Raw genomic sequence first — 57671 nt, 5'->3', positions numbered from 1 at the left:
GTATCCAGGTAGAAAATCCTTTTTGCTGGCAGGGAGTAGTGAGGACCAGCGCTATATATTCGGAACGGCGTATTTTACCTACACAGAGGCGTATCGTGGTTCAGTGAGTTACTTATTTATGATAGATAGTTTAGAGCAAGATATTTATTTCTTCTCTGCTGGCCTTTACAATACCATACTGTCTTCCATTGATGGGAAACTATTATTGTCAATTTTTAATATTAGTACGACATTATCAGCAGAGTTAAAGATTGTTGATATTGAATGTATAGTGAATGCTCAGTGTGAACATGATAAAAATAATAGACAGCCAGTAGTATCTAATGGTGCTGAATTGTTTTTTAGTGATGGAGATATAATTAACTTTCAATTTAGAGCCCATGATGAAGATAAGGATATATTGAATTATCGACTTTTAAATGCACCATCTTGGCTTAGCATTGACAGTAATGGGGTTGTATTTGGCATTATCCCTAATGGATTATCTGGCGTTTTAAGCCCTATTTCTATACAAGTGTCTGATGGAATAGAAACAGTTAATTCAACACCGTTTGTTTTTCATGTTATTCCAAGAAATCGTGCTCCAATATGGTTGCCTAATGCTGAGTTTAAGATTGATTTCGGCGTTGGTATGTGGTCTTTTGAAGCTGGAATTAATTCTGAGCTAGATTTAAATAATATATTTAGCGACATTGAACGAGATGAAATTTCATATTCAATTAACTCCAATGTAGCAGGTGTCTCAGTAAATTCTGAGGGGATGCTTAGTGTAAATGTTGCTCAACCCGGTACTTATGTATTAACGATAACCGCTAAAGACCCCCAAGGAGCAAGTTCGGATTCCATGGTAATGTTAAATATTTATAAGAACGATCCAGTAACACCTAGACCGGAGCCAAGTGAGGGCGGTGATTCTGGAGGTGTAGTAAATATTTTTTCTATGCTAAGCCTTCTAATGTTCATTATTATGAGACGAAAACGCTTCATCTTGTGTTAGTCATTTTGATACTGGGTGAGACTGAAAGTTATCCCACGCAGATACTAACATAGCGTTAATTGAGGCTATTTATAATTCTGTACCAGATTTATTTTACAGTTTGGGATCTTCAATACCGAACAATAAATATAAAAAACGGAGAGACTACATTAGGGAGTCTCTCCGTTTTTATTCGCTGATTAATAGGATCAATTTCTACTTAATCATGCGCTTGTATTTTAAGCGGTGTGGCTCAACCACATCGGCGCCATAGGTGTTCTTCAACCACGCTGAGTATTCGGTGTAGTTACCTTCGTAGAAGTTCACTTGGCCTTCGTCGCGATAATCCAGAATGTGGGTCGCGATACGGTCGAGGAACCAACGGTCATGGGAGATCACCATAGCGCAACCTGGGAATTCGAGGATTGCTTCTTCCAGTGCGCGCAGGGTTTCAACGTCCAAATCGTTGGTCGGTTCGTCGAGGAGTAACACGTTACCGCCCGCTTGCAGCAGTTTGGCTAAATGTACTCGGTTACGCTCACCGCCCGATAGGGTGCCGATGACTTTTTGCTGATCCGCACCACGGAAGTTAAAGCGGCCTACGTAGGCACGGCTTGGAATTTCCATGTTGTTGATGCGCATGATGTCTTGGCCACCGGAAATTTCTTGCCAGATAGTGTTTTTATCATTCATCGAATCGCGGAATTGCTCAACCGATGCCAGTTGCACGGTTTCACCTAATTCAATGGTGCCGCCGTCTGGCGTTTCAGCGCCGGATAACATGCGGAACAGGGTCGATTTACCCGCGCCGTTGGCACCGATAATACCGACGATAGCGCCTTTAGGCACAGAGAACGACAGGTTGTCGATGAGTACGCGGTCACCGTAGGATTTGGTCAGGTTATTCACTTCAATAACCTTGTCACCTAAACGTGGTCCAGGCGGAATAAACAGCTCGTTGGTTTCGTTACGTTTTTGGTAATCGTTAGTGTTCAGTTCTTCAAAGCGTGCCATACGGGCCTTGCCCTTAGACTGACGGCCTTTGGCGCCTTGACGTACCCATTCCAATTCCTTGGCAATGGTTTTTTGGCGGGCACTTTCGGCGGCAGATTCCTGCTTCAAGCGGGCATCTTTTTGCTCAAGCCATGAAGAATAGTTACCTTCCCAAGGGATACCCTCACCACGGTCGAGTTCTAAAATCCAGCCAGCGGCATTGTCGAGGAAGTAACGGTCGTGGGTAATCGCGACCACAGTACCGGCATATTCCTGCAGGAAGTGCTCAAGCCAAGCGACAGATTCCGCATCCAAGTGGTTGGTCGGTTCGTCGAGCAGTAGCATTTCTGGCTTTTCAAGCAGCAAGCGACAAATCGCCACGCGGCGACGCTCACCACCCGATAACACTTCGATTTTCTCATCCCAATCCGGTAGACGCAGGGCGTTGGCGGCGCGCTCAAGGATATGATCTAAGTTATGGGCATCTTGGGCCTGGATAATGGCTTCGAGTTCACCTTGCTCTTTAGCAAGGGCGTCGAAATCGGCATCAGGCTCGGCGTAGGCAGCATAAACGGCATCGAGGCGAGTCAGGGCATTTTTAGCCTCAGCGACGGCTTCTTCAATCGCTTCACGCACGGTTTGAGTCGGATCGAGTTTAGGCTCCTGTGGCAGGTAACCAATCTTGAGTCCCGGCATTGGGCGAGCTTCACCCTCAATCTCAGTATCGATACCCGCCATAATGCGCAGTAGGGTGGATTTACCTGAACCGTTGAGACCTAGCACACCAATTTTTGCGCCGGGGAAAAAGCTTAAAGAAATGTCTTTAAGGATCTGCTTCTTAGGCGGAACAACCTTACCCACCCGCAGCATGCTATAAACAAACTGAGCCATTTTTCTCTATCTTAAGTGACTAATGATGCGGCTAATTCTACTCGATTGCGCGCCGAACTCAACTCGGCAATGAGCCAAGTTCAAGCACAACCACTAGGAATTTCATGTTTCAAATACTGGGATTGTGGCCGCGTTCCGAGTAGAATACCGCGCAACCCTACCTATAAGAATTGGCAGCTGGAGTAAGCAATGCTGAAAAAAGATATGAATATCGCAGATTATGATCCGGAACTGTTCAACGCAATTCAGAACGAAACTCTGCGTCAAGAAGAGCATATTGAGCTGATTGCTTCTGAAAACTACACCAGTCCACGCGTGATGGAAGCGCAAGGTTCACAGTTAACCAATAAGTACGCCGAAGGCTATCCAGGCAAGCGTTACTACGGTGGTTGTGAGTATGTGGACGTAGTTGAAACCTTAGCTATTGAGCGTGCAAAACAACTGTTTGGCGCAACCTACGCTAACGTACAACCCCATTCAGGTTCACAGGCAAACAGCGCTGTTTATATGGCATTGCTAAAACCTGGCGATACCGTACTGGGCATGAACTTAGCCCACGGTGGTCACTTGACCCACGGTTCACCGGTTAACTTCTCTGGCAAACTGTACAACATCATTCCTTACGGCATCGACGAGTCTGGCAAAATTGACTATGACGAAATGGAACGTCTGGCCGTAGAGCATAAGCCTAAGATGATGATCGGCGGTTTTTCTGCCTATTCTGGTATCGTTGATTGGGCAAGAATGCGTGAAATCGCCGACAAAATCGGTGCTTACCTGTTTGTCGACATGGCGCACGTTGCCGGTCTTATCGCTGCGGGCGTGTATCCAAACCCAGTACCACACGCCCACGTTGTGACCTCAACCACTCACAAGACCTTAGCTGGTCCTCGTGGCGGTATCATTCTGTCTGCTGCCGATGATGAAGAGCTCTATAAAAAGCTCAACTCTGCGGTATTCCCAGGCGGTCAAGGTGGTCCATTGATGCACGTTATCGCGGGTAAAGCGGTGGCGTTCAAAGAAGCCCTAGAGCCAGAATTTAAAGTTTACCAACAGCAAGTGGTTAATAACGCTAAAGCTATGGTGGAAGTGTTCCTTGGGCGCGGTTATAAAATCGTCTCTGGCGGTACTGACAACCACTTAATGCTGGTGGATTTAATCGGTCGTGACTTAACCGGTAAAGAAGCCGATGCCGCCTTAGGCAGCGCTAACATCACTGTAAATAAAAACTCAGTGCCAAACGATCCACGTTCACCTTTTGTGACTTCGGGTGTGCGTATTGGTACGCCAGCGATTACCCGCCGTGGCTTTAAAGAAGCCGAAGCGAAGGAGCTGACTGGCTGGATCTGTGACATCCTCGACGATGCCCACAATCCTGCTGTGATTGAGCGTGTGAAGGGCCAAGTATTGGCACTGTGTGCACGTTTCCCTGTTTACGGATAATCACCGCACCCTATATATGAGTCGCGAAGTGTTGCCCCAGATTGGGTGGTTAACCTCAGCCGATAAATAGGATAAAATCCCATGGCCGCATCTTGCGGCCATTTTTATTGCTAAAATCTTAGACTTAAATCGAGCTGATTTAGGCAAGATTGCACCGTAAAGCCAAGGCTTTACTCCATTCACTGGCAGGAGGCTCAATGCATTGTCCATTTTGCAGCGCGACAGATACTAAAGTGATCGATTCCCGATTAGTGGCGGAAGGCCATCAAGTGCGCCGTCGTCGAGAATGCACTGAATGCCATGAAAGATTTACCACCTTCGAGGGCGCCGAGTTAGTGATGCCACGGGTGATTAAGCGTGATGGTACCCGCCAACCCTTCGATGAAGAGAAGCTCCAAGGTGGCATGCTGCGTGCGGTCGAAAAGCGTCCTGTGTCTATGGATGAAATTGAACAGGCGCTCAGTAAGATCAAGTCAACCCTGCGAGCTACTGGCGAGCGCGAAGTGCCATCGGAAATGATCGGTAATTTGGTGATGGAACAGTTAATGAACCTCGATAAGGTTGCCTATATTCGTTTCGCCTCTGTGTACCGCGCCTTTGAGGATGTGTCTGAATTTGGTGAAGCGATTGCGAAATTGCAAAAATAATCACCTTGTATAGGGCAATTGAAGTGAGAGGCTACATGCCTTGTACCCTCCCTCAAGGCTAAAACCTTTAATAACAGGGTTGAACATGAGTTTGAACATAAGTTGGTCCCTGCTCGACACTCAAATGATGAGCCGTGCTATCCAATTGGCACGTAAGGGTTTTTATACCACTCGGCCCAATCCTAGCGTCGGTTGCGTTATCGTTAAAGATAATCAAATTGTCGGTGAGGGATACCATCAAAAAGCCGGTGAGCCCCACGCCGAAGTGCATGCGCTACGCATGGCTGGCGATTCTGCCCGCGGCGCGACCGCCTATGTTACCTTAGAACCCTGCAGCCATTATGGCCGTACACCGCCCTGCGCTTTAGCGTTGATCAATATCGGCGTAAAACGTGTGGTGGTGGCGGTGGAAGATCCGAATCCGCAGGTCGGCGGGCGTGGTATTCAAATGCTGCGGGATGCGGGAATTCAAGTCGATGTGGGACTGCATCGCGATGAGGCTTACGCTTTAAATCTCGGTTTTATGCAGCGCATGGAATCGGGACGTCCTTGGGTGACGGTAAAATTAGCCGCGAGTCTTGATGGTAAAACTGCGCTAGCAAACGGTGCGTCTAAGTGGATCACCGGCCCCGAATCGCGCCGGGATGTGCAGCGCTTACGTTTACGTTCCTGCGCGCTAGTCACAGGGATTGACACTGTACTGGCAGATGACCCTTCACTTAATGTGCGTTATCGAGAGCTGGGTGGCTTGAGTACGCAACTGACTGAAGCGCAAATCTTACAGCCACTGCGGGTCATTTTAGATAGCCGAGCACGCATGCCAATTACCGCCGCCCTGTTTGCGATTGAATCTCCTATTTTATTAGTCTCGACAGTGCCTTATTCGCCAGACTTTATGGCGCAGTTACCTCTCCATGTGACTTGTCTCCAATTACCGGCCATCGAAGGTCGAATCTCCTTGCCCGCACTATTAAGCTATTTAGGCCAGAGCTGTAATCAAGTGTTGGTGGAAGCGGGAGCAACCTTAGCGGGCGCCTTTATCGGCTCTGGATTGGCCGATGAGTTGGTGCTTTATCAGGCGATGAAAATCCTTGGCGCTCAGGGGCGCAATTTACTTGATCTACCCGATTATCAAATGATGACCGATATCCCTGCGCTGAGACTCGTCGATGAGCGCAAAGTGGGTGTGGATACCCGTTTAACATTAAGGCTTAAGCCCAAACCATCTTTATCGAATAAGTGAGTTAACCATGTTTACTGGGATTATTGAGGCCGTTGGCACACTGCGAAAGCTTGAACGCAAGGGCGATGATATTCGCTTAACGGTGGCGAGCGGCAAACTGGATTTAAGCGATGTGCGCTTAGGCGACAGTATTGCCACTAATGGGGTGTGCTTAACTGTGGTACAACAGTTAGCCGATGGTTATGTGGCCGATGTTTCTGCCGAAACCGTGAGTCTAACGGGTTTTGCCAACTATAAAGTGGGCACTAAGGTGAATCTTGAAAAGGCCGTTACTCCAACTACGCGTTTAGGTGGCCATATGGTCAGCGGCCATGTGGACGGTATCGCAATGGTGGAGCAGCGTCACGCCCGTGGCCAAGCCATCGAGTTTTGGTTAGCCGCCCCCGCAGAGCTTGGGCGTTACATTGCCCACAAAGGTTCTATCACTATTGATGGCGTGAGCCTGACGGTTAATGAAGTGGACGGCAGTCGATTCCGTTTGACCATAGTGCCGCACACCGCAGGGGAAACCACCTTAGTCGACCTGCAAGCGGGTGATAAGGTCAATATCGAAGTGGATTTAATTGCCCGTTATCTTGAACGCTTGATGAATTTTGATAACAAAGACAATAAGAGCGGTGGTGTCACCCTAGAAATGTTAGCCCGTGCTGGCTTTGTGCGTTAGTGCACTGGCAATCGTACTGCTAAGGTATAAAATTCCATAACAACAGCAAAATCATAAAGGTCCTACAATGGCGCTGCACAGTATAGAAGAGATCATCGAAGATATTCGTCAAGGTAAGATGGTTATTTTGATGGATGACGAAGACAGAGAAAACGAAGGTGATTTGATCATGGCGGCCGAAATGGTCACGCCAGAAGCGATTAACTTTATGGCCAAATATGGCCGTGGACTCATTTGCCAGACCATGACCAAAGCCCGTTGCCAGCAGTTAAATCTGCCCTTAATGGTCACCAATAACAATGCGCAGTTCTCGACTAACTTTACGGTTTCTATCGAAGCGGCGGAAGGCGTGACTACCGGTATTTCGGCCCATGACCGCGCTGTGACGGTGAAAGCGGCCGTGGCTAAAGAGGCTAAAGCGTCTGATTTAGTGCAACCAGGGCACATCTTCCCGTTAATGGCGCAGGACGGCGGCGTATTAACCCGCGCAGGCCACACTGAAGCGGGCTGCGATTTAGCACGTCTCGCGGGACTTGAGCCATCGGCGGTCATCGTTGAGATTTTAAATGAAGACGGCACTATGGCCCGTCGCCCCGATTTAGAGATTTTCTCTGAATTACATGGCGTTAAAATTGGTACTATTGCGGCGCTGATTGAATATCGCAATACCAAAGAAACCACGGTTGTGCGCGAAGCGAAATGTAAATTACCAACCCGTTTCGGCGAGTTCGATATGGTGACCTTTAGGGACACAATCGACAATCAATTGCATTTCGCCTTAGTGAAAGGTGCGGTCAAGCCCGATTGTTTAGTGCGCGTGCATCTGCAAAATACTTTCAATGATTTACTCCACTCTGAGCGCGATCAACAACGTAGCTGGCCGCTGGAAAAAGCCATGGAACGTATTGCCGCTGAAGGTGGCGTATTGGTGTTACTGGGTAATCAAGAACATCCAAATGAGATCCTTGCTAAGGTCAAAGCCTTCGAGGCGGAAGACCAAGGTCAACCTGCCTGCGCCAAATGGCAGGGAACGTCGCGCCGCGTCGGTGTCGGGTCGCAAATCCTCGCCAGTCTAGGCGTGACTAAAATGCGCCTGCTCAGCTCACCTAAGCGCTACCATTCACTTTCTGGCTTTGGCCTCGAAGTGACCGAGTATGTGGCCGACTGAGTCACTCGCTAAGTTGGGATGAAGTTGTCGTCAGGTAAAATTAACCATTTCTGATAATTTGCATAGGGCTCTGGGCAAATGGCTGTGATATCATATCGCCACTTTTCGCCCCGAGCTGGGTGCTTTAGCAAAATTTAGGTAAGATAATGAACGTAGTTCAAGGTAATATCGAAGCGAAAAATGCCAAAGTTGCGATTGTAATTTCGCGTTTCAACAGCTTTTTAGTTGAGAGCCTGCTAGAAGGTGCACTTGACACGCTGAAGCGTTTTGGCCAAGTCAGCGACGACAATATCACTGTTGTCCGTGTACCCGGTGCGGTTGAGTTACCGCTAGCTGCCCGTCGTGTGGCTGCCAGTGGTAAGTTCGACGGTATTATCGCCTTAGGCGCGGTGATCCGTGGTGGTACTCCCCATTTTGATTTTGTTGCAGGCGAATGTAACAAAGGTCTAGCCCAAGTTGCCCTTGAGTTTGATCTGCCTGTTGCCTTCGGTGTGTTGACCACTGATACCATTGAACAAGCGATTGAGCGTTCAGGTACTAAAGCGGGTAATAAAGGCGGCGAAGCTGCCCTAAGCTTGCTTGAAATGGTCAATGTTCTGCAAGAACTTGAACAACAGTTGTAATAGTAGGAAAAATAATGAAGCCTTCTGAGCGCCGCAAGGCCCGCCGTTTAGCCGTTCAAGCCATTTATTCATGGCAACTAAGCGGGAATAATATTGCCGATGTCGAGCATGAGTTTTTAACTGAGCAGAGTCTCGACGGTGTTGATGTAGCTTATTTTCGTGAGCTATTTGCAGGCGTTGCAACTAAGAAAGCCCAACTGGATGAACTGATTATCCCGTTTCTGGACCGCCCAATTGATGAGGTGTCGCCAGTGGAAAAGGCCATAGTTCGTCTCGCGAGCTATGAACTGACCTTCCGTAAGGATGTGCCCTTCAAGGTTGCGATTAATGAAGCAATCGAGTTGGCTAAGGCTTTCGGTGCGGACGACAGTCATAAGTTTGTTAATGGATTACTCGACAAACTGGTTGCACGTAAGTAATAAAGACAAACGGTATCCTAGGATACCGTTTTTCATTGCTAACAAAGGTGGCCGATGTAAGTCGAGCCAAACTGTACAGTGAAAGAATTCCAATTAATTGAATGTTATTTCAACAATCGCGGCCCCACTCGCCGTGATGTGAAGCTGGGTATCGGTGACGATTGTGCCCTAGTGCAACCCGCAGAAAATAAATCGATCGCTATCTCCTGTGACACTTTAGTCGAAAATGTCCACTTCTTCCCCGATATGCCTCCCGCGGCCTTAGGTTACAAAGCCTTAGCGGTAAATTTATCAGATCTGGCTGCCATGGGCGCCGAGCCTGCGTGGATGACACTCGCCTTAACGCTACCCGAAGTCGATGAAACTTGGCTCAGTGCTTTTAGCGAAGGCTTGTTTGAGGCAGCCGATTACTATGGCATCGCCTTAATAGGTGGCGATACTACCCGTGGCCCACGGGCGATTAATATCACAGTACACGGCCAAGTTCCCCAGGGGAAAGCGTTGACTCGCCACGGCGCTAAGGCTGGGGATTGGATCTATGTTACGGGTACGCTCGGAGATTCTGCCTTAGGTTTGGATATTATTCGAGGCGCTCAACACGCGCGAGCAGAGCATAAAGAGTTTCTGATCAACCGTCATTATCGCCCTACGCCTAGGGTATTGGCTGGGCAATCTCTGCGTTCATTGGCATCGAGTGCTATCGACCTTTCCGATGGTTTTATCTCGGATATTGGTCATATCCTTAAGGCGTCACAGGTTGGTGCCATTGTCGATGTAGCGAATATTCCCTTGTCCCGCGCGATGAAAGATACAGTGAGTGAAGAGCACGCCTTAGGGTATGCACTGACTGGGGGCGAAGACTATGAACTGCTGTTTACTGTCCCAGAGGCGCAAAAAGGGGCTTTAGAAACGGCTTTAAGCCATGCGGGGACCAAATTTGTTCGGGTTGGACAAATCAGTGCAGGCACTAAGCTTAAGCTGCAACTCAATGGCGCCCCCTTTACACCGCCTTACCACGGTTTTGAGCATTTTTAATGAATTGGTTTTCAAAGGATCAGGCCCTGACTCGTCTGTCATTAAAAAATCCGGTTCACTTTTTAGCGCTCGGCTTTGGCAGTGGACTTGCGGCCAAAGCTCCCGGCACCTTCGGCACACTCGCGGCCATCCCTTTATATTTGCTGATGGCGCAGTTGCCCTTGGCTTGGTATCTCGGATTGACCCTTCTTAGCGTGTTGGCTGGTATTTATATTTGCGACAAAGCCGCGAAGGATATGGGCGTACACGACCATGGGGCTATTGTTTGGGATGAAGTGGCTGGGTTACTTATCACTATGATAGCGGCACCTGCGGGCTGGGTTTGGTTATTGGTTGGTTTTGGTTTATTTCGCTTTTTTGACATTATCAAACCTTGGCCAATCCGCTGGCTAGATGCCAAAGTCGAAGGTGGTTTTGGGATCATGATCGATGATGTGTTGGCGGGCATTTTTGCTTTTATCGGCCTACAAATTTTAGCTATGCTCTTCTTATAGCGGATACAGAGCGCCATAAATCATATCCACAAAAAATGCCTTTATAACATAATGTTGATAAAGGCATTTTTTATTATTTCGCTTAGTTTTTGTCTTATTCAATGCTGTAGTTTCGGCTTTACGATATAGAGATCGGTTTTTAATTGATTGATAATATTTCGAGAAGCATTGCCTTTTAATAGACTCAACAATCCTTTGTGTTCAGCGCTCCCCATGACAAGCATATTTACATTAAGCTTTTGAGCCTCCATGGAAATAGTATCCTCAGGTAATCCCTCGACCACATGAAGATTATCGGTATCGAGATTATAATACCGAGCGACATTTGTTAGTTTTTCTTTGTATTTATCCCGCTCAGACATCAGTAGTCTAGTGTCTGGTGCATTAAAGTTCATATAGAATGGGTCGGGTAAGTAACTGTTAATTAAATGGAGATCATTAGCGAGAATATTCGCTACATGTTTGCTTTCTTCTATGAGAGTTTCATTAAAAATCATATGTGAGACGTTCTCATTGTCTAGTTCGAGCGCCGTTAAAATATGTCCATTTTCATGCCAATCATCAAGGTTGACAAACATCACTGGAATATCTGGCATGCGCAGTAATAGCCATTCATCTGCAATTAAAAATTCACTGAAAAAGGGTGGATAGAATTTGTGACTCACCACAATAAGATCATAGGGCAGTTGTTTACATTCGTTGACGACGGCGTTGTGGATTGAATGAGACTGACATTCCTTTATGACAATAGGATGTTCTTTATCTGGGTAGGTTTGCAGAGGCTTTCGTTTTTTCTCTTTATTTTCAATATAGTCATCCTGATGAAACAGCAGACTCAAGTTGAAGTTATGGGTTCGTTTGATCTTTAGAACGGTTAAGGAGGCATGACTTTTTTGGGCTAAAATAACGGCTTTTTTAAGTACAGCCGCAGGTGAGACTACATCATCAATCGCGGCGAGAATATGTTGAAAGGACATGTTCTTCTCCTACTTCCTTTGGGTTATTAAGTCTAGGAGAAGCCCAATAATAGAGTAATATTAAATATCGCTATCAAATTTGCAATTTAGGTAATAATAATCTATGGAAATTAACACTTTTAAATTCAAAATATTACTTAGTAGTGAAAACCCGTTATTTATCCTTTATGCCTAAAAACATGTTTAATATACGAATTTATTCGTATTCAAAAATGTTAATCAACCCACTATTAAAGCGTTGCTGGACAATAAACTGCTGAGTATTAAATAGATTCTTGTTATTCAGGCGCTTCGCTTATCTTATATAGGTAACTATTATGCTTGCAATAACTCTCGCGCATTCGCCAACGTATTAGTCGTGATAATATCGCCGCCGAGTAATCGAGCAAGCTCTTGAATACGCTGCTCTTTATCTAATGCAGTCATTGTGGTCTCTGTACTCCCCGCCTTATTATGCTTGTTGACGAACATATGCTGATGGCCATTTCCAGCGACCTGTGGCAAGTGGGTTACACACAGCACTTGGGTAGACTCGCCTAAGCTGCGCAGCATTCGGCCAACAACGGCGGCAGTAGGTCCTGAAATACCTACGTCGACCTCATCGAAAATCAGTGTGGGTGTTGCCACCTTTTTAGCGGTAATCACTTGTATACCAAGGCCAATTCGCGACAATTCTCCCCCCGAAGCTACCTTAGAAATAGGTTGTAAAGGCTGCCCTGGGTTAGTTGTGACCATAAATTCGATATGATCACTGCCGTTGGGAGACATTAACTCTGGGTTAAAACTGACATCAATAGTGAACTTCCCCTTAGGCATATTGAGTTCGTGGATCGACTGAGTCACGAGTTTATCTAGCTCTTTAGCATAGCGGGCACGGCTTTGGCTGAGTTTCTGTGCGCAGCTAAGGTAGGCTGCTTTACTGGCTTCGAGCTGTTGTTGAATGCTTTCAAGTTTAGTTTCATCCCCATCTAAGCTGGCTAGTTCCGCTTTTAAAGCGCAATGATGTTCTGCCAGTTTATTTGGACTGACATGGTGTTTACGTGCCAACTGCATCGATTTGGATAGTCGTTCTTCTAGGTAGGCGAAGTGTGTTGGGTCCAGTTCTAATTTGCTCAGGTAATGTTGCAGCTCACTGCTACTTTCCTGCACTTGGATAAGGGCGTCATTTAGCATAGTGCTGACGTTGCTTAGCGCTGGGTCAAAGTTTTGCAGATTTTCCGCAAGGGAGACGGCTTTATTTAGCAGAGAGCTAATGTTGCTCTCTTCGCCATCTGTGAGTAAACAAAGGCTTGCTTGGCAAGTGTCGACGAGTTCAGTGCCGTTTGCGAGGCGTTTATGTTCCTGTTCAATTTCTTCAAATTCATCGACTTTAAGGTCAAACTCATCGAGTTCTTCGACTTGATACTGCACTAACTGTTTGCGGGCAATGCGTTCCTGCTGGGAGGCTGCTAATTGTTTAAGCTCGGCTTCAATTTGTTTACAACTTTGATAATTAGTTGCGACTGCATCGATCAGGAGTCTGTGATTAGCATAGCTGTCGAGCAGAGTCAGTTGATGCTCGCTCTTTAGCATAGCGTGGTGGGCGTGTTGTCCGTGGATACCGACTAACAGCTGCCCTAACAACTTAAGCTGAACTAATGGAACAGGGTTGCCATTGATGTAGGCCCGTGAACGGCCATCGCTGCTAATAGTGCGGCGCAGGATACATTCATCGTCGAGATCGAGGTCATTATCTTCTAACCAGCGTTGTGCTAAGGGGATATCTCCTAAGGAGAAGCGGGCGCTGACCTCTGTCTTGCTTGCTCCGGGTCGGACACTGCTGGCATCGGCACGATTACCAAGACAGAGCCCAAGGGCATCGATGGCAATCGATTTGCCCGCGCCTGTTTCACCGGTAATGCTGGTCATGCCTGAACGAAAGTCCAGCTCAAGAAAACGTACGATAGCGAAATTGTTGATGCTGAGTTGGCAAAGCATAATGAATTCCTGTCGAAAGGCCCATCAAAACACTGTATTGATAAACAGTATATACTGATTTTATATACAGTAAAGTGGGCTTGGGTAAATATTCGACGTTTTTCTAATGCGTTTAACTAATCAATTGATTAAGTGTATGTTTTTACCAGACTCTCTAATATGGGAAGGCTGAAAAAGGTCACCAGAGTGCCAAATAAAATACCTTGGGCACTGGTGGAGGCTTGGGTGTTGTAACGCTGTGCGAGTAAATACACACTCGCCGCCGTCGGCAATGCGCTGAGAATAACCCCCATCACCAGATAGTCACCGCTGACACCAAAGCATTTCAACATGACAAAGGCTAGAGCAGGTTGTACTGCGAGTTTGAAGAGGTTTATTAAGCTGAGTTCGACAAAATTGGCCACGCTAAAAAGGGAACTGTCCTTTTGATAACGCATCGCTTTGGCTAATACCATGCCCACGGCAAAGAGTGCGCAGGGGCTAGAGGTATTGCCTATTTGTTGGATCATCATTGCCAGCCCTGAGGGCAACTTAATGCCGGATGCCGAGATGCCAACGCCAATCAAACAACCGATTACGATGGGATTTTTACCTACGGCCATAAGCATGATGAGGGCGGCATGCTGTTGCCGCTGCGTATTGGTGGCCAGTTCCAAAGAGACTAAAGCGACCGCAAACATCAACACGGATAAGAGGCTCGCAATTGCCGCGGCAACTAAGGCACTTTGTTGTTGCGGAAAGAGAATGATCAGTAGTGGGATCCCAATAAATGCGGTGTTGCCAAAGGTTGCATTGAGGGCTCTAATCGCGGCAATAGCATGCTTTTTGGGCTGAGCGATAAGGGAAATGCCTAGGCAGATCAGATAAATAATAACCATGGCTGCACTGTAGCCCGCAATAAATCCCCATTGCAAAATCTCGCCAATCGGTTGCTGTGCGAGGGCAATCAGTAAGATCGCAGGGAAGGCAATATAGTACACATATTGATTCAGCACTTGGTCCGTTTCCACGGGAAGAAGCCGCAGTTTTTGTACTACTGTACCCAGTAACATGATCCCGAAGACGGCAAACAGAGGGGTTAAGATAGTCATGTCCCTCACTCATCCTTTTGATTTAGTAATATTCGAACTAGCGCAGTAAAACTGTCCGCAAATTAGCATACCATTTACCGGTAAGGCTATTGCGCTATGGTCGTATAAATGAATAATTCAATGTTTAAAACACAGTTACTTAGCGTTAAGGTTGCTTGTAAAACCTGCGCACAGGGGCATTAGGAATTAAGATGAGTGATGATTTAGGCGGTGAATTACAGCTTATTTACCTGTTTGTGCACTTAGTGAATGCGGGGAGTTTTTCACAGGCGGCGAAGGCGCTCGATATGCCCATCGCTACCGTGAGCCGCAAATTAGCTAAGTTGGAAGAGAAGCTCGATAAGCAACTTTTTATGCGCAGCACCCGTAAATTGCGATTGACGGAGGAAGGGTTAGCATTATTTCAGCGCTATCAGAGTGTTATTGCTCAATTTGATGAACTGAGTGGTGTGGGAAGTGATAAACCCGAAGGTACGTTACGCATTGCCGCCCCGATCTCGATTATATCCATCATCTTTATCCGCGCACTGAATGAGTTTGGTCGCCTCTATCCCGATATTCGGCTGCATATTTCCCAAAGCAATGAATTGGTCGATTTGATTGATAAGGGGATTGATGTGGCAATTGTGGGGGGCGCGCAGCCGGATTCTTCGTGGGTTTCGAGTACCTTAGGGGAATTGGATTATTGCTTGTTCGCAACACCGGAATATTTAGCCAATGCCCCCCAATTAACGCATCCTGACGATTTAGCAGACCATCAGCTCATAAAAGTGTGGCCCTTATTTAACTGGCATTTAAAGCATCCCAATGGGGAGTCATTCTACTTTAATGGCCCGACTAAGTTGACCTTAACGGATTTGCACGGTGCGATTGAGGCAACATTAGATCACGGTGGGATTTTGTATGGGCCTGAATTATTTGTAAAACAGCAGATTAAAGCGGGGCGACTACAAGTGTTACTCCCAGAGTGGATAGGCGAGCAGCGGCGGATTTCTATTTTGTATCATCAACGTAGCCAACAACCGCTCAAGGTCAGAGTGTTTATTGAGTTTATGCAGTCAAAGGCGGCAGAACTGTTTTCAATGCAGTGATTGGGGTGAAGCGGCTGATTTTTTAGGAGCACGAAGGGTGCTTGAGTCGACCCAAGCACCGTATCGATTAAGCGACGCTGATGCCGATATTCGACACACCAGCCTCGATAATATCTTTGCGTAAACCTTTCACCAGTTCTGCGGTGATCTTGGGGTTTTCTTCAATAATTTCGAGCAGAGTATTTTGTAAGGCTTTTTCTTCTTCCATCACTTCATGGGCGAAGATGAAATCATCCAGTGCGTCGTCGACGAGATCGACATCGCTGATAGCCTCAATATAGTTAGCGACAGTACTTGAGGATAACTTACTGATATTCACTATATCTTCTTCAATCTTACCTTGAATGGCGCCTAATAATGTCGACAGGGCAACAACGGCATCCATAGCGGGATAAACGCCATAGGCCTCAAAGTCAGCGGGATCCGGCGTGTTGTCTTCCAATCGCTGCAGATGAACATCGATATTAAACTTGAGTTTATTGTCGTATTGGGATTGCCACAGTAACTCTAGGACAGTGCTTAATACAGCCGGATCGCCAAATTCGCAGACTTCTGAAAACAGTTGGTAGTTGGGCAACATGCGTTGACAGAGCGCAATGGCAAAGAGTTGTTTTTGTGGTAGTTCTAGCGCCTTTAGACGCTTAAAGAAGCCCGTTTTTTTGGTCATCTGTTATTTCCGCTGATAGCTGTGATAGCACTTGTTTTGCCGCCGATTCTACCTTAGTTAACTCATCAAGTAACTCTAGTATTTCCGGTTCGAGATCTGCCACTGGGGTTTCACGTTTTAATGCCGATTCAATCTCTTGGCATAAACGCTGTGTCGTCGGCACCCCGCAGTAGCAACTCGCGCCATGTAATTTATGTATGGTACTGAGCATAGTGGCTTGATCATTTTGATTCAGTGAGGTTTGGATCGTCTCCACGGTTTTGGGGAGTGAGTCCAAAAGCATCCTTAGCATATCTAGGGCTAAGTCCGACTTATGATTGGCCTGGGTTAAACACAGATCCCAATTTAAAGTGTGCAGATCAAAATGGGTGAACTTGGGCCGCGTGATCCAGCGGTTGATCACCACCTTAAGCGCGGCTTCATCTATAGGTTTAGGTAAGTAGCCATCCATACCACTGCCTAAAATCAGTTCGCGCTCTTCGGCTATAGCGTGGGCCGTTACCGCAATAATCGGAGTGTTGCGGTTCATTGAGCCCTGACGAATTTGTTTAGTGGCGCTAATCCCATCGGTTCCTGGCATTTGGATATCCATAAAAATCAGATCGAAGGTGCGGCTCTTCGCCTGTTTTACGGCATCTTCACCGCTGTTAACGGCGACAACCGTGGTCACTAGCTCGTTGAGTAAGGTTTCTATCAGTTTTAAATTGGCAAAATTATCATCCACTGCCAGTACTGTTAAGGATTGACGGGCGGCAGGGGCTGCAATGGCAATGGGGGCGACTATGTCGTATTCCATTGGTGGATAAAGCATATTTCGAGCGAGTTGATGTTCACTGACCGGAAGTGAAAGCACAACATCGGCATTGGGGCGGATAAATTGACTGAGTGCATCTTGCTCTTGGCAATCGTACAGCACAATTAAACAATCGGTTTTTGTTTTGGCTAGATTTAAGGTATTAACCAGTTGGCCTGCATCACTAAAACCGTGGCAACTCAACAGAATATAATCGAAGTTGCCCTCGGTGGTGCTGAGGGTGATGAGTAAGCTTGGAATATGCTGATGGTGGGTGACTTTGGTCTCCCAGAGTTGCAATTGGCGGCTGAGGACTGAGTGTGTCAGTACCCTAGGCTCATAAAAGAGTATGGTTTTATGTTTGAGTTTCTCAAGCGGCAGCGAGTCGCCAAGCTGGAATTGGCCAAGCCCTAATGGCAGGGTAAACCAGAAATTTGAGCCCTTATCGACGGAGGAGGTAAAACCAATTTGGCCGCCCATTTGATTGACTAAACGTTTGGTGATGACTAAACCAAGCCCTGTGCCGCCGAAGCGGCGCGATATGGATGAATCGGCTTGGCCAAAGGCTTGAAATAAAAAGTCCTGCTGGCTTTCATCAATACCAATGCCCGTGTCTATGACATCACAGCGTAGTACGACTTGTTCGTCCGATTGACTCTGTAATTCGAGTTTGACTAATACGCTACCCGAGTCGGTAAACTTGATCGCATTGCCGACTAAGTTATTGATAATTTGGCATACACGCATGGCATCGCCATTGACACTGTCGGGTACATTGGGGGCGATATCGACGACCAGTTCTAGGCCCTTTGCTTGGGCGCTACCTGAGATCAAGGTCATAGTGTCGCCTATGGTTTCCCGTAAACCGAAGGGCATGTTTTCTAACACCATTTTACCGGCTTCGAGTTTAGAAAAGTCGAGGATATCGTTAATGATAGCCAGCAGGTTGGTGGCGCTGCGCTCAATGGTATTGATGTAATCGACTTGGCTCGAATGCAAAGGGGTTTTCACTAATTGCCGCGCAAAACCGATAACGCCATTGAGCGGTGTGCGTAACTCGTGGGACATATTGGCTAAGAATTCAGATTTAATTCGGCTGGCTTCTAAGGCGCGTTTCTTGGCTAAGTCTAGCTCGACGTTTTGGATTTCAATCTGTTCTAAGGTTTCCCGTAAATCCGACGTTGCCTGATCGATATTTTGCTGCATCTCATCGTGGTATTCCGACAGCGAACCCGCCATGGCATTGATACCGCGTTTGAGTAAATCCAGCTCCCCAATCAGATTGCCATCTAAACGCGCATCTAATTTGCCCTCACGGATTTTGGCGACCACACGCACCATTTCGGTAATAGGCTGAGTGACGTTTTTCACTAAGCGGAAAGTGAATAGCAGGTTTAATTGCACCCCGATCAACACAATAATAAAAGCGGCAACGGCGGCCCTGTGCTGCTCGAGTAAAGCGCGCTCCTTATTGATAATGACGGAAATATACCCCAACAGCTCGCCATTCTCGAAATGGGTCTCCGTATCGGCTGGGGCTGCGGTGGGCGCTGTGGCAAAAATGGGGGTGCGTAAAATCAGGCTATCGCCGACATGTTCGATTTCTGTCTGCTGTAAATTGCCCAGCGCCTCTTTATAGCGCATGATCTCAAAGTCTTTATGGTAATGGGAAGTGACAAACAGCTGGTTGTGAATATCAAAAATGGCGATGGATTTCACTAAGGTGGATTTATTGAGCTGCGCCGCGGCGAGTAGACGTTTTGTAGCTTCACGATCGTTGCTGACTAATCCCCCTTCACTGGCGATGGCGAGGGGCTCAATAATATTACTGCCCTGCTCGATGAGCGTATCTTCGAGCTCATAAAAACGGTTTATGGTAAAGTAGCTGCCCAGAAGAATACCGACCAAGATCGTTGGCGCAAGCGCCAGTACCAGAACCCAAGAACGTAGGCTGTATTTGGTCATGTTGTTGACAGGGTTCATAGCAGCGGTGGTAATTCCTGAAACAGAGACATAATCGTTTTATAAGACTGCCAGAAAAAGGCCTGTCTTTGCCAGTTTTTTATTGATTTAGAGGCCGAAATGGCACAATTTTTTAAAGCAAAACCAAATAGTTCCAAACAGTTGTCGGCCAAATTGTCGCTGACGGTCAACCAGCTCGATCACTTAGGGGCAGGTATAGCACAACATCAGGGAAAAGTCGTGTTCATCCCAGGTGCGCTGCCTAATGAAAACGTGCAGGTACAGCTGACGGAGCAGAAGAAAAATTATGCCCGCGCTAAATTAATAACGGTAGAAACGCCTAGTGTTGAGCGGGTTGCGCCGGCCTGTCCCCATTACCATGCCTGTGGCGGTTGTGATTTACAGCATATGTCCTTAGCGGGGCAGCGTGAGCATAAAGAAGCTGCGCTGCTGGATATTATGGCGAAGTTTGCTGGCACTGAAGGCGGAGCTTTATCGCCTGCACTTACGGGGGAAGGCTGGCATTATCGCCGCCGTGCCCGCCTTGCAACTTTATTCGATAAAAATACCAAACAGTTAAGTTTAGGCTTTCGCGCCGCCAGTAGCAGCAATGTGGTGCCTATCAGCCAGTGTCAGGTGTTAGCTAAGCCGTTATCGGATTTGATCGTCCCCTTTGCTAAGTTGCTGAATCAATTGTCGGCTAAAGCAAGCCTAGGTCATTTAGAACTTATTGAAGCCGATAATGGTCACTTTGCAGTGCTGCGGATCACTAAAGCGTTAAACGATAAAGATCTTGCTAAGTTGTCAGCCTTTGCCGAGCAGCATCAGATCCACCTTTGTCTGCAGGATAATGAAGGGCAGTTCCACGGTGTCGGTGAGGTATTAATGCTACCGAGTTATACGCTTCTCGATGATCAAGATTCGGCCAGCCCGCAGGCCGTCAGTTTACGGTTCACGCCGGGTAACTTTGTGCAGGTTAATGGCCAAATCAACAAGGCCATGGTCGAGCAAGCCATGGATTGGTTAGCCCCGCAGGCCAGCGAGCGAATTTTAGATTTGTTCTGCGGTATGGGGAATTTCAGTTTGCCCTTAGCCAAAATAGGCGCGGATGTGGTAGGCGTTGAAGGGGTTGCCGAAATGGTGAGCCAAGCGCGGGATAATGCCTTAGCTAATGGACTCGATAACCTGACCTTTTACCACGGCGATTTGAGTGCTGATTTATCCCTCGAGCCTTGGATGGGCAAAATTGATAAATTATTGCTCGATCCCGCCCGCGCCGGTGCCTTTGAAAGTTTACAGTGGCTGAAGAAAATGAAGCCGCGCAAGGTAGTGTATGTGTCTTGTAATCCCGCCAGTTTAGGCCGCGATAGTGCGGTATTACTCGAGCGAGGCTACAAGTTACAAAAGCTTGGATTAATCGATATGTTCCCGCAGACGCACCATATCGAAGCGATGGCATTATTTGAGTTGGTAAAATAAATTTAGTGGCACTTAGCGTCGGTTAGATAGCGATATTTCAGCGGCTAAGCGTGGATCTGTAAAGTAAGCAAAGCGTTTGAATAACGTAAAAAACGTGAGTTTTTGGTCAGTTAGGTTTGACAAGTTCGCGCCAATGCTGAAGATAGGAGAGCTGAAGTGGTGCCCACTTTCTCCCTGAGCACGGATAAGGAAATAAATTAGATGGTCTCTGTTCGCGAAGCGCACTTTAATGATCCCGATTTTCACTTAGAAGATTGGGTGGCTCGCTATGTCGGCAATGCCGATGAAGCTCAGATGCTGCTTACCCTGATAGGGCAGATTGATGCTTTGCCCGCTAAGAGTCCCGCCGCGAAAAGAGAACTGCTCGAACGTGCCCGCGAGATGATCGAAATCCTCGCGCCGCTGAACATGGATATCGAAACCCTGCAGGCGGCAATTCTGTTTGTGGTGTTCGATGCCGGACTCTTGACCGAAGATGCCATCAAAGAAAAATTTGGTGAGCCGCTGGCACGTTTAGTGGCGAGTGTCGTGACCATGAACGCCATCGGCGCCTTGAAAATCAATCCCAACAGCCGCTCCACCGAGCCGCAAATCGACAATATCCGCCGCATGTTACTGGCTATGGTTGAAGATGTGCGCGCCGTGGTGATCAAACTGGCCGAACGTGTGTGTTTGCTGCGGGCGGTGAAAAATGCCGATGAAGAAACTCGTGTTTTGCTGGCCCGTGAAATTGCCGATATTTATGCGCCGCTCGCCAACCGTTTAGGGATTGGACAATTGAAGTGGGAGCTGGAAGATATTTCTTTCCGCTACCTGCATCCAGATACCTATAAAGACATCGCTAAGCAGTTAGACGGTAAGCGACTGGACCGTGAAGTCTTTATTGAAAAGTTTGTCAGTCAGTTGCAGCAAAGATTAGATGAAGATCATATCCGCGCTAAGGTTTACGGCCGGCCGAAACATATCTACAGCATCTGGCGTAAGATGAAGGGCAAACACCTCAAATTTGATGAGTTGTTCGACGTGCGCGCCGTGCGTATCGTGACTGAGCGTTTGCAGGATTGTTATGGCGCATTAGGCGTAGTGCATACCCTTTGGCACCATATTCCTCGGGAATTTGACGACTATGTCGCTAACCCTAAACCTAACGGTTATCAATCGATTCATACCGTAGTGGTGGGGCCTGAGGGCAAAACCGTTGAAATTCAAATCCGTACCCAAGATATGCATGAAGATGCGGAGCTGGGTGTGGCCGCGCATTGGAAATACAAAGAAGGCAATCATTCCGGTAAGCAAAGCGGCTACGAAGAAAAAATTAACTGGCTGCGTAAAATTCTGCAATGGCAGGAAGACGTGGTCGAAAGTGGCAACTTGGTCGAAGAAGTGCGCAGCCAAGTGTTTGAAGACAGAGTCTATGTGTTCACCCCAAGCGGTGAAGTCGTCGACCTGCCACTGGGCTCAACCGTGCTCGACTTTGCCTATTACATTCACTCCCAAGTGGGGCACAAATGTATTGGTGCTAAGGTCGATGGCCGTATTGTGCCGTTTACCTATCAGGTTGAAACCGGCGAGCGAATCGAAATCATCACCTCGAAACAGCCCAATCCCAAGCGCGACTGGCTTAACCCTAACTTAGGGTATATCCGTACGGCGCGGGCTCGCTCGAAAATCCAGCATTGGTTTAAGCAGCAGGACAGAGACAAGAATATTGTCGCCGGCAAAGAAATGCTCGAATCAGAACTCGCTCGGGTCAGCCTTAAAATTAAAGACGCGGCCATTGCGGTCGAGCGCTTTAATATGGCGAGCATGGATGACTTACTGGCGGCGATTGGCGGCGGTGATGTGCGTTTGCATCAAGTCGTTAACCATATTCAGAGCCGTCTGCGTCTTGACGAAGTGTCAGAAGAAGATGCGGTCGAAGAATTAGTTAAGAAGGGCCAACATAAGCCGACCTCCAGTGGCCGTGGGCAGATTGAAGTCAACGGAGTGGGTAACTTGCTTAACCATATTGCCCGTTGTTGTCAGCCCGTTCCTGGTGATGAGATCTTAGGTTTTATTACGAAAGGCCGTGGCATTTCTGTACATCGCGCTGATTGTGAACAAGTTAAAGAGCTGATGCGCCTTCACCCAGAGCGTGGCGTCGATGTGGTCTGGGGCGAAAATTATTCCGGCGGTTATCGGATGCGTCTGCGGGTATTAGCCCACGATCGTAGTGGTTTGTTGCGTGACTTAACCTCAGTACTGGCTGCCGAGAAATCTAATGTCCTCGCTATGAGCTCATCATCAGATACTAAAAATCAGACCGCCGCGATTGAGTTGGAACTGGAGCTTTATAACCTCGATGGGCTATCGCGGGTGTTATCTAAGTTATCCCAAGTCGATAGCGTGATCGAGGCTCGCCGACTGTAGTTTTCGATTTTGCTTTAAAAAGGGCGGTAGGGTGAATTTCGCCGTGCCGCTTTTTATTTAGCTGATTGTTTATGGTATATAACGATCTGGGGCTGTGAGTCACAGAAAATTCGAGCATGTTTTTTGTAGTTTCTCCTCATTTATCAAAGCTATCTAAAAGTATTAACTTTACCTCTTTACATTATTCACCTAGCATTTACCTAGTACATTTTCTTCATTGTGATTAAAGCCCTTATGCCATATCGTGCAGAACAATTAACGCCTAAGTTAAAGCTCGCCATTGGGAGCTTGTTGAGTGTGTTATTGTTGCCAAGTGCAAATGCGCAAGATTTAGAGCCACGCAGTTTTGCTAATATTCCCACTGGTATGCATTTTTTAGTTCTCGGCGCCGTGCATTCAGAAGGCGACTTTTCGCCTTCACCTTCGATTCCAGTCCAAAATGCGACATTAATCTCCAACGCAGGTGTTTTTGGCTATGCGCAAACATTCGCGATAGCGGGCAGTTCTTCTAAATTAGATGTGGTGGGTGCCCGTTTGTGTATACACGGCCGCGCCGAAGTGAATGACACTATGGTCGAAGGCGGGCGCTGCGGCTATACCGATCCGCAAGTGCGGCTCACGTGGAATTTTTACGGTGCACCAGCCCTAAAACGTACTGAATTTGCTCAATATGATCCCAGAGTGGTGATTGGCACAAGCTTACAAGTCAGTGTGCCCGTTGGCACTTATGATGAAACTAAATTGTTGAATGCGGGCGCGAATCAATGGATATTCAGGCCCAGTATCGGCATGTCGCAGCATCTCGGAGATTGGTACTATAACCTTATCGCCGCGGTGCGATTATACGGTGACAATGATGCCTACTTTAATCAGGTATATGTTGAGCAGGCGCCGCAATACAGTATGCAGGCACACTTGATATATACCGTCGCCCAAGGACAATGGGTGTCTTTAAGTGGCAACTATTTCTACGGTGGCGAAACCAAGAAGAATGGCGTTTGGTCTAAGGATGAACAGAGTAATTCTCGCTTTGGGTTAACGTATTCATTTTCCTTATCCCAAAGTCAGAGTATTAAACTCTATGCCAGTAGAGGAGTGATCACCCGAATTGGTAACGATTTTGATACTTTCGGCGTTGTTTGGCAGTATGCTTTTTAATGATTAAAACCGAACCAAGATCAATTGTAAGCACTAAATGATAGTGATTGCTCCCTGTCTATTTCGCAAAGAGGGCATAAGCACAAATATCGATACAAAATATCGCGGACAAGGCTTTGATTTTACCAACAATCCAGCCACGTCGATGCTCGTAACTGCGACCCGTGAGTTTATCCTCGCCACATAAAAAAACCTTATCCCGTGGATGAAAGGCTGCCCCGTCCATGGGCGATCGTCTCGTTAATTTCTTAATTTTTTGATTGGCAGCCTACATCCATTCGATGTCTTACAATAAAAGTGTTATGGGTGTTCCCACTTTTTTATAATTGGCTTTTTATCTATTTTCACGACAACTAAGTGATGGTTGTTGATATTTTCAACCGCTCATTCTCACAAACCAACACATTCTTATCACACTGAATCTGTGCCAACTTGCTCATTCGCTCATTCGCTCATTCGCTCATTCGCTCAGCTGCCTTAGCTGTTGCACGGTTTGCCTTCAAGCGGCATTGACTAGAGTTGTCTTAACGAGACTGATAAAAGTGGCTGAATTGCTATCACAGCAAACGGTAAAGTCTTGCTTCTGACTTTTCGTTGGCGTTAAAAAACGGGATTGGCATCCTGATTCCAATCCCGTTTTTCACTTCTTATTTCTTACATTTAGTGCTTAGGCTAAGTGCTTTGCCTGAGTACCTTGCCTTAGCTCTTAGAATTAGCAATTAGGCTTAGCGCTTATTGACTCAGCTTTGGTGTGCGTGGCGGAATAATGCGCCTGTTACCTGTTGACTCAAATGCACCGGCAAATTTAAGCAAGTTATTATCGTCATAGGCGCGGCCTGCGAAAGTTAAACCAACTGGCATGCCAATGTCGGCCATCACGCCCATAGGTACAGTCACAGTCGGTACGCCTAAGTGACGAATCGCAAGGTTTCCGTTTGCGACCCAAACCCCGTTACTCCATGCGATATCGGCAGAAGCCGGATTCACATGCGCATCGGCGGGCCCCACATCCGCCACGGTTGGGAACAGCACGGCATCAAGCTTAAGATTGTCCATCCAGTCTTCGAGATCTAGCTTACGCGTCTTCTCTAAGCCACGCAGACCATCGGGAATGCTGTCGATCTGGTCATAGGATTTAAGACCACGCTTAGCCATGTTGACGTACTCTTCCATGCCTGCCGCTAAATCACCTTCACGGTTAGGCAAGGTGCCAAGATCATGGGGAAATATCAAATGCCCCACCACATCTTCAAGCTTGTTGAGTTTAGGGTCATTGTTAGCACGCAGGAATTCATCGAATGCCCAACCTGAGAGTTCCCATAATTCATCATGGAGGAACTGAGGCGTGACTATGCCACGGTTAAACACGGTCGGCGCACCCGGGCGGTCACCTTCACAATTGGAAACCAACGGGAAATCGACTTCAATCACTTCGGCGCCAGCGGCTTCCAAGGCTTTACGCGCTGCTTCCCACAGATCGATAACCGATTGGCGGGTATGAATACGTTGACCCGTTGGCCCCCCGATACCTGGGTTTTCGCTAGTGCCAGCCAATTCATCTTTGTTGATGTACATGCGCGGCACGCCAAAACGCTTATCCTTAAGGGTGTCTGCGTTAGCGGCTAACGCCAGATAGGACTCTGGGCGAACGCTAGAAGCTTTAGGGATCTCGACCCAAGGTTGCAGACGCCAGAGATCGCCACGGGTGATAGGATCGTCGGCCACAATCACATCCAACACTTCAAGCATATCCGCCATTGTGCGAGTATAGGGCACGACCACATCCATGGTCGGGGTTAACGGCCAGTTACCGCGCACCGAAATCACGCCCCGTGACGGAGTGTAAGCACACAAACCGTTATTGGACGCAGGGCCACGGCCACTCGACCAAGTTTCTTCGGCAAGACCAAAAGCAGAGTAACTCGCGGCCGTGCCCGTGCCCGCCCCATTGGAAGAGCCCGAAGCAAACGGAGCAGTAAGATAATCAGCATTGTATGGGCTTTCAGCGCGGCCATAGTGACCACGCTGCATGCCGCCATTGGCCATGGGTGGCATATTGGTTTTGCCTAGGCAAATGGCACCCGCGGCGCGTAGGCGCTCAACGGCGAAGGCATCGTACTGGGCCACTAAATCTTTAAATGCTGGGCTGCCAGACGCCGCCGTCAGTCCCTTCACCAAATAGCTGTCCTTGGCGGTGTAAGGAATACCATCGAGCGGGCTTAAGGTTTCGCCACGGGCACGGCGCGCATCTGACGCCTCGGCTTCTTTGAGCGCATCGGGATTGTGTACCACTAACGCATTGAGCTTGGTCTGAGTAGCAGGGCCATCGTAAGCCGCCACTCGAGCCAAATAGGATTTCACCAACTCAACCGCTGTCGTCCGGCCAGATTCAAGCGCAGCACGCAGCTCGGCAATAGAAACTTCAGTGACTTCAAACATCTTGCGCCCTCCCGCAGAAAGCCAATTGTGGTGTAATAACAGTGACATCAATCGTCATGCTGTTCTCCTTGGGTTACTTTCCAGCAGGGATTTGCTGAGTAATACAATGGATATTGCCGCCACCTAATAAAATCTCACGGGCTGGCACACCCACAATTTCATACTCTGGGAAGATTTCCTGCAGTTTTTCGGCTGCGATATCATCGGTTGCAGGATCAAGCAACGGGAACACGATGCGATGATTGGTGATTAAAAAGTTCACATAAGAACCCGCTAAACGCTCACCCGCCGTGCGTGGCACGCCAGTGCCTTCGGTCACGCCTTTTGATTCTTCTTCGGTGCAATACAGCGGCCCCGGTTGTGGCAATAGATGGATTTTTAACTTACGGCCTTGGGCGTCTACTGTGTTTTGCAATACTTCCAGCGCGGCTTTTGAGCGAGGATATTGTGGATCAGCTTCATCATCGGTCCAGTGTAGGATCACTTCACCAGGACGCGCAAAACAGCACATGTTGTCGATATGGCCATCGGTCTCATCCATATAAACGCCATCTTGCAGCCAGATAAACTGCTTAACATTCAAATAGTCACGCAGTAAGTCTTCAATCTGCTCTTTGGTCAGATCAGGGTTACGGTTGGCGTTGAGTAAACATTCGGCGCTCGTCATACAAGTGCCTTCACCATCGACATGAATGGAGCCACCTTCGAGGATCAGCGGCGCGCTGTAACGGGCAAAACCATGCTGCGCAAGCATTTGCTGCGCAACTTGCTCGTCCTTATCCCATGGGAAGTACAAACCACCGTTATGGCCGCCCCAAGCGTTAAAGCCCCAATCAACACCACGGCATTCGCCATTATCATTTACAACGACGGTTGGCCCAGTGTCACGAGCCCAGCAGTCGTCGCTATCCATTTCAACCAGAGTGACGTGGGATGGCATAACCGTTTTGGCTTGTGCTAAAAAGGCTTTTGGGACACCCATATAAACCGGCGTTGCCGCACCAATGGCATCGGCCACCTTAGCAAAGGTCGCCTGAGCATAGGCACCAGCTGCGCGCCAGTTGTCGGGACGATAGGGCCAAATCATCCACACGGCTTGCTGCGCTGCCCATTCGGCAGGCATGTAAAAACCATCTTGGGATGGCTTAGTCGTTAACGGCGTGGCATCCACTGTCACGTTTGTCATGAGTTTTGTCTCCAGTAATGCTGAAATCTATAGGGGTGTTCGCCCTAACATAGGGTGATAGAATAGAAAACACCTAGCATAATCAAATAAATAAATCGAATTATCGCATTCATCTCGCAGCTTTCACTCATTATGGTTAGGTCGAAATTACCGCATATCCACAGGGTGAGTTTTAGCGTCGTTGAAATATTGCTGCGTATCTTATCATTTAAGGCGGCCTGTGCTGAATAGTGATATGCAACGCATAGATGAGAATTTGTAGGTAAAGGTAAGCCGTCCCTTCGCGCCATGGTGAGCATCGCATAGCACTTTTATGTTAGCTAGCTTATCATCGCTTTACTGTGGTCTTCGCTAAAAAGCATTGCTGGGGCGTATTTTTTGCTCTTCCTCGGCATTCGCTCGTTTCAGTATTTATTTTTAAAGGATATCAGCATGACTTCCCGCACGGCGCCATTAAGCTCACTTCCAGCGACGGAACTTTCTATGACTGAACTTTCTATGACTGAACTTTCTACAACGGAATTGTCTATCACAGATGTTGAGCCGCTACTTAAGATAATGGAAAAACTGCGCGATCCACAGACAGGATGCCCATGGGATAAAGCGCAAACCTTTCAAACCATAGTGCCTTTTACCTTAGAGGAAGCCTATGAGGTCGCCGATACCATAGAGCGTTTAGCCTGGGATGAGTTACCCGATGAACTGGGGGATTTGTTATTTCAAATCGTATTCTATTGTCAACTCGGTAAAGAGCAGGGCAAGTTTAATTTTACGAGCGTGATAGAGAAAATCAGCGACAAGCTAACCCGTCGTCACCCCCATGTGTTTGGTGAGCAAAATGGGCAAATTGGCGATAGCGCCCAAGCGATGAAAGCCAATTGGGAGGCGATTAAAGCGACTGAGCGTGAGCAAAAGGCGCAGCAAGTGGCGGGTGACACCCAAGCTGATGTGCAGGTTTCTGTATTGGATAATATTCCTCGCTCGCAACCCGCATTATCGCGTTCAATCAAAATTCAGCAAAGGGTGGCACGAGTCGGCTTCGATTGGGCCGAACTTGAGCCCGTGGTCGCTAAAATCCACGAAGAAATCGATGAAGTCTTGCATGAAGTGAATCAAGACGAGCAAGACCAAGCTAAAGTGCAGTCTGAAATGGGCGACTTGCTGTTTGCCGTGGTGAATTTAGCTCGCCATCTTAAGGTCGACCCCGAGCAAGCATTGCGCCAAGCCAACCTTAAATTTGAACGGCGTTTTCGCGGTGTCGAGCAGTTAGCCGCCGAAAATGGTAAGGGCTTAGAAGCACATACCTTAGCCGAGCTTGATGCTTACTGGGATAGCGTAAAAGCGACGGAATCGAGATAAACGGCAAATTATCCCGATTGGTGTTTGTCGAATCGCACCACCTTTGGTATACTACTGCCCCGTCCTAGTGCTTTCTTACAAGCACGTATTTTCAAACTCATTTTCTCAGGTTCAGCATGACTACAAGGTATATCTTCGTTACTGGTGGCGTGGTTTCATCACTAGGTAAAGGCATTGCAGCTGCATCATTAGCCGCAATTTTAGAGGCCCGCGGTCTCAATGTAACCATCATGAAACTGGACCCATACATTAACGTTGATCCGGGTACCATGAGCCCAACCCAACATGGCGAAGTATTTGTGACTGAGGACGGTGCAGAAACAGATCTCGACTTGGGTCACTACGAGCGTTTTATCCGTACTAAGATGAACCGCCGTAACAACTTCACTACCGGTCGTATTTACGAAGAAGTATTACGTAAAGAACGTCGTGGCGATTATTTGGGCGCAACCATTCAGGTTATCCCACACATCACTAATGCGATTAAAGAAAAAGTATTAGCCGGTGGCGAAGGCCATGATGTGGCTATCGTCGAAATCGGCGGTACTGTGGGTGATATCGAATCTTTGCCGTTCCTCGAGTCTATCCGTCAGCTCGGCGTTGAGCTGGGTCGTGATCGCACTCTGTTTATGCATTTAACCTTAGTGCCTTTCTTAGGCGCGGCTGGCGAAGTGAAAACTAAGCCAACTCAGCACTCAGTGAAAGAACTGCGTTCTATCGGTATTGCCCCCGATGTGCTGGTTTGCCGTGGTGACCGTGCAATTCCTGCAAATGAAAAAGCCAAAATATCGTTGTTCTGTAACGTCGAAGAGCGTGCGGTTATTTCATTAAAAGATGTTGATAGTATTTATAAAATCCCAGCTTTGTTACGTTCACAAGGTTTGGATGACTTAGTGGTTAAGCGTTTCGGTTTAGAATGCCGTGAAGCTGACTTGTCTGAGTGGGAAAATGTGATTTATCAAGAAGCTAATCCAAACGGCGAAGTCGTGATTGGTATGGTGGGTAAATACATTGAACTGCCAGATGCCTATAAGTCAGTTAACGAAGCGTTAAAGCACGCAGGCCTTAAAAACCGTGTATCTGTGACCATCAAGTATATTGATTCACAAACCGTAGAAGCCAAAGGCGATGAAGTCCTACAGGGCTTAGACGGTATCTTAGTACCCGGCGGCTTTGGCGAGCGTGGTGTTGAAGGTAAGATACTGGCGGCAAAATTTGCCCGTGAAAACAAACTACCTTATTTTGGTATTTGTTTAGGTATGCAAGTTGCCCTGATTGAATTTGCGCGTAATGTTGCAGGTATGGCTGATGCACATTCCACTGAATTCAATAAAGAAACGCCGTTCCCAGTGGTGGGTTTGATCACCGAATGGGTTGACGAAGAAGGTAACCTAGAGCAGCGCCATGAGGCATCTGACTTAGGTGGCACTATGCGTTTAGGCGCCCAGTTATGTCATCTACTCGATGGTTCAAAAGCGGCTCAGGCCTATAAAGGCAACACTTGTATTGAACGCCATCGTCACCGTTACGAAGTGAACAACAAGTACAGAGAACGCTTAGAGCAAGCGGGTATGGTGTTCAGTGGTTTGTCCTCCGATCGTAAGCTAGTGGAAATGATCGAATTAAAAGATCACCCATGGTTTGTTGCGGGTCAATTCCACCCTGAGTTCACCTCAACTCCGCGCGATGGTCACCCATTATTCGAAGGGTTTATTGCTGCGGCAAGTGCGCATCAAAAACGTGATCTGAAGTAAGAATATTTAAGGCCGGACCCGCGACAGTGGGGCCGGCCTTTTGCTACACTCAAGCCGCTTAAACCTGAGTGAGAACTCGTACCCATGTGCATAAACGACATGCGTATAGACGGAAATAGTAAACGGAATTTAAAGATTTTAGTCGTGCTTTACATCTGTTTATTCCCATAGGTATTGGTTTTTTCTTTTATTTTTAAACTTAAATCGAGGGTAATATGGCTAAGATTATTAACGTGATTGGCCGCGAGATTATGGATTCTCGTGGTAACCCAACAGTTGAAGCCGAAGTGCATTTAGAAGGCGGTTTTGTGGGTATGGCTGCGGCGCCTTCTGGTGCATCAACCGGTAGCCGCGAAGCGTTAGAATTACGTGATGGCGACAAGAGCCGTTATTTAGGCAAAGGTGTATTAACGGCGGTTGCCAACGTAAACGGCGTTATCCGCGCTGCATTATTAGGCAAAGATGCCACTGCACAGGCCCAAGTGGATCAAATCATGATCGACTTAGATGGCACTGAAAACAAAGACAAGTTAGGCGCAAACGCGATTCTGGCTGTGTCTTTAGCGGCAGCCAAAGCGGCTGCGGCATCTAAAGGGATTCCTTTATACGCGCACATCGCCGAATTAAATGGCACTCCAGGCCAATATGCTATGCCAGTGCCTATGATGAACATCTTAAACGGTGGCGAGCACGCGGATAACAACGTTGATATCCAAGAATTCATGGTGCAACCTGTTGGCGCTAAAACCTTCCGTGAAGCACTGCGCATGGGTGCCGAAATTTTCCACACGCTGAAAAAAGTGCTACACAACAAAGGTTTAAGCACTTCTGTTGGTGATGAAGGTGGTTTTGCCCCTAACTTAGCGTCAAACGCCGATGCCCTAGCCGTAATTAAAGAAGCCGTTGAACTGGCGGGCTACAAGTTAGGTACTGATGTGACTCTGGCACTCGATTGCGCCGCATCTGAGTTCTACAAAGATGGCAAATACGATTTAGCGGGCGAAGGTAAAGTGTTTGACTCAAACGGCTTCTCTGATTTCCTAAAATCATTAGCGGAGCAGTACCCAATCGTGTCTATCGAAGACGGTTTAGACGAGTCAGATTGGGATGGTTGGGCATACCAAACTAAGATCATGGGTGACAAGATCCAATTAGTGGGCGACGATTTATTCGTAACCAACACTAAAATCTTAACCCGTGGTATCGAAAACGGCATCGCTAACTCAATCCTGATCAAGTTCAACCAAATCGGTTCATTGACTGAGACTTTAGCCGCCATTCGCATGGCGAAAGAAGCCGGCTACACAGCGGTGATTTCACACCGTAGCGGTGAAACTGAAGATTCAACCATTGCTGACTTAGCCGTGGGTACAGCGGCTGGCCAAATCAAAACCGGTTCACTGTGTCGTTCTGACCGTGTCGCGAAGTACAACCAATTGCTGCGCATCGAAGAGCAATTAGGTGAAAAAGCCCCGTACCGTGGTTTGAAAGAGATCAAAGGTCAGGCGTAATTTAACGTCCGATGTAAAAAGGCCACCACTTGGTGGCCTTTTTTGTTGTACTATCTGCAATATATTTTTTAATCCAAGATACTGACGCTAATTCCTCCATGAAATTTTTTGTCATTGCACTCATAGTGCTACTCGGTTTGCTGCAATACCGGCTGTGGTCGGGAGATAACAGCCTGCCCGAATACTTTGTCCTGCAAAAACAGATTGCGGCGCAGCAGGAAGGCAACGCTAAACTCAACGAGCGTAATCAAGTGCTTAAGGAAGAGATTATCGACCTTAAAAGTGGCACCGAAGCGATTGAAGAACGTGCCCGTAACGAGCTTGGCATGGTCAAAGAAGGCGAGACTTTCTATCGCGTGGTAGGCGGTGACCGTGCAGTATCGAGTCCTTCACAGTGATGGAGCAAATGCGTATGGATATCGCATTAGAAGCGGATAAGCATTCAGAAAGCCAAACCCAAATGGCCGATATCACCGCCCATCAGCTTCACTCGGTTGTGGCGATAGTGCCTGCCGCGGGGATCGGCGCCCGTATGGGGGCGGGTAAGCCAAAGCAATATTTAGAGCTATTAGGCCAAAGCATACTGGCCCATACCTTAGATAGGTTATTGTCCCATCAGCAGATCACCCAAGTTATTGTTGCCCTGCATCCAGAAGACACTTTTTTTGAAGCCTTGCCCCAAGCTCAGCACCCTAAGTTAGTCACAGTGTTAGGCGGTGGTGAACGCGCCGATTCGGTGTTGGCAGCGTTGCAGCAAGCGCCAGAACACAGTTGGGCCTTAGTACATGATGCGGCAAGGCCATGTTTAACCGAAGGGGATATCGATAAGTTGCTGGCATCGAGAACGCGCTTTCCCCAAGGGGCGATTTTGGCTATGCCAGTACGTGATACCATGAAACGTGCCGATGCAAAGGGGGAGATTTGCGCAACCGTCTGCCGTGATAGTTTATGGCACGCATTGACACCGCAATTATTTCCGACATCCCAGCTTAAATTGTATCTGCAGGGTGCCATTGCCGCGGGCGCCGTGGTAACGGATGAAGCCTCGGCCATGGAATGGGCGGGGATATCACCAGGACTGGTTTCGGGGAGAGCCGATAATATTAAAGTGACTCATCCCGATGATTTAGGCTTAGCAGAGCTTTTTTTGATGCGGGCCACTAAGTAGTTTATATAAAATTAAAAATAATCAATTTGTTAGGGTGGATAAATGAAAATCCGTATCGGCCATGGTTTCGATGTTCACAAATTTGGCGAAGCGCGACCATTAATTTTATGTGGTGTTGAAGTACCCTATGAAACTGGACTCGTTGCCCACTCGGATGGTGATGTGGTTTTGCATGCGATTTCCGATGCCATACTTGGCGCACTGGCGCTAGGGGATATAGGCAAACATTTCCCCGATACGGATGCCGCTTATAAAGGCGCCGATAGTCGCGTATTACTGCGCCATTGTTATGGGTTAGCAATCGCAAAAGGGTTTGAGCTAGGCAATTTAGACGTCACTATTATTGCCCAGGCACCTAAGATGGCGCCCCATATTGACGCAATGCGCCAGATATTAGCCGACGATTTAACCGCGGAAATTGATGATATTAATGTCAAAGCCACTACAACTGAAAAGTTAGGTTTTACAGGGCGTAAAGAAGGCATAGCGGTAGAAGCGGTTGTCTTGATGAAACGTATACAAGATTAATTAACGAGATAAATAAGTCCCATGAGTGAACTCCATTACCTATACGGCAAGCCACTTGGCAGCGCAGATTTACGTACTCATAACAGCGATTTTATCGTGAAAGAGATTTTGCCTTTTAGCCCGACAGGCGAAGGCGAACATCATCTGCTGCATATCCGTAAGGATGGGCTGAATACGGTTCAAGTGGCTGAAATGATAGCCAAGTTCGCAAAAGTGCATCCAAAGGAAGTGACCTACGCGGGGCAAAAAGATAAAAATGCCATAACGGAACAATGGTTTGGTGTACGCATCCCGGGTAAAGAGACGCCCGCTTGGGCAGAGCTTAACAGCGAACGATTAACGCTTCTCTCCAGCAGTCGTCACAGTAAAAAATTACGCATCGGCGCACTGCTGGGCAATCGATTTATCCTGACCTTACGTAATGTCACCCAAGTTGAAGATATTATCGGCCGTATCGAAAAAGTGAGCCAAATTGGTGTGCCCAATTATTTTGGTGAGCAACGCTTTGGCCACGATGGTAAAAACTTAGTTTTGGGACGGCAAATGTTGGCCGGCAAGAAGGTCAAAGACAGAAATAAGCGCAGCATGTATTTATCTGCCGTGCGCTCACATCTGTTTAATACCGTTGTGTCCTACCGGTTAGCAAACCATGGCACTAAGCCATTAGCGGGGGATTGTGTGATGTTGGCGGGGAGTAAAAGCTTCTTCGTCACGCCTGAATGGGATCTGGTGGTGTTGAAACGTCTGATTGAAAAAGACATTCAACTCTCCGCACCCTTGTGGGGCCGCGGTATGATGTTACCTCAAGGTGAAGCCGCCGCGATGGAAACCGCTGCTATGGCGGAATTAACGGACGATTGTTATGGCTTAGAACATGCGGGATTGGAGCAGGAGCGCCGGCCATTGCTGCTAGAACCACAAGGGCTTAAATACGAACAAACGGAAGATGGACTAGTGTTGGAGTTTATTTTGCCCGCGGGGAGTTTTGCGACTTCCTTACTCAGAGAGTTAGTCAATTATCAGGATGTAAAAGAGCAGCAATGGCAGGCAACGCTCCCCCCTGAGGTGCAAACGACTAACGGCAGTGATGAAACCGCATCATGATCCGCATTCTTGTCAGTAACGATGATGGCGTCAATGCACTTGGGATCCGCGCCCTGACCGAAGCACTCGCTGAAATCGCCCATGTGATGACAGTCGCACCTGACCGTAATTGTTCTGGGGCAAGTAACTCTTTAACCTTGACTAATCCATTAAGAATTAATAGGTTAGATAATGGCTATATTTCAGTGCACGGCACTCCCACCGATTGTGTGCACTTAGCCATTCGTGAGCTTTGCGATGGTGAGCCCGATATGGTGGTTTCAGGCATTAATGCGGGCGCGAATATGGGGGATGACACTTTATATTCGGGCACAGTTGCGGCAGCGATGGAGGGGCGGTTTTTAGGCTTCCCAGCTGTGGCGATTTCGCTCAATGGTCGAGAGGGCAAACATTATCATTCTGCGGCCGTTTATGCTCGCCGTATTGTGCAAGGATTGTTAGCTCACCCCTTGGCAAGCGATCAGATTTTAAATATCAATGTGCCAGATTTACCCCTAGAAGAAATTAAAGGGATTAGAGTGACACGGCTTGGTGCGAGGCATAAAGCCGAAGGGATAGTGCGAACCCAAGATCCCGCAGGCCGGGAAATCTTTTGGTTAGGCCCTCCAGGCCTTGAGCAGGATGCGACCGAGGGCACGGATTTTCATGCTATCGCTAATGGTTATGTTTCCATCACGCCTTTAACGGTAGATCTCACTGCATATAGACAATTATCGGCATTGCAAAATTGGGTAGATAAAATATGACTCGAATTGCCTCAACATCGGCGGTGAATTTAGCTAAAAAGCTCCATGATACGGGGATCCGTCATCAAGCCCTGTTGAAGGTAATTTCTCAAACGCCGCGGGAATTGTTCCTCGATGATGCATTAGCCCACAAAGCCTATGAAAATACCGCTTTGCCGATAGGGCAAGGTCAGACCATTTCTCAGCCCTATATTGTGGCTCGTATGACGGAGCTCATACTACAAAACCAGCCGCAAAAGGTGCTTGAGGTGGGAACTGGATCGGGCTATCAAGCGGCGATTTTGGCGCAATTAGTGCCTGAGCTTTATACCATAGAGCGGATTAAAGGGCTGCAGATCCAAGCTCGGCAGCGATTGAAGCGACTCGATTTACATAATGTTTCCTTTAAATATGGCGATGGCTGGCAAGGCTGGCAAAATCGGAGTCCCTTTAACGGTATTATGGTGACGGCGGCGGCCTCAACTGTGCCGGAGGCCTTATTATCCCAGTTAGCCGACGGTGGTGTGCTAGTGATCCCCGTTGGGGAAGAAACCCAGCAATTAATGCGGATCACCCGTCATGCCGATCGATACAGTTCCGAGATCGTAGAAACGGTGAAGTTTGTCCCTCTAGTCAATGGTGAACTCGCTTAACATTTGCAGCCCTTGTCTAAGGCAAAATTGTTGTGAGACATTATTTCTCCCATAGCAAACAGTGATACAACTTAGTAAAGGAGTTTTTATTGTTGAATGCGGGTTTACTTTTAAACCTTGGTTTGTTGTTTATGCTTGTAGGCTGTAGCTTCCAGGCGAGTCGTCCCGCACCTGTCGAAAGTCTTTCCCACAGTTATTCAAAACATAATAAAGGCCACATTAAATCAAATTCATATAAAGTTAAAAAAGGCGATACGCTCTATTCAATTTCATGGGCCGCGGGCAAGGATTTCGCCGAAATAGCCAAAATTAATCAATTAGATAAATCGTACACTATCTACCCTGGACAGATTTTATATCTCACTGAAACCCCGTCAGTATCTAGATCAACATCGACGTCTTTAGCTGGAAATAACCCGACAGCTAAAGGTCGGAGTGAAGTTAATTCCTCGACAAAACAATCTTCTAGTGATAATTCCAGCGCCAAAAATCAGTCAAATGATCCTCAGAAAAAAACACTTGATCAGAAAGCGAAGCCTGCGTATTCTGCAACAAGTGCTCAACAAAGTGTTAACCCTTCAATAGTTGCCCCCACCTCGACACTGCCCGGCAGTGTGAGTCAGTGGCAATGGCCAGTAAGAGGTAAACTGATTGGGACTTACTCTGCTAATGAGCAGGGGAATAAAGGCATTAAGATCGCAGGAAGACGTGGAGATATCATCAAAGCCGCTGCAGATGGGCGGGTGGTATATGCAGGTAGTGCGCTGAGGGGATATGGTAATTTAGTCATCATTAAACATAGTGACGATTACCTTAGTGCTTATGCTCACGCAGATCAGATCTTAGTCACTGAAAAGCAACATGTCCTTGCAGGGCAAACAGTTGCAAAAATGGGCAGCACAGGCACTAACCAGGTAATGTTGCGATTTGAAATTCGTTATCATGGTCAATCTGTAAACCCACTTAACTATCTACCTAAGCAATGATTGTTTAGGGCCTTGTTGGCATGGAGGAAATAGAATTGCAGTAATTCCAGCAGTTAAATTAGGTTTGGGAGATTTGATCATGAGCCGTATAAATAGCACTGCCGCAGAAGAACTAGTAGATTTTTCCGTAGAAACCGCAGAGTTTGATCTCGAAAAAGAGGATACAGTTGCCGATTTAGTTCAAGAGCTTGGACTAGAACAACAGGTTCAAGATGACCTGCAAAAAAATCTTGATGCCACTCAACTCTATTTAGGTGAAATAGGGTTTTCCCCACTGCTTAGCGCAGAAGAAGAAGTTTATTTTTCCCGTAAGGCCTTAAAAGGCTGCGAAAAATCCCGTAACCGCATGATCGAGAGCAATTTAAGGCTCGTCGTGAAGATTGCCCGCCGTTACAACAATCGTGGTCTTGCCCTGTTAGATTTAATCGAAGAAGGTAACCTAGGATTGATCCGCGCAGTAGAGAAATTCGACCCCGAAAGAGGTTTCCGCTTCTCTACCTATGCGACGTGGTGGATTAGACAAACAATTGAACGGGCGATTATGAACCAAACCCGTACGATTCGTCTGCCTATCCATGTTGTAAAAGAATTGAATGTGTATTTACGTACAGCGCGGGAGTTAGCACAAAAGCTTGACCATGAACCCACAGCGGAGGAAATTGCTGAAAAGCTGCAGGTTTCCAGTGCCGATGTGAGTCGTATGCTGAAGTTGAATGAGAAAATCACCTCTGTCGATACGCCTTTGGGGGGCGATAATGACAAAGCGCTGTTAGATGTGCTGGCCGATGATGATAACGTAGGCCCTGACTATAAAGTGCAGGATGAAGATATTTCTAACTCTGTCGTCAAATGGTTAAACGAGCTTAATACGAAACAAAGAGAAGTGTTAGCGCGTCGATTTGGCTTATTGGGGTATGAACCATCCACTTTAGAAGATGTGGGGGCTGAGATAGGCTTAACCCGTGAGCGTGTACGCCAAATTCAGGTGGAAGCCCTAAAACGTCTACGTGATCTGCTCGGTTCACAGGGGTTATCAGTGGAAGCATTGTTTAGAAATTAATGTCTTTGGGGAGACTTGATTTTAGAGTTACCTTGAGAGCAGTTGGTATATAAACGCCCACCTAAGTGGGCGTTTTGTTATCTAAAATTCAATCATTTAACTTAAGCGTTTTAGCTCATACAGCAAATCAAGTGCTTGCTTAGGTGTTAAATTATCTGGGTTGAGCGCCTGCAATTTAGTGAGCGCGGGATTCTCAGCCGGCTCAGGTAGGGCGAGTAAGGTTTGAATGGGCGTTTTTGTACCCTCAAGCTGATGGTCGCGACTTTCTAATTGCTGCAACTTGTGTTTTGCCGCCTTAATGACTTTCGCAGGGACACCCGCGAGTGCCGCAACCTGTAAACCATAACTCTTGCTGGCCGCGCCTTCCTGCACTGCATGCATAAAGGCAATGGTATCCTCATGTTCTATTGCATCTAAATGGACGTTATAGACGCCAGACATTAGCTCAGGTAATTGGGTTAGCTCGAAATAGTGGGTGGCAAACAGCGTCATAGCACCGACTTGCTGGGCAAGATATTCCGCAGCAGACCAAGCTAGAGATAAGCCATCGTAGGTCGATGTACCGCGGCCAATTTCATCCATCAATACCAGACTTTGAGCCGTTGCATTATGGAGGATGTTGGCGGTTTCTGTCATTTCGACCATAAAGGTTGAGCGACCAGAGGCCAGATCGTCCGATGCACCAATACGGGTAAATATTCGATCAATCGGGCCAATGACTGCCCGCTCTGCCGGTACAAAACAGCCTATGTGAGCCATTAGGGTTATCAAGGCAACTTGGCGCATATAAGTCGATTTACCCCCCATGTTGGGGCCAGTCACAATCAACATGCGCCTTTGATTATGCAAGGTAACCGGGTTGGCGATAAACGGTGTTTGGCTAACACGTTCAACCACAGGGTGGCGACCTGCATCAATTTTTACTCCAATTTCCGTGCTGAGTTCGGGGCAGGTATAACCTAAGGTTTCGGCACGTTCGGCAAAATTACTCAATACATCGAGTTCGGCAGCGGCCCTAGCAAAGGCTTGTAATTCATGCAATTTAGGCAGAATGAGATCGAATAGTTGTTCCCATAGCTGTTTTTCAAGGGCTAAGGCTCTACCTTGGCTAGATAGCACTTTTTCTTCATATTCCTTAAGTTCGGGAGTGATATAGCGCTCCATATTTTTAAGGGTTTGACGACGTTGATAATTCAGTGGCACTTGGCTTGATTGTAAACGGCTGACCTCAATGTAGTAGCCATGTACTCGGTTGTAGCCGACTTTAAGTGTCGCTATACCTGTGCGTTCTTTTTCCCTCGCTTCGAGCTGGACTAAATAGTCACTCGCCCCTTCGCTAAGGCCGCGCCACTCATCTAGTTCGCTGTTATAGCCTTCACGGATCACCCCGCCATCGCGGATAAGCATAGGTGGATTATCGACTATCGCGCGCTCAAGCAGAGCTTGCTCAGCGGGGAACTCACCTAAGTGTTGACGCAATTGAGTCGTGTGCGGCGCGCTCAGTGTACTTAAACTTTGTTGTAAATCAGGCAATAAGCTCAATGCTTGACGTAATCGGGCAAAGTCCCTCGGCCGAGCTGTACGTAGAGCAAGCCTTGCCATGATGCGTTCGATATCGCCGAGGGCTTTAAGTTGCTCATGCAGCGCCTCATGTGTGTTCGTTTCAAGTAATTCATTCACTGCCGTTTGGCGGGCAATAATGTAGTGTGGATCCCTAAGGGGTTGATGGATCCAGCGCTGCAACATACGGCTGCCCATGGCGGTGGCGGTATTATCGAGCACGGCTGCTAGGGTATTATCTCGGCCACCGCTGAGATTTTGAGTCAGCTCTAAATTACGGCGAGTTGCCGCATCGAGTACTATGGTATCGGTCTGATTGAAACGGATAATGGCATTGATATGGGGCAGTGCCGTGCGCTGTGTGTCTTTGACATATTGCATCAAGCAACCCGCAGCCTGCAGTGATAAACGTGCATCTGCGATGCCAAAACCATGTAAGTCTTTAGTGCCGAACTGGGCCAGTAGTAACTTGATACTCGTATCGTAATCAAATTCCCACTCGGGGCGACGGCGTTTACCTTTGAAATGTTGTAATAATTCCAGTGCGCCAAAATCTTCACTGTAGAGAATTTCAACGGGGTTGGTCCGTTGTAATTCGGCCTCTAAGGATTCTCGAGTCTCAAGCTCTGCAATTACAAATCGACCGGAAGAGACATCGAGGGTTGCATAGCCAAAGCCAACTTTCCCCTGATAAACCGCAGCTAACAGATTGTCTTGGCGTTCCTGTAAGAGAGCTTCATCGGTTAAGGTGCCAGGGGTGACGATACGCACCACTTTACGTTCCACCGGACCTTTAGAGGTCGCGGGATCGCCAATCTGCTCACAAATGGCAACCGATTGACCAATTTGCACTAACTTAGCTAAATAGCCTTCAACCGCATGGTAGGGAATACCCGCCATAGGGATAGGATCGCCGCCACTCTTGCCGCGGGCGGTCAGCGAGATGCCCAATAATTCTGAAGCGCGTTTGGCATCGTCGTAGAAGAGTTCATAGAAGTCACCCATACGATAAAACAGTAACATATCGTGATGCTCTGCTTTCATGGTCAAATATTGACGCATCATAGGAGTATGTTTTTCTAAATCATCGGTATCAATTACATTCATTAAATCGTTATCGTCCGTTGTGACTGCCCTAAAGGCGATATCAATTGCGCTGGTAGTGGTTAACCTATCAGGGATTTTGGCCACTTATGCGCAAAAAAGTTGCGCCAATCTTAGCAATAATTTACTGAGAATTGAGCCCTAAACTGTGGATATTCGTTTATATAGTGACTTATCTGACTTAGAGTCATCTAAAAGCGGGTTAATTTAGGCAAATCCATTGACCGAAAAATAATTCAGTCACAGGTCTTGATACTGTATGATTGTACAGTATACTAGTCAGCAGATTAAGACAGAAAGCCTCGCTTTTTGAATTGCCCGCGTTATTAAATTGAATATCACTTTTGACAGCCTAGATGCTGTCTAGATGAGGGAACAGGAATGAAGGTCGATCCAAACAAAGAGAAAGCACTTGCTGCGGTATTGAGCCAAATTGAAAAGCAATTTGGTAAAGGCTCCATCATGAAGCTGGGCGAAGATCGCTCCATGGATGTTGAAACCATCTCTACCGGTTCGCTATCTCTGGACGTCGCCTTGGGGGCTGGTGGTTTACCTATGGGACGTATCGTTGAGATCTACGGCCCTGAATCTTCAGGTAAAACGACTTTAACACTGGAAGTCATTGCCGCAGCACAACGTGAAGGTAAAACCTGTGCCTTTATCGACGCCGAGCATGCTTTAGATCCTATCTACGCTAAAAAATTAGGGGTAGATATTGATAATCTGCTTTGTTCTCAGCCTGATACTGGCGAGCAAGCCCTAGAAATTTGTGATGCGCTAACTCGTTCAGGTGCGGTGGATGTGATCATCGTTGACTCTGTGGCGGCGTTAACGCCCAAAGCTGAAATCGAAGGCGAAATTGGTGATTCTCACATGGGCTTAGCGGCGCGTATGATGAGCCAAGCCATGCGTAAGCTTGCGGGTAACTTAAAGCAGTCTAATACCTTACTTATCTTCATCAACCAAATCCGGATGAAGATTGGCGTGATGTTCGGTAACCCAGAAACCACTACCGGCGGTAATGCGCTGAAGTTCTATGCTTCTGTTCGCTTAGATATTCGCCGCACTGGTGCGATTAAAGACGGCGATGAAGTGATCGGTAACGAAACCCGCGTAAAAGTGGTTAAAAACAAAGTGGCCGCTCCCTTTAAACAAGCAGAATTCCAAATCCTGTATGGCCAAGGTATTAACCGCACTGGGGAATTAGTTGACTTAGGCGTTGCCCATAAGCTGATTGAAAAAGCCGGTGCTTGGTACAGTTACAAGGGCGATAAGATTGGCCAAGGTCGTGCCAACGCGGGTAAATATTTAACTGAAAATCCAGCAGTAGCCGCTGAAATCGATAAGACATTGCGTGAGCTATTGTTGAGTAACCCTAGCGCACTGGCATCATCTGCATCCGATGATGACAACACTGAGGGGAATATTGACTTAGAGACAGGCGAAGTTTTCTGAGCCAGTCAGCCCGTCAAGTCGCGGTCGCGCTACTCGCGCGCCGCGATTACTCCCGCCAAGAAGTTTGCACTAAACTGCTTGAAAAAGGCTTCGAATTCGCCGAGATTGAAGCCGCACTAAATGATTGTGAGTCTGCGGGATTGATCAATGACAGCCGTTATGCTGAATTGCTTGTTCGTAGCCATATTAGCCGAGGGCATGGTGCCATTCGTATACGCCAAGCTGTTGCACTCAAAGGCTTATCCAAAGACTGCATTGAAACCGCGATTGTGAACAGCGGTTGTGATTGGTTTGAATTAGCCAAAGATAAAGCCATCAAAAAGTACGGTAATCCTAAGGTAACAGAAGTCAAAGGCTCTAAGGCATTAGCACTGTTAACTAAGGAAAAGGCTAAGCGGGTGCGCTTTTTACTCGGGCAAGGTTTCAGTTATGAACAAGTCACCTATGCGCTCGATTACGATCCCAGTGACGACTTCGATAACTGACGTTAGCCCATCTTGTTTTGACTTTCGATAGCGCTAAATATTAGCCGCTAATTTCATTCAACGTCATAACAGCAACTAGACAATGCTGGTTTTGTTGTGTGGTTGTGGCAACCTTATTTTTGCCTTCAATTTGTGATAACCCATCCACCGTTGGGGATCTTGCTTAAAATATTAAATTCCTGATGTGTATATCCGCAATCAAGGCTGGTCGTCCTTCCTCAGTCTGCTTATAATGCTGGGCAAATTAGAAATGCGGCTACCTTTGGTGTAGCTGGTCATGCTTACCCAATTCAGGACGATTTCATGTATCAAACGACAGCAGAGCTTAGAAGTGCTTTCCTCGAATTTTTCCGCAGCCATGGTCACCAAGTTGTGGACAGTAGTTCTCTTGTACCCGGCAACGATCCAACACTGTTATTTACCAACGCCGGTATGAACCAGTTTAAGGACGTATTTCTTGGCATGGACAAGCGTAGCTACACACGTGCGACCACTGCTCAACGTTGCGTGCGCGCCGGTGGTAAACATAACGATTTAGATAACGTTGGTTATACCGCCCGTCATCACACCTTTTTCGAAATGCTGGGTAACTTCAGTTTCGGTGACTACTTCAAAGAAGAAGCGATCCGTTTTGGTTGGTCATTTTTAACCGAAACCTTAAAACTGCCGAAGGAGCGTCTGTGCGTAACCGTTTATCAAACAGACGATGAAGCCTTTGAAATCTGGAATAAAAAGATTGGTGTAGCCGCCGAAAATATCATTCGTATCGGCGATAACAAGGGCGCTCCATACGCTTCAGATAACTTCTGGCAAATGGGTGATACTGGCCCTTGTGGTCCTTGTACCGAAATTTTCTACGATCACGGCGATCATATTTGGGGCGGACGTCCCGGTAGCCCAGAAGAAGATGGCGATCGCTTTATCGAGATCTGGAACATCGTTTTCATGCAGTACAATCGCCAAGCCTCTGGCGAAATGTTGCCTCTGCCGAAACCGTCCGTCGATACAGGTATGGGCATCGAACGTATTGCCGCAATTATGCAGGGCGTTCACTCAAACTATGAAATCGATATCTTCCGTGCACTTATCGCAAAAGCCGCCGAAATTATTGGTGTAACCGATTTATCCAATAAGTCACTGCGCGTGATTGCCGACCATATCCGCTCCTGCGCATTTTTAGTCGCCGATGGTGTGATGCCTTCAAACGAAGGTCGTGGTTATGTACTGCGCCGTATTATTCGCCGCGCGGTACGTCATGGTAACAAGTTAGGTGCTACCGAAGCCTTCTTCTACAAGTTAGTGCCGACGCTGATTGATGTGATGGGCGATGCGGCCAAAGGCTTAGCGGAAACGCAAGTTATCGTTGAAAAGGCGCTTAAGGCAGAAGAAGAGCAGTTTGCCCGTACGTTAGAGCGCGGTTTAGGCATTCTAGACACTGCGTTAAATGAGTTACAGGGCGATACCTTAGACGGTGAAACTGTCTTTAAACTTTACGACACCTACGGCTTTCCCGTGGATTTAACCGCTGACGTATGCCGTGAGCGCAATATTATTGTCGATGAAGCAGGCTTCGAAGCCGCGATGGCCGAGCAACGTAGCCGCGCCCAAGCGGCGGGTAACTTCGGCGCCGATTACAATGCAGCATTGAAAATTGACGCAGAAACAACATTCTGCGGCTATACCGAACTTGCGGGTCAAGCCAAAGTAACGGCTATCTATCATAACGGCGAGTCAGTAACGTCTATTAAGGCGGGTGATGATGCGGTCGTTGTGCTCGATGTGACCCCTTTCTACGCCGAATCAGGCGGCCAGGTGGGGGATAAGGGCGTATTAGTGGCCCAGGGCATAGAGTTTGTTGTTAACGATACGCAAAAGTTTGGTCAAGCGTCAGGCCATAAAGGCACATTAACCTCTGGTAGCTTAAGTGTTAGTCAAGTGCTTGAAGCCAAAGTGGATAAAAAATTGCGTCACCGTACTCAGTTAAACCACTCTGTGACGCATTTGTTGCATGCCGCACTGCGTCAAGTGCTCGGTACTCATGTGTCGCAAAAAGGCTCTTTGGTTGATCCTGAGCGTTTACGTTTCGACTTCTCTCATTTTGAAGCAGTAAAACCTGCGGAATTAAAGCAAGTCGAAGAATTAGTCAATACCCAAATTCGCCGTAACCATGAGCTGAAAACCGCTGAAATGGCGATTGATGAAGCTAAAGCGAAGGGCGCTATGGCTCTCTTTGGTGAAAAATATGATTCAGAAGTGCGAGTCGTCACTATGGGCGATTTCTCTATCGAATTGTGTGGTGGAACGCACGTTGGTCGCACTGGCGATATTGGCTTATTTAAAATCACCTCGGAAGGTGGTATTGCCGCGGGTGTGCGCCGTATCGAAGCCGTAACTGGCGCCGCAGCTATGGCCTATGTGGCGCAGCAACAGGCTGAGCTTGAAGAAGCCGCGGCATTGCTCAAGGGCGATACCCATTCAGTTGTGGCTAAGTTGAAGGCACAGCTCGATAAAATGAAGCAGCTCGAGAAAGAAATGTCGCAGCTAAAAGATAAGTTAGCGGCGGCGGCGAGTGCGGATTTAGCGGGTGATGCAGTTGTTGTTAATGGCGTTAACGTGCTGATTAAGAAGCTTGATGGCGTTGAAGCCGGTGCACTTCGCGGCCTGCAAGATGAGTTAAAGCAAAAACTTAAGTCAGCTATTATCGTACTTGGTACGGCGCAGGATGGAAAAGTTAACCTGATCGCTGGCGTGAGTAACGATTTAGTCGGCAAAGTGAAGGCGGGTGAGCTGGTCGCTATGGTTGCTGCGCAGGTGGGTGGTAAGGGCGGTGGTCGCCCTGATATGGCGCAAGCGGGTGGTAGTCAGCCAGAAAATCTGGATGCGGCACTGTCTCAAGTATTACCTTGGATTACTGAGCGTTTAGCTTAAGAGGTCGCTGTGCTCGAAAAACGAAAGCTTAGTGGTAGCAAGCTTTTTGTGAAAAAGTTTGGCGGCACTTCGGTGGGTTCTATCGAACGTATCGAAGTGGTTGCCGAGCAGATTGCAAAGTCCGCCCACAGTGGTGAACAGCAGGTGCTGGTTTTATCGGCCATGGCAGGTGAAACCAATCGCCTTTTTGCGCTAGCGGCGCAAATCGATCCCCGCGCGAGTGCGCGGGAACTTGATATGCTCGTTTCGACGGGGGAGCAAATCAGTATTGCCTTGATGGCAATTGCCCTGCAGCGCCGTGGGATTAAGGCTAAGTCGCTCACGGGGGATCAGGTTCAAATCCATACTAATAGTCAGTTTGGTCGGGCGAGTATTGAGCATGTCGATACGGCTTATCTCGAGTCCTTGCTCGCCGATGGCATAGTGCCCATTGTGGCGGGATTTCAAGGTATTGATCCCCATGGGGACGTAACGACCTTAGGGCGTGGTGGTTCGGATACCACTGCGGTTGCCTTAGCCGCAGCATTGAGAGCCGATGAGTGCCAGATTTTCACCGATGTGGCTGGGGTGTTTACCACAGATCCTAATATCGATAGCAGCGCCCGTCGTCTCGATGTGATTGGTTTCGATGTTATGCTCGAAATGGCTAAGCTTGGCGCTAAGGTATTGCATCCTGATTCCGTTGAATATGCAGAGCGGTTTAGGGTGCCTTTACGGGTGCTCTCGAGTTTCGAGGCTGGACAAGGGACATTAATTCAATTTGGTGATGAATCTGAAGTCGCGATAGCCTCGTTAGTTCAGGGTATTGCGGTTAATAAAGCTTTAGCAACTTTGACCATAGATGGATTATTCACGACGAGTGAACGTTATCAGGCTCTTTTAGCCTGTTTATCGCGCTTGGAGATTGATGTCGAATTTATAACGCCCTTGAGGCTGAATGAGGATAGTCCCGCTGACAGCGTGAGTTTTATGCTGGCGGAAGCAAAAGTGGATATTCTTTTGCAAGAACTCGAAGCTTTAAGCGCTAGCCTTGATCTAGGCCAATTGATTGTTGAGCGGCAACGTGCAAAAGTATCTTTAGTTGGCAAAGGTTTACAGGAAAAAATTGGATTATTGACTAAGATGTTAGAGGTCTTGGGTAATGAAACAATCCATGCTAAGTTACTCTCGACGTCGGGGAGTAAGTTGTCAACCGTGATCGATGAAAGGGACTTACACAAGGCGGTTCGGGCGTTACATCACGCTTTCGAGCTAAATAAGGTGTAATTAAATAACCGTTTGAGTATTGAATACTATTAATTTGTACTAAGCTGACCTTATAATAAGCCCATCTACCGGATGAGTGCCGTGTGTAAGCTGAATTAGGAAATAAAGGAGCTATCGAATGCTGATTTTGACTCGTCGTGTTGGCGAAACACTGATGATTGGTGATGAAGTCACAGTTACAGTGCTAGGGGTAAAAGGCAATCAAGTGCGTATTGGTGTGAATGCACCGAAAGAGGTTTCTGTTCACCGTGAAGAAATCTATCAACGCATTCAATCTGAAAAATCGGGTTCGCCATCAGAAGGTGGTAACTTTTAATACTGCGTTTCGACGTGAGTATTATGGACGCAGAAGAGTCAGTTTTTTAACTGGCTTTTTTATTTTTTAGAGCGAAAGATTGGCGCAAATCAACACATTGGCTTGATATAACAGCAATGTGATTAAAAACAGTCCAAATGGAATCTGTTTCAGAAAAAGGGTTTGACTTATTTTCGTCAAACAGTAATATGTGCGCCAAGAAAACGGAGAGGTGGCCGAGTGGCCGAAGGCGCTCCCCTGCTAAGGGAGTATGGGCTTTAACTCCCATCGAGGGTTCGAATCCCTCCTTCTCCGCCATTTCTTACCGATAGAAAACAGTGCGCATGTAGCTCAGCTGGATAGAGTACCTGGCTACGAACCAGGCGGTCGGAGGTTCGACTCCTTCCATGCGCACCATTTTTTATTGAAGCAAAAAAGATACAAGTCGCGCATGTAGCTCAGCTGGATAGAGTACCTGGCTACGAACCAGGCGGTCGGAGGTTCGACTCCTTCCATGCGCACCATCTCTGCATTAGTTATTGTTAACTCATCGGGTTTGAATTTCAGTTTGAAATTTTGTAGCTAGTTGCTTCTAGTAAGCAGTAAAAATGCGCGTGTAGCTCAGCTGGATAGAGTACCTGGCTACGAACCAGGCGGTCGGAGGTTCGACTCCTTCCACGCGCACCAATTCAATCTCAATGCTTTTGTGTTGTGATAAAAAGTTAAAAATGCGCATGTAGCTCAGCTGGATAGAGTACCTGGCTACGAACCAGGTGGTCGGAGGTTCGACTCCTTCCATGCGCACCAAATTAGTTGATAGGCTAATTGTTTATCAGCAAAAAGCAAAAATGCGCGTGTAGCTCAGCTGGATAGAGTACCTGGCTACGAACCAGGCGGTCGGAGGTTCGACTCCTTCCACGCGCACCAATTATGTAAGCTTGCTTACAAATGCAGATTTTGCGGAGAGGTGGCCGAGTGGCCGAAGGCGCTCCCCTGCTAAGGGAGTATGGGCTTTAACTCCCATCGAGGGTTCGAATCCCTCCTTCTCCGCCATTCTATTCTCTTATCGAGGAATAGAGGATTAATTTGCGAGACTCGAGTGTGTCTTCTAAACTCAGGTCTGTTGGTTAGATTGTAATAACCAGAAAATGATTTGCGCATGTAGCTCAGCTGGATAGAGTACCTGGCTACGAACCAGGCGGTCGGAGGTTCGACTCCTTCCATGCGCACCATATAGATAAGCCCTGCAAGCAATTGCAGGGCTTTTTTATTGGTCGTCTTTCAGTGTTTGTTTCGAGACTCGTTATCCGCAGTTTGGGCTCAGTGCGTGGAGATAACTCATATCGGCGCAGATGGGTTGTTTAAGGCGTCAGGAGCAATGGACAACGTGAGTGATTAAGATAAATCGTTATGTGGTTTTAATGCAGAGCAGTAGGCAAGTGAGGCCGTGTTTAGAATTGGTTTTGGTTTAATAAGCGCCAGACTCAAAATAACCCATGGATTACAGCGTTATACATATGAGAAGGGCAGCCTAGTGGCTGCCCTTTATTCAACTGAATTGTCAATTAGAACAAGTCAATCATAACAAGTGAGAAGCTTAAGCTTCTAACTTAGCGAACTCTGATTTTTGTTCATTCAGCTTGTCCATGTCACGCTTGATATCGGCCATCTTAGCGCGCTCTTTGTCGATAACTTCAGCTGGCGCTTTTGCCACGAAGCCTTGGTTTGACAATTTACCTTCGATGCGCGCGATCTCTTGGCCGAGTTTTTCAAGCTGTTTGTCGATACGGGCCATTTCGGCGGCGACATCGATTAAGCCTGCCATAGGGATCAGCAGCTCCATCTCGCCAATCAAGCCTGTGGTCGACATAGGAGCAGTTTCACCTTCACCTAGAATCGTCATGCTTTCTAAGCGAGCAAGTGTGGTGAAGAAGGTTTGGTTTGCTTCTACACGGGCTTTATCCTGCGCGCTAACACCACGGAGTAGGGCATTTAGTGGCTTAGATGGGGCAATGTTCAGTTCGGCGCGAATGTTACGCACGGCGACAATCACTTGCTTAACCCATTCTAAATCGGCCATTGCTGCACTATCGACTTTAGCGGCATCAAATGTTGGGAACGGCGCAAGCATAATGGTATCACCTGTGACACCTGCTAACGGTTTAACACGCTGCCAAATGGTTTCAGTGATATACGGCATCATAGGGTGCATCAGACGCTGCATCGCTTCGAGCACTGTCACTAAGGTGTGGCGGGTGCCGCGCATTTGCGTTTCGCTGCCGTTCTGCAATACCGGTTTGGTTAACTCTAAGTACCAGTCACAGAACTGGTTCCAAGTGAACTCATACAGGGTATTGGCCGCTAAGTCGAAACGATAGGCCGCCATGTGATCGTCAAATGTCTTAACGGTTTGATTGAATAAACCAATAATCCAGCGATCGGCCAACGACAGTTCTAGCTCGCCGCCTTTGTATTGTGGTGAGCCTGGGCCGCAATCTTGATCTTCTGTGTTCATCAGCACATAGCGTGAAGCGTTCCACAACTTGTTACAGAAGCTACGGTAACCGTCTAAGCGCTTCATGTCCCAGTTGATGTCACGACCCGTTGAGGCCATCGCCGCAAGCGTAAAGCGCAGTGCATCAGTACCGTGGGCTTCTATGCCATTTTCGAACTCTTTGCGAGTGCTCTTTTCAATTTTAGCGGCCAGTTGTGGCTGCATCATATTACCGGTACGTTTTTCAACTAGCGTTTCTAAATCAATACCGTCGATCATATCTAATGGATCGAGTACGTTACCCTTAGATTTTGACATCTTGTTACCCGCTTCATCGCGGATAAGGCCAGTCACATATACGGTTTTGAACGGGACTTGTGGCTTGCCGTCTTCATCTTTGATGAAGTGCATTGTCATCATGATCATACGGGCAACCCAGAAGAAGATGATGTCAAAACCTGTCACCAACACGTCGGTTGGGTGGAAGGTTTTTAAATCTTCTAAATTGTCAGGCCAACCTAAGGTTGAGAACGTCCACAGGGCTGAGCTGAACCAAGTGTCCAGTACGTCTTCGTCTTGGCGTAATGTCATAGAGTCGGCGATATTGTGCTTAGCACGTACATCGGCTTCGTTGCGGCCGACATAGACTTTGCCATTTTCGTCGTACCATGCAGGGATGCGGTGACCCCACCACAATTGACGCGAAATACACCAGTCTTGAATGTCACGCATCCACGAGAAGTACATGTTCTCGTATTGCTGTGGCACAAATTTGATGCTGCCGTTTTCAACGGCTTCGATAGCTGTTTTCGCCATGGGCGCAACAGCCACATACCATTGGTCGGTTAGCATCGGTTCGATAACCACACCTGAGCGATCGCCATAAGGGACTTTCAAGGCGTGTGGCGCGATTTTTTCGAGCAGGCCTAAGGTTTCAAATTCAGCGACGATAGCATCGCGCGCTTTAAAACGATCAAGTCCGGCAAAGCGCTTAGGCAAGCTGCCATCGAGGGTTTTGTTAAAGGTGCCGTCAGAGTTAACCACTTCGGCGCTTACGCGAATGGCGGCATCTAAGGTCAGCACGTTGAACATGGGCAGGCTATGACGTTTACCGACTTCATAGTCGTTAAAGTCATGGGCAGGGGTGATCTTCACGCAACCTGTACCAAAGGCCATATCGACGTAATCGTCGGCGACGATAGGAATGCGGCGATTCACTATTGGCAGTAGAATATATTTGCCAATCAAGGCTTGATAGCGTTCATCATCGGGATGCACTGCCACCGCACTGTCGCCGAGCATGGTTTCTGGACGAGTGGTTGCGACTTCTAAATAGTCTTTACCATCGGCAGTCAATTCACCGTCAGCCAGTGGATAACGCAGGTGCCACATATGGCCCTGTTTTTCTTTATTTTCCACTTCGAGATCAGAAATGGCGGTATGCAGTTTAGGATCCCAGTTGACCAAACGTTTACCACGATAAATCAAATCGTCTTCATACAGACGCACAAACACTTCTTGCACGGCCTTAGATAAGCCTTCGTCCATAGTGAAACGCTCGCGGTCCCAATCGACAGAAGCGCCCATACGACGTAGCTGCTTAGTGATAGTGCCGCCCGATTGCGCTTTCCATTCCCACACTTTATCCATAAAGGCATCGCGACCTAGGTCATGGCGGCTTTTACCTTCTTCGGCTTCAAGTTTACGTTCGACTAACATTTGGGTGGCGATACCCGCGTGGTCAGTACCGACTTGCCATAGGGTATTTTTGCCTTTCATCCGTTGGTAACGGGTCAAGGTATCCATGATGGTGTCTTGGAAGGCGTGGCCCATGTGCAAGCTGCCCGTCACGTTAGGTGGCGGGATCATGATGCAATAATTGCCTTGGGATTCATCGCCGTGTGGCTTGAAGTAACCTTGCTCTTCCCAGTTTTGGTAAAGAGCTTGCTCGATGGACTGCGGATCGTATGTTTTTTCCATGGGAACGTGTCTGTCTCAAACTAATTAAATGGATGTGTTGCCAAATTTTGGGTCGTTAACTCGACACCTAAGTCGCGATACTGCCGATAGCGTTCGCGGGCGACAGCTTTATGCTGTTGGTCATTGGCAACAAAATCGATGATTTGGCCAAAGTTTACCGCAAATGGAGGCACTTGGTCTGCAAGATTAATCAGAAGTTGGCGACTTTTATTGGCGCCAAGGCGATCAAAACCGATTTCAACGGGAGAACCTGTTACAGGACCTTCACCTTTCAAGTTGTGTGGTACAAATGCTGATGGTTCAAATTGCCATAAGAGTTCGTCAATTTCAAAAGCGACTTCTTTATTTTGGCAGTGAATATAAACAGACTGTTGCTTAATAAAAGCTTGCTGTGCGACGTGGCAAGCGAGTTGATACATCTCTGAAGTTGCACTTATCGTTAGCTTACTGTCTGTATGATTTGTTGCCGATCCAGATTCCATTGGCGGCATCAGATAAAACAGCGCTTGGGTCATGATTTCAATGCCTTGCTTTCAGATAATTGACGAAAGGCAAGTTTACACTAAAAGGACATTTTGGTTAATGCTAGCCTTGTCCTGTTTTGAGGGGGCTTAGAAAACCACATCGATCTGTGAAATTAACCTGACACAGAATTATGAACAGCCTCTTGGAATTTGACGCTATCACAGCTCTCAATCCATTTCGAGGGGCGCTTAGAAAACCATATCGATCTGTGAAATTAACCTGACACAGAATTATGAATAACCTCTTATGGACAGCCTCGCCTCTGATTCCACGGTAATAAAAAAATAGCGCACCCGGAGGTGCGCTGGTCTGAGATAGCATATCTGGTCAAGCGAGTTTATCCTCCTTATGTCAGTGAACATCAAATTAACTAAACCCTATTTATCCTTGGGTTACCTATCACTTTACATAACAACTAACACTTGCATAAAAACTAACACTTGCATAAAAACTAACACTTGCTTCTAACGCTAACACTTGCTTCTAACACTAACACTTGCTTCTAACACTAACACTTGCTTCTAACACTAACACTTGCTTCTATCTGACTTACGTTTATCAATAAGCAGTTTACGGCTCATCATTTGTGTACTTGGTACATATTGCTGTTAAGCAGCTTAGCCTTATCACTCGCTTAATTCACATGGTATTGCTGTAATAATGTAACTATCTATCTTATTACAGTATTACATTTTCACTAACAGTTGACTCTAACCTATAAATAAACATGCACTTACTAATATTTCGACTGTAACATACTCATGTATATCTTCTGAACTAACGGCCCTCCTCTATGGTTATTAAAAATTTTGTATGTCTGTAGAAACTGCAAAATTCAACACTAGTTTTTTTACTCCTTTTAGTTTTTTTTGTTAGCTATTAGGTCAACCTTATTATCTTAAGTTATACCTTAGCGTCGTTAATGTATGACTAGACTGTTTTTGCTCCTCTATAGTGATTGTGCTTCTACTTATGTAGTCGATAATTAATAGAGTTAATGCGTGTTGCTAATAAATGACGGTTGCTCCATTTGAGATAAAGATGTTGTTAGATAACGTTTTTATCAAATAACTCAACGCTGTGAAAGCTAGTTTAGCTGTTTTCAATAAGTTCCTCGTGTTCTCCTATCCAATGACATCAGTTGAATAAAGGTGGAGCCGATAAAAACTAAGAATCAGTAAAGCTTAATGGTGAAAGTTAAACCTAGTTAACTATAGTGAACACTAAAATGCTAAGTGTTGTAGGTATTGATTGTTTTGCGCTCCTTACATTGGTTAGATTAATGGTTGATTTTTAAATGTTTATCATTTTAGCTTAATTCACATCACTTCGATTCTTGCTGTCACTTTGTAAAGTGTAGTAGATATTTAATATGCCGTGTAGTTTCTTGCTAATCATTTTGATGATTCATTGAGCCTTTGCAGGAAACGGTAAACAATTTAAATGCTTTCTACTTAATGCCTCTCGAAGTGATGTGTCCCTCACTAACTCTGAATCGCTTAAGCTGCATCTTCCTCCTCATATTCATCCATGTTGTTAATAGCATCGTCAGATTGTACGACTGAAACAAAACGTTGAGCTTCAGGTTTATGGGTTAATCGATTGAGTTGCTTCTCTAATTTCTGACCCATGGCAGTAATAGCCGTATAAAGATTTTCGTGTTTAGCTTGAGCAAAAAGTTCTCCATTTGGGATGCCAACCGATGCTTCAATTTTGAAACCAGGTTTCTCCTCTGTGATGATTACATGGGGATTTATCAACTGCACATCGTGCCTAGAAAGTTTTTCAAAACGGCTTTCAATGCGTTCACGGATTGGGGCAGTGACTTCTAGTTGCTTGCTCGTAATCTTTAGCATATGTCGAACCTTCTGTTGTTTCCTTGGATTTCAGATTACCAATCTTAGCCATCAAAAACGAGATCTAAATCACATTTTTGTCCCAGTTAGAATCTGTTCGTTGGATATTTGATCGCTTAGACAAATATCGAGAATTCTCAGCTCAAAAGCCTTGTAATGCCTGCGGAATCAGGCCATATTTGATGGGATAACTCCGCTGTCTTTTCCCTTATTTACCTATCTTTACTTTAAGTTTCTGACTAAATCCCGATAAAATACCTCCACTTAATTTCATTAGTTCACTCGGGTGGGCCAGTTTTATGAAAACAGAGCACGTCAAAATTAAAGTATGGGATTTACCTACACGCATTTTTCATTGGGCTATGGTGCTGCTGATGGCCTTACTCTGGTGGAGTGCCGATGCAGGTGAAATGCAATGGCATCAAATTTTTGCCTACAGTTTATTGATCTTGATTGGATTTCGTCTTTTGTGGGGGCTGATAGGCAGCGATACCGCTAAATTTAGTCATTTTGTGCACCATCCTAAAATTGTGATGGAATATCTTAAGGAGGCGAGAACGAAAGGCGTCTCTAGGGTGATCGGGCATAACCCTATGGGTGGCTATATGGTTGTGGTATTGATTGCTGTCATCAGTTTGCAATTAGTGACAGGGTTATTTGCAACGGATGACATTTTCACTGAGGGGCCGCTATACCGTTATGTTAGCTCTGATAGCAGCGCTTTTTTAACCTGGCTGCATAAGTTGAATTTTAATTTTATCCTGTTGCTGAGTGGTGTTCATGTTTTGGCTGTTATAGTGCATGCCATTAAAGGTGATAGATTAGTGGGCGCTATGCTCAGTGGTTATAAGAAAATTCCTCGCGTTGAGCTATCTTCTGCACATTCGAGCCAATTAACGTTTAAGTCTGTGTGGTTGGCTTTAATGCTATTGGCCTTGTTAGCAACAGTGGTATTTTTCTACCTAATCTGGCCAATAGTGCAAGTTTTGTAGAGAAGTTGCCCCATAAAAAAAGCCTGCGAAATTGCAGGCTTTTTTATGGCGGAAAATTTAGTCTTTCTTATAAGTGTCGTGGCAACCTTTGCAGCTTTTACCTGTGTCCATAAAGGCTTGCTTGATTGCGGCTTGATCACCCTTTTGTGCAACAGTCGCTAGAATGGCTGCATTTTCTTGGAAGGTTTTCATTTTTGCATCGAAATCCGCTCTATCTTGCCATACTTTAGCTAAAGCTTCGGTTTCGCCTTTATCCGAACCGTCAATAAAACCTTCAAAAGGAATTTTTGATAACGCAGCAACATTGGCTGCGCGCATTGCAAAGGTTTCTGCTTCGAAAGGCTTTTTACCTTTCATCATGGCTCCCATATCACCGAAGTTATAGGCAATAAGGCTAAATGCGGATTGGCGATATTCAATCGCATCTTTTGCATCTTCGAAATTGTGTGCTTGAGCTGCTGAAACCAGTAAGGTGGTGCTGGCCACAAGAGTAAGGAGTAATTTTTTCATTGTATTCTCACAAATTAGCGTCGAAGTGTGACATTGCGCCTCTATTGTACACAAATTAACTTGATGTACTAGAAGCAATTTTGTCAGTTTTTGTCTAGATAGTATGAAGAAACGTAACAAGTTATTTGTTACGCAAGTAAATCTGTTAGACTGCCAATGTAATGCTTTAACAGTACTTTTGGGGCGATTATGCGAGCAAACTGGGATTTAGTGCTAGAACGGATTTTGAGCCATGGGAATTATGAAGATCTTTCCGTGCTATTTCATTTACTGTTAACCGAAGAGGAACGTAGCGCTATCGCGGGACGGCTCAAGGTTTTTCAGCTACTACTCAATGGTGAAATGAGCCAAAGACAAATCGCGGCTGAATTTCAGGTGAGTATTGCAACTATTACCCGCTGTTCTAACTATTTGAAGAATATGACTCCAGAGCATAGGGGGACAATTCAGAAACTTATCGATTAGTGGAACAACAATTGATGGCGCTCAAGGGCGCCTTAGTTGGTTATCAAAAATGAGGTGATGCTGGCAATCTGTGACGGCGATAGAGTGCACGTCTAAGCAAAATATACAGACTGTAGCTCAGCAGGCAAATGGCGAGTAGTGGATAAAGATCCTTTGGCATGAACTTGAAAATAGATAGCGCGGCGAATAGATAGATAAAAGGTAGGAAATTGTAAATTATTTCAGGAAGATGGCCGGATTTCCTACGTCTTTCCGGATCGGTGCGACGGTTTTGAGACCGCTGAATATAGATCCTTGCTCCTAGTATAAAAATCACAGTAGCCGCTATTACGGCGTAATCGATATCGAGTGCAATAAAGCTCGAACTACCAAGCGCCATATAAACATAGGGCAAAATTTCATACAAAGGTTTAGCTAGCATAAGCACTCCGTCGCTTAAATTTAACATCATATCGAATTGAAAATATTCAGATAAGTAGTTGTTGATTCCAAAATGTAACTCTGTTTTAGAGCTTACTAACAAATTATAATCATTTCTGTATAAAAAAAGCACTCCCTTATGTAAGGAAGTGCTTCATTACTGTAAAGTGAAAAACTTAGCTAAGTTAAGGCTAGTTTTACACTTAAGCCGAGTGTCTTATTAACCGCGGCAGCCACAACCACCATTGCCATCACAGCCAGTTTTAGGCGTGTCACAGGCTTCGTGCTCTTCATGGTGATGTCCATGATCGTGGTCAGAACCACCACAGCAGCCGCCCGCTTCTTCTTTGCTTGAACTACCACAGCAACCACCACCGTGGTCGTGATCATGGCCATGACTGCCACAACCGCCATGGGCGTGGATATGGCCGTGGGCGATTTCTTCGGCAGTCCCTTCACGCACATCAAGAATTTCGATGTTAAAGCTCAAGGCTTGACCTGCTAAAGGATGATTTCCATCGACGATGACAACATCATCCTTGACTTCGACAACTTGAACTGGGCGTTGGCCCATTTCAGTTTCGGCAATAAAACGCATACCTGGGACGATATCTTCGATATCACCAAAGGCTTCTAAGGGAACGGCTTGGCGCAGACCATCGT

Annotated in this window: 48 protein-coding genes, 8 tRNA genes and 1 pseudogene (2 of these 57 running past the window's edge); 41 read left to right on the top strand and 16 right to left on the bottom strand. The window is 46.8% G+C overall.

Annotated features, from left to right (window positions below; genetic code table 11):
• Positions 1–997, top strand: partial view of a hypothetical protein gene (locus tag JFT56_RS14315; RefSeq protein ID WP_198780716.1) — the 3' portion only. It extends 2423 nt beyond the left edge of the window; the window shows 997 of its 3420 coding nt (coding positions 2424–3420); its start codon lies beyond the left edge, outside the window; it ends in the stop codon at positions 995–997.
• A gap of 195 nt (positions 998–1192) precedes the next feature.
• Here JFT56_RS14315 and ettA read toward each other — a convergent pair whose 3' ends face one another.
• Complete coding sequence (ettA, locus tag JFT56_RS14310; protein WP_198780715.1) at positions 1193–2860, bottom strand: energy-dependent translational throttle protein EttA; 1668 nt, start codon at positions 2858–2860, stop codon at positions 1193–1195.
• A 189-nt stretch (positions 2861–3049) separates the two neighbouring features.
• Between ettA and glyA the strand changes: the two genes are divergently transcribed.
• The 9 genes from glyA (at position 3050) to JFT56_RS14265 (ending at position 10596) form a co-directional block, all read left to right on the top strand.
• Positions 3050–4303, top strand: coding sequence for a serine hydroxymethyltransferase (gene glyA / locus JFT56_RS14305; RefSeq protein WP_198780714.1), 1254 nt, complete (start codon positions 3050–3052; stop codon positions 4301–4303).
• Positions 4304–4500: 197 nt separating this feature from the next.
• The gene (gene nrdR, locus JFT56_RS14300) at positions 4501–4950 is read left to right on the top strand and encodes a transcriptional regulator NrdR (protein ID WP_198780713.1); all 450 of its coding nucleotides are present in this window, start codon (positions 4501–4503) and stop codon (positions 4948–4950) included.
• Between the two features lie 85 nt (positions 4951–5035).
• Positions 5036–6193, top strand: coding sequence for a bifunctional diaminohydroxyphosphoribosylaminopyrimidine deaminase/5-amino-6-(5-phosphoribosylamino)uracil reductase RibD (gene ribD, locus JFT56_RS14295; protein WP_198780712.1), 1158 nt, complete (start codon positions 5036–5038; stop codon positions 6191–6193).
• 7 nt (positions 6194–6200) lie between these two features.
• Positions 6201–6857: a riboflavin synthase gene (locus tag JFT56_RS14290; protein ID WP_198780711.1), complete on the top strand. Its 657-nt coding sequence runs from the start codon at positions 6201–6203 to the stop codon at positions 6855–6857.
• A 67-nt stretch (positions 6858–6924) separates the two neighbouring features.
• Positions 6925–8025, top strand: a complete 1101-nt coding sequence (ribBA, locus tag JFT56_RS14285) for a bifunctional 3,4-dihydroxy-2-butanone-4-phosphate synthase/GTP cyclohydrolase II (protein WP_198780710.1) — start codon at positions 6925–6927, stop codon at positions 8023–8025.
• A 146-nt stretch (positions 8026–8171) separates the two neighbouring features.
• Positions 8172–8648, top strand: a complete 477-nt coding sequence (ribE, locus tag JFT56_RS14280; protein ID WP_198780709.1) for a 6,7-dimethyl-8-ribityllumazine synthase — start codon at positions 8172–8174, stop codon at positions 8646–8648.
• 14 nt (positions 8649–8662) lie between these two features.
• Positions 8663–9067 (top strand): transcription antitermination factor NusB, encoded by a 405-nt coding sequence (gene nusB, locus JFT56_RS14275; RefSeq protein WP_007646165.1) that lies wholly within the window; start codon positions 8663–8665, stop codon positions 9065–9067.
• Positions 9068–9145: 78 nt separating this feature from the next.
• A complete protein-coding gene (thiL, locus tag JFT56_RS14270; protein ID WP_198780708.1) occupies positions 9146–10102 on the top strand; it encodes a thiamine-phosphate kinase in 957 nt (318 codons plus the stop codon).
• Positions 10102–10596 carry a phosphatidylglycerophosphatase A gene (locus tag JFT56_RS14265; protein WP_198780707.1) on the top strand — a complete coding sequence of 165 codons (495 nt, stop codon included), beginning with the start codon at positions 10102–10104 and terminating at the stop codon, positions 10594–10596. The genes thiL and JFT56_RS14265 overlap by 1 nt, the downstream gene beginning before the upstream one ends.
• A gap of 98 nt (positions 10597–10694) precedes the next feature.
• Here JFT56_RS14265 and JFT56_RS14260 read toward each other — a convergent pair whose 3' ends face one another.
• The 3 genes from JFT56_RS14260 to JFT56_RS14250 all read right to left on the bottom strand — a co-directional run bounded on the left by JFT56_RS14260 (position 10695) and on the right by JFT56_RS14250 (position 14641).
• Complete coding sequence (locus JFT56_RS14260) at positions 10695–11573, bottom strand: universal stress protein (RefSeq protein ID WP_198780706.1); 879 nt, start codon at positions 11571–11573, stop codon at positions 10695–10697.
• 315 nt (positions 11574–11888) lie between these two features.
• Entirely contained in the window at positions 11889–13550 is a 1662-nt protein-coding gene (gene recN, locus JFT56_RS14255) for a DNA repair protein RecN (RefSeq protein WP_198780705.1), read from the bottom strand.
• 128 nt (positions 13551–13678) lie between these two features.
• Positions 13679–14641 carry an AEC family transporter gene (locus tag JFT56_RS14250; RefSeq protein ID WP_198780704.1) on the bottom strand — a complete coding sequence of 321 codons (963 nt, stop codon included), beginning with the start codon at positions 14639–14641 and terminating at the stop codon, positions 13679–13681.
• Positions 14642–14832: 191 nt separating this feature from the next.
• Between JFT56_RS14250 and lldR the strand changes: the two genes are divergently transcribed.
• Positions 14833–15732, top strand: coding sequence for a LysR family transcriptional regulator LldR (lldR, locus tag JFT56_RS14245; RefSeq protein WP_198780703.1), 900 nt, complete (start codon positions 14833–14835; stop codon positions 15730–15732).
• 67 nt (positions 15733–15799) lie between these two features.
• Here lldR and JFT56_RS14235 read toward each other — a convergent pair whose 3' ends face one another.
• Both JFT56_RS14235 and barA read right to left on the bottom strand, forming a co-directional pair.
• Entirely contained in the window at positions 15800–16399 is a 600-nt protein-coding gene (locus JFT56_RS14235) for a YjaG family protein (protein WP_198780701.1), read from the bottom strand.
• Positions 16374–19175, bottom strand: a complete 2802-nt coding sequence (gene barA, locus JFT56_RS14230; protein WP_198780700.1) for a two-component sensor histidine kinase BarA — start codon at positions 19173–19175, stop codon at positions 16374–16376. The genes JFT56_RS14235 and barA overlap by 26 nt, the downstream gene beginning before the upstream one ends.
• A 99-nt stretch (positions 19176–19274) precedes the next feature.
• Here barA and rlmD point away from each other — a divergent pair, with 99 nt between their 5' ends.
• From rlmD to JFT56_RS14215, 3 genes are all read left to right on the top strand, one after another.
• Positions 19275–20633: a 23S rRNA (uracil(1939)-C(5))-methyltransferase RlmD gene (rlmD, locus tag JFT56_RS14225; protein ID WP_198780699.1), complete on the top strand. Its 1359-nt coding sequence runs from the start codon at positions 19275–19277 to the stop codon at positions 20631–20633.
• Between the two features lie 201 nt (positions 20634–20834).
• Positions 20835–23042 (top strand): GTP diphosphokinase, encoded by a 2208-nt coding sequence (gene relA / locus JFT56_RS14220; protein ID WP_198780698.1) that lies wholly within the window; start codon positions 20835–20837, stop codon positions 23040–23042.
• Positions 23043–23276: 234 nt separating this feature from the next.
• Entirely contained in the window at positions 23277–24200 is a 924-nt protein-coding gene (locus tag JFT56_RS14215; protein ID WP_233095523.1) for a transporter, read from the top strand.
• 58 nt (positions 24201–24258) lie between these two features.
• Here the strand turns inward: JFT56_RS14215 and JFT56_RS14210 are convergent, their stop codons facing one another.
• From JFT56_RS14210 to aguA, 3 genes are all read right to left on the bottom strand, one after another.
• Positions 24259–24426: a hypothetical protein gene (locus JFT56_RS14210; RefSeq protein ID WP_420136034.1), complete on the bottom strand. Its 168-nt coding sequence runs from the start codon at positions 24424–24426 to the stop codon at positions 24259–24261.
• Between the two features lie 506 nt (positions 24427–24932).
• The gene (locus tag JFT56_RS14205) at positions 24933–26639 is read right to left on the bottom strand and encodes an amidase (protein ID WP_198780697.1); all 1707 of its coding nucleotides are present in this window, start codon (positions 26637–26639) and stop codon (positions 24933–24935) included.
• A 73-nt stretch (positions 26640–26712) separates the two neighbouring features.
• The gene (gene aguA / locus JFT56_RS14200) at positions 26713–27825 is read right to left on the bottom strand and encodes an agmatine deiminase (RefSeq protein WP_198780696.1); all 1113 of its coding nucleotides are present in this window, start codon (positions 27823–27825) and stop codon (positions 26713–26715) included.
• Positions 27826–28257: 432 nt separating this feature from the next.
• On the opposite strand from aguA, the gene mazG reads away from it, so the two are divergent.
• From mazG to rpoS, 11 genes are all read left to right on the top strand, one after another.
• On the top strand, positions 28258–29184 hold the full coding sequence (gene mazG / locus JFT56_RS14195; protein WP_420136001.1) for a nucleoside triphosphate pyrophosphohydrolase: 927 nt from the start codon (positions 28258–28260) through the stop codon (positions 29182–29184).
• Between the two features lie 116 nt (positions 29185–29300).
• Positions 29301–30938, top strand: coding sequence for a CTP synthase (locus JFT56_RS14190; protein WP_198780695.1), 1638 nt, complete (start codon positions 29301–29303; stop codon positions 30936–30938).
• 215 nt (positions 30939–31153) lie between these two features.
• The gene (gene eno / locus JFT56_RS14185; protein ID WP_198780694.1) at positions 31154–32449 is read left to right on the top strand and encodes a phosphopyruvate hydratase; all 1296 of its coding nucleotides are present in this window, start codon (positions 31154–31156) and stop codon (positions 32447–32449) included.
• 98 nt (positions 32450–32547) lie between these two features.
• Positions 32548–32847: a cell division protein FtsB gene (ftsB, locus tag JFT56_RS14180; protein WP_198780693.1), complete on the top strand. Its 300-nt coding sequence runs from the start codon at positions 32548–32550 to the stop codon at positions 32845–32847.
• A gap of 62 nt (positions 32848–32909) precedes the next feature.
• On the top strand, positions 32910–33617 hold the full coding sequence (gene ispD, locus JFT56_RS14175; protein WP_198783585.1) for a 2-C-methyl-D-erythritol 4-phosphate cytidylyltransferase: 708 nt from the start codon (positions 32910–32912) through the stop codon (positions 33615–33617).
• 42 nt (positions 33618–33659) lie between these two features.
• Entirely contained in the window at positions 33660–34145 is a 486-nt protein-coding gene (ispF, locus tag JFT56_RS14170; RefSeq protein ID WP_198780692.1) for a 2-C-methyl-D-erythritol 2,4-cyclodiphosphate synthase, read from the top strand.
• Positions 34146–34166: 21 nt separating this feature from the next.
• Entirely contained in the window at positions 34167–35249 is a 1083-nt protein-coding gene (gene truD / locus JFT56_RS14165; protein WP_198780691.1) for a tRNA pseudouridine(13) synthase TruD, read from the top strand.
• Complete coding sequence (surE, locus tag JFT56_RS14160; protein ID WP_198780690.1) at positions 35246–35995, top strand: 5'/3'-nucleotidase SurE; 750 nt, start codon at positions 35246–35248, stop codon at positions 35993–35995. Before truD ends, surE begins: the two co-directional genes overlap by 4 nt.
• Positions 35992–36627 carry a protein-L-isoaspartate(D-aspartate) O-methyltransferase gene (locus JFT56_RS14155; protein ID WP_198780689.1) on the top strand — a complete coding sequence of 212 codons (636 nt, stop codon included), beginning with the start codon at positions 35992–35994 and terminating at the stop codon, positions 36625–36627. The genes surE and JFT56_RS14155 overlap by 4 nt, the downstream gene beginning before the upstream one ends.
• An 89-nt stretch (positions 36628–36716) precedes the next feature.
• The gene (locus JFT56_RS14150) at positions 36717–37613 is read left to right on the top strand and encodes a peptidoglycan DD-metalloendopeptidase family protein (RefSeq protein ID WP_198780688.1); all 897 of its coding nucleotides are present in this window, start codon (positions 36717–36719) and stop codon (positions 37611–37613) included.
• A gap of 79 nt (positions 37614–37692) precedes the next feature.
• Positions 37693–38673 carry an RNA polymerase sigma factor RpoS gene (gene rpoS, locus JFT56_RS14145; protein WP_198780687.1) on the top strand — a complete coding sequence of 327 codons (981 nt, stop codon included), beginning with the start codon at positions 37693–37695 and terminating at the stop codon, positions 38671–38673.
• 96 nt (positions 38674–38769) lie between these two features.
• Here the strand turns inward: rpoS and mutS are convergent, their stop codons facing one another.
• Positions 38770–41340 carry a DNA mismatch repair protein MutS gene (mutS, locus tag JFT56_RS14140; RefSeq protein ID WP_198783584.1) on the bottom strand — a complete coding sequence of 857 codons (2571 nt, stop codon included), beginning with the start codon at positions 41338–41340 and terminating at the stop codon, positions 38770–38772.
• Positions 41341–41718: 378 nt separating this feature from the next.
• On the opposite strand from mutS, the gene recA reads away from it, so the two are divergent.
• The 14 genes and pseudogenes from recA to JFT56_RS14075 all read left to right on the top strand — a co-directional run bounded on the left by recA (position 41719) and on the right by JFT56_RS14075 (position 48998).
• Entirely contained in the window at positions 41719–42792 is a 1074-nt protein-coding gene (recA, locus tag JFT56_RS14135) for a recombinase RecA (RefSeq protein ID WP_198780686.1), read from the top strand.
• Positions 42789–42863: pseudogene (locus tag JFT56_RS20120) on the top strand (recombinase RecX); the annotation flags it as partial. The gene recA and the pseudogene JFT56_RS20120, both read left to right, overlap by 4 nt.
• 3 nt (positions 42864–42866) lie before the next feature.
• A complete protein-coding gene (locus tag JFT56_RS14130; RefSeq protein ID WP_198783583.1) occupies positions 42867–43277 on the top strand; it encodes a regulatory protein RecX in 411 nt (136 codons plus the stop codon).
• A 303-nt stretch (positions 43278–43580) separates the two neighbouring features.
• Positions 43581–46205, top strand: a complete 2625-nt coding sequence (alaS, locus tag JFT56_RS14125; protein WP_198780685.1) for an alanine--tRNA ligase — start codon at positions 43581–43583, stop codon at positions 46203–46205.
• 9 nt (positions 46206–46214) lie between these two features.
• On the top strand, positions 46215–47471 hold the full coding sequence (locus tag JFT56_RS14120; protein ID WP_198780684.1) for an aspartate kinase: 1257 nt from the start codon (positions 46215–46217) through the stop codon (positions 47469–47471).
• A gap of 118 nt (positions 47472–47589) precedes the next feature.
• Positions 47590–47787, top strand: coding sequence for a carbon storage regulator CsrA (gene csrA / locus JFT56_RS14115; RefSeq protein ID WP_007649794.1), 198 nt, complete (start codon positions 47590–47592; stop codon positions 47785–47787).
• A 205-nt stretch (positions 47788–47992) separates the two neighbouring features.
• Positions 47993–48084 (top strand) — tRNA-Ser (locus JFT56_RS14110).
• Between the two features lie 22 nt (positions 48085–48106).
• Positions 48107–48183, top strand: a tRNA-Arg gene (locus JFT56_RS14105).
• 30 nt (positions 48184–48213) lie between these two features.
• A tRNA-Arg gene (locus JFT56_RS14100) sits at positions 48214–48290 on the top strand.
• A gap of 86 nt (positions 48291–48376) precedes the next feature.
• Positions 48377–48453: transfer RNA gene (locus JFT56_RS14095), tRNA-Arg, on the top strand.
• Between the two features lie 43 nt (positions 48454–48496).
• Positions 48497–48573 (top strand) — tRNA-Arg (locus JFT56_RS14090).
• Between the two features lie 43 nt (positions 48574–48616).
• A tRNA-Arg gene (locus JFT56_RS14085) sits at positions 48617–48693 on the top strand.
• A gap of 34 nt (positions 48694–48727) precedes the next feature.
• Positions 48728–48819: transfer RNA gene (locus JFT56_RS14080), tRNA-Ser, on the top strand.
• A 102-nt stretch (positions 48820–48921) separates the two neighbouring features.
• Positions 48922–48998 (top strand) — tRNA-Arg (locus tag JFT56_RS14075).
• A 365-nt stretch (positions 48999–49363) separates the two neighbouring features.
• Here JFT56_RS14075 and JFT56_RS14070 read toward each other — a convergent pair.
• From JFT56_RS14070 to hpf, 3 genes are all read right to left on the bottom strand, one after another.
• Positions 49364–52240 (bottom strand): valine--tRNA ligase, encoded by a 2877-nt coding sequence (locus JFT56_RS14070; RefSeq protein WP_198780683.1) that lies wholly within the window; start codon positions 52238–52240, stop codon positions 49364–49366.
• A gap of 20 nt (positions 52241–52260) precedes the next feature.
• Entirely contained in the window at positions 52261–52755 is a 495-nt protein-coding gene (locus JFT56_RS14065) for a DNA polymerase III subunit chi (protein WP_198780682.1), read from the bottom strand.
• A gap of 1509 nt (positions 52756–54264) precedes the next feature.
• A complete protein-coding gene (hpf, locus tag JFT56_RS14060) occupies positions 54265–54621 on the bottom strand; it encodes a ribosome hibernation-promoting factor, HPF/YfiA family (RefSeq protein ID WP_198780681.1) in 357 nt (118 codons plus the stop codon).
• A 299-nt stretch (positions 54622–54920) separates the two neighbouring features.
• On the opposite strand from hpf, the gene JFT56_RS14055 reads away from it, so the two are divergent.
• A complete protein-coding gene (locus tag JFT56_RS14055) occupies positions 54921–55613 on the top strand; it encodes a cytochrome b/b6 domain-containing protein (protein WP_198780680.1) in 693 nt (230 codons plus the stop codon).
• A 57-nt stretch (positions 55614–55670) separates the two neighbouring features.
• Here JFT56_RS14055 and JFT56_RS14050 read toward each other — a convergent pair whose 3' ends face one another.
• The gene (locus tag JFT56_RS14050; protein WP_198780679.1) at positions 55671–56123 is read right to left on the bottom strand and encodes a c-type cytochrome; all 453 of its coding nucleotides are present in this window, start codon (positions 56121–56123) and stop codon (positions 55671–55673) included.
• A gap of 189 nt (positions 56124–56312) precedes the next feature.
• Between JFT56_RS14050 and trpR the strand changes: the two genes are divergently transcribed.
• On the top strand, positions 56313–56588 hold the full coding sequence (gene trpR / locus JFT56_RS14045) for a trp operon repressor (RefSeq protein ID WP_198780678.1): 276 nt from the start codon (positions 56313–56315) through the stop codon (positions 56586–56588).
• Between the two features lie 43 nt (positions 56589–56631).
• On the opposite strand, the gene JFT56_RS14040 is transcribed toward trpR, so the two are convergent.
• Together JFT56_RS14040 and slyD are read right to left on the bottom strand one after the other, a co-directional pair.
• Positions 56632–57009, bottom strand: a complete 378-nt coding sequence (locus JFT56_RS14040; RefSeq protein WP_198780677.1) for a hypothetical protein — start codon at positions 57007–57009, stop codon at positions 56632–56634.
• A 219-nt stretch (positions 57010–57228) separates the two neighbouring features.
• Positions 57229–57671 carry the 3' portion of a peptidylprolyl isomerase gene (slyD, locus tag JFT56_RS14035; protein ID WP_198780676.1) on the bottom strand. Its footprint extends 214 nt past the window's final position, so 443 of the gene's 657 nt are visible here — the last part of the coding sequence; its start codon lies beyond the right edge, outside the window — the gene reads right to left on this strand; its stop codon occupies positions 57229–57231.

The sequence above is a fragment of the Shewanella putrefaciens genome, assembly GCF_016406305.1.
Taxonomy (GTDB): domain Bacteria; phylum Pseudomonadota; class Gammaproteobacteria; order Enterobacterales; family Shewanellaceae; genus Shewanella; species Shewanella putrefaciens_C.
This window is presented reverse-complemented; position numbering and strand designations above follow the sequence as displayed.

Excerpts from the sequence above, each read along its gene's own strand:
- JFT56_RS14065 (WP_198780682.1), bottom strand. The coding sequence starts at position 52,755 with ATGACCCAAGCGCTGTTTTATCTGATGCCGCCAATGGAATCTGGATCG.
- ftsB (WP_198780693.1), top strand. The coding sequence starts at position 32,548 with ATGAAATTTTTTGTCATTGCACTCATAGTGCTACTCGGTTTGCTGCAA.
- recA (WP_198780686.1), top strand. The coding sequence starts at position 41,719 with ATGAAGGTCGATCCAAACAAAGAGAAAGCACTTGCTGCGGTATTGAGC.
- JFT56_RS14070 (WP_198780683.1), bottom strand. The coding sequence starts at position 52,240 with ATGGAAAAAACATACGATCCGCAGTCCATCGAGCAAGCTCTTTACCAA.
- surE (WP_198780690.1), top strand. The coding sequence starts at position 35,246 with ATGATCCGCATTCTTGTCAGTAACGATGATGGCGTCAATGCACTTGGG.
- JFT56_RS14055 (WP_198780680.1), top strand. The coding sequence starts at position 54,921 with ATGAAAACAGAGCACGTCAAAATTAAAGTATGGGATTTACCTACACGC.
- ribBA (WP_198780710.1), top strand. The coding sequence starts at position 6,925 with ATGGCGCTGCACAGTATAGAAGAGATCATCGAAGATATTCGTCAAGGT.
- nrdR (WP_198780713.1), top strand. The coding sequence starts at position 4,501 with ATGCATTGTCCATTTTGCAGCGCGACAGATACTAAAGTGATCGATTCC.
- hpf (WP_198780681.1), bottom strand. The coding sequence starts at position 54,621 with ATGCTAAAGATTACGAGCAAGCAACTAGAAGTCACTGCCCCAATCCGT.
- ispD (WP_198783585.1), top strand. The coding sequence starts at position 32,910 with ATGGCCGATATCACCGCCCATCAGCTTCACTCGGTTGTGGCGATAGTG.
- ribE (WP_198780709.1), top strand. The coding sequence starts at position 8,172 with ATGAACGTAGTTCAAGGTAATATCGAAGCGAAAAATGCCAAAGTTGCG.
- mutS (WP_198783584.1), bottom strand. The coding sequence starts at position 41,340 with ATGAATGTAATTGATACCGATGATTTAGAAAAACATACTCCTATGATG.
- relA (WP_198780698.1), top strand. The coding sequence starts at position 20,835 with ATGGTCTCTGTTCGCGAAGCGCACTTTAATGATCCCGATTTTCACTTA.
- lldR (WP_198780703.1), top strand. The coding sequence starts at position 14,833 with ATGAGTGATGATTTAGGCGGTGAATTACAGCTTATTTACCTGTTTGTG.
- JFT56_RS14250 (WP_198780704.1), bottom strand. The coding sequence starts at position 14,641 with ATGACTATCTTAACCCCTCTGTTTGCCGTCTTCGGGATCATGTTACTG.
- csrA (WP_007649794.1), top strand. The coding sequence starts at position 47,590 with ATGCTGATTTTGACTCGTCGTGTTGGCGAAACACTGATGATTGGTGAT.
- JFT56_RS14260 (WP_198780706.1), bottom strand. The coding sequence starts at position 11,573 with ATGTCCTTTCAACATATTCTCGCCGCGATTGATGATGTAGTCTCACCT.
- eno (WP_198780694.1), top strand. The coding sequence starts at position 31,154 with ATGGCTAAGATTATTAACGTGATTGGCCGCGAGATTATGGATTCTCGT.
- JFT56_RS14290 (WP_198780711.1), top strand. The coding sequence starts at position 6,201 with ATGTTTACTGGGATTATTGAGGCCGTTGGCACACTGCGAAAGCTTGAA.
- JFT56_RS14235 (WP_198780701.1), bottom strand. The coding sequence starts at position 16,399 with ATGACCAAAAAAACGGGCTTCTTTAAGCGTCTAAAGGCGCTAGAACTA.
- JFT56_RS14040 (WP_198780677.1), bottom strand. The coding sequence starts at position 57,009 with ATGCTAGCTAAACCTTTGTATGAAATTTTGCCCTATGTTTATATGGCG.
- JFT56_RS14050 (WP_198780679.1), bottom strand. The coding sequence starts at position 56,123 with ATGAAAAAATTACTCCTTACTCTTGTGGCCAGCACCACCTTACTGGTT.
- alaS (WP_198780685.1), top strand. The coding sequence starts at position 43,581 with ATGTATCAAACGACAGCAGAGCTTAGAAGTGCTTTCCTCGAATTTTTC.
- ettA (WP_198780715.1), bottom strand. The coding sequence starts at position 2,860 with ATGGCTCAGTTTGTTTATAGCATGCTGCGGGTGGGTAAGGTTGTTCCG.
- JFT56_RS14210 (WP_420136034.1), bottom strand. The coding sequence starts at position 24,426 with ATGGACGGGGCAGCCTTTCATCCACGGGATAAGGTTTTTTTATGTGGC.
- mazG (WP_420136001.1), top strand. The coding sequence starts at position 28,258 with ATGACTTCCCGCACGGCGCCATTAAGCTCACTTCCAGCGACGGAACTT.
- JFT56_RS14215 (WP_233095523.1), top strand. The coding sequence starts at position 23,277 with ATGCCATATCGTGCAGAACAATTAACGCCTAAGTTAAAGCTCGCCATT.
- truD (WP_198780691.1), top strand. The coding sequence starts at position 34,167 with ATGAGTGAACTCCATTACCTATACGGCAAGCCACTTGGCAGCGCAGAT.
- glyA (WP_198780714.1), top strand. The coding sequence starts at position 3,050 with ATGCTGAAAAAAGATATGAATATCGCAGATTATGATCCGGAACTGTTC.
- trpR (WP_198780678.1), top strand. The coding sequence starts at position 56,313 with ATGCGAGCAAACTGGGATTTAGTGCTAGAACGGATTTTGAGCCATGGG.
- JFT56_RS14155 (WP_198780689.1), top strand. The coding sequence starts at position 35,992 with ATGACTCGAATTGCCTCAACATCGGCGGTGAATTTAGCTAAAAAGCTC.
- JFT56_RS14265 (WP_198780707.1), top strand. The coding sequence starts at position 10,102 with ATGAATTGGTTTTCAAAGGATCAGGCCCTGACTCGTCTGTCATTAAAA.
- rpoS (WP_198780687.1), top strand. The coding sequence starts at position 37,693 with ATGAGCCGTATAAATAGCACTGCCGCAGAAGAACTAGTAGATTTTTCC.
- recN (WP_198780705.1), bottom strand. The coding sequence starts at position 13,550 with ATGCTTTGCCAACTCAGCATCAACAATTTCGCTATCGTACGTTTTCTT.
- ispF (WP_198780692.1), top strand. The coding sequence starts at position 33,660 with ATGAAAATCCGTATCGGCCATGGTTTCGATGTTCACAAATTTGGCGAA.
- JFT56_RS14190 (WP_198780695.1), top strand. The coding sequence starts at position 29,301 with ATGACTACAAGGTATATCTTCGTTACTGGTGGCGTGGTTTCATCACTA.
- nusB (WP_007646165.1), top strand. The coding sequence starts at position 8,663 with ATGAAGCCTTCTGAGCGCCGCAAGGCCCGCCGTTTAGCCGTTCAAGCC.
- aguA (WP_198780696.1), bottom strand. The coding sequence starts at position 27,825 with ATGACAAACGTGACAGTGGATGCCACGCCGTTAACGACTAAGCCATCC.
- barA (WP_198780700.1), bottom strand. The coding sequence starts at position 19,175 with ATGAACCCTGTCAACAACATGACCAAATACAGCCTACGTTCTTGGGTT.
- rlmD (WP_198780699.1), top strand. The coding sequence starts at position 19,275 with ATGGCACAATTTTTTAAAGCAAAACCAAATAGTTCCAAACAGTTGTCG.
- ribD (WP_198780712.1), top strand. The coding sequence starts at position 5,036 with ATGAGTTTGAACATAAGTTGGTCCCTGCTCGACACTCAAATGATGAGC.
- JFT56_RS14205 (WP_198780697.1), bottom strand. The coding sequence starts at position 26,639 with ATGTTTGAAGTCACTGAAGTTTCTATTGCCGAGCTGCGTGCTGCGCTT.